Annotated in this window: 43 protein-coding genes (2 of these 43 running past the window's edge); 5 read left to right on the forward strand and 38 right to left on the reverse strand. The window is 39.6% G+C overall.

Translation table 11 applies throughout. The annotated features are described in order from the left end of the window. The 14 genes from R2S08_RS05640 to R2S08_RS05705 all read right to left on the reverse strand — a co-directional run. Positions 1-2,300, reverse strand: partial view of a hypothetical protein gene (locus R2S08_RS05640; protein WP_316834222.1) — the 5' portion only. It extends 28 nt beyond the left edge of the window; 2,300 of the gene's 2,328 nt are visible here — the first part of the coding sequence; it begins with the start codon at positions 2,298-2,300; the stop codon falls past the left edge of the window. 396 nt (positions 2,301-2,696) lie between these two features. After that, positions 2,697-4,613 carry a glycoside hydrolase family 97 protein gene (locus R2S08_RS05645; RefSeq protein WP_316834223.1) on the reverse strand — a complete coding sequence of 639 codons (1,917 nt, stop codon included), beginning with the start codon at positions 4,611-4,613 and terminating at the stop codon, positions 2,697-2,699. Positions 4,614-4,637: 24 nt separating this feature from the next. Further along, complete coding sequence (locus R2S08_RS05650; protein ID WP_316834224.1) at positions 4,638-5,903, reverse strand: DUF2264 domain-containing protein; 1,266 nt, start codon at positions 5,901-5,903, stop codon at positions 4,638-4,640. Between the two features lie 93 nt (positions 5,904-5,996). After that, a complete protein-coding gene (locus R2S08_RS05655) occupies positions 5,997-6,950 on the reverse strand; it encodes a DUF5007 domain-containing protein (protein ID WP_316834225.1) in 954 nt (317 codons plus the stop codon). Positions 6,951-6,963: 13 nt separating this feature from the next. After that, positions 6,964-7,647, reverse strand: a complete 684-nt coding sequence (locus R2S08_RS05660; RefSeq protein WP_316834226.1) for a hypothetical protein — start codon at positions 7,645-7,647, stop codon at positions 6,964-6,966. Positions 7,648-7,672: 25 nt separating this feature from the next. After that, positions 7,673-9,127, reverse strand: coding sequence for a RagB/SusD family nutrient uptake outer membrane protein (locus tag R2S08_RS05665; RefSeq protein WP_316834227.1), 1,455 nt, complete (start codon positions 9,125-9,127; stop codon positions 7,673-7,675). A gap of 4 nt (positions 9,128-9,131) precedes the next feature. Continuing rightward, a complete protein-coding gene (locus tag R2S08_RS05670; RefSeq protein ID WP_316834228.1) occupies positions 9,132-12,569 on the reverse strand; it encodes a SusC/RagA family TonB-linked outer membrane protein in 3,438 nt (1,145 codons plus the stop codon). A 291-nt stretch (positions 12,570-12,860) separates the two neighbouring features. Further along, positions 12,861-14,075, reverse strand: a complete 1,215-nt coding sequence (locus R2S08_RS05675; RefSeq protein ID WP_316834229.1) for a FecR family protein — start codon at positions 14,073-14,075, stop codon at positions 12,861-12,863. Positions 14,076-14,144: 69 nt separating this feature from the next. Then, complete coding sequence (locus R2S08_RS05680; RefSeq protein WP_316834230.1) at positions 14,145-14,759, reverse strand: RNA polymerase sigma-70 factor; 615 nt, start codon at positions 14,757-14,759, stop codon at positions 14,145-14,147. Between the two features lie 157 nt (positions 14,760-14,916). Then, a complete protein-coding gene (gene arsB, locus R2S08_RS05685) occupies positions 14,917-15,984 on the reverse strand; it encodes an ACR3 family arsenite efflux transporter (RefSeq protein ID WP_316834231.1) in 1,068 nt (355 codons plus the stop codon). 1 nt (position 15,985) lies between these two features. Next, positions 15,986-16,405: an arsenate reductase ArsC gene (locus tag R2S08_RS05690; protein WP_316834232.1), complete on the reverse strand. Its 420-nt coding sequence runs from the start codon at positions 16,403-16,405 to the stop codon at positions 15,986-15,988. A gap of 12 nt (positions 16,406-16,417) precedes the next feature. Next, the gene (locus tag R2S08_RS05695; RefSeq protein WP_133781801.1) at positions 16,418-16,996 is read right to left on the reverse strand and encodes a DUF6428 family protein; all 579 of its coding nucleotides are present in this window, start codon (positions 16,994-16,996) and stop codon (positions 16,418-16,420) included. A gap of 87 nt (positions 16,997-17,083) precedes the next feature. Continuing rightward, positions 17,084-17,413 carry a metalloregulator ArsR/SmtB family transcription factor gene (locus R2S08_RS05700; RefSeq protein WP_316834233.1) on the reverse strand — a complete coding sequence of 110 codons (330 nt, stop codon included), beginning with the start codon at positions 17,411-17,413 and terminating at the stop codon, positions 17,084-17,086. A 79-nt stretch (positions 17,414-17,492) separates the two neighbouring features. Next, positions 17,493-18,266, reverse strand: coding sequence for a hypothetical protein (locus tag R2S08_RS05705; RefSeq protein WP_316834234.1), 774 nt, complete (start codon positions 18,264-18,266; stop codon positions 17,493-17,495). Between the two features lie 238 nt (positions 18,267-18,504). On the opposite strand from R2S08_RS05705, the gene R2S08_RS05710 reads away from it, so the two are divergent. Continuing rightward, on the forward strand, positions 18,505-18,825 hold the full coding sequence (locus R2S08_RS05710; protein WP_316834235.1) for a twin-arginine translocase TatA/TatE family subunit: 321 nt from the start codon (positions 18,505-18,507) through the stop codon (positions 18,823-18,825). A gap of 96 nt (positions 18,826-18,921) precedes the next feature. Here R2S08_RS05710 and R2S08_RS05715 read toward each other — a convergent pair whose 3' ends face one another. From R2S08_RS05715 to R2S08_RS05735, 5 genes are all read right to left on the reverse strand, one after another. Further along, complete coding sequence (locus tag R2S08_RS05715; protein ID WP_316834236.1) at positions 18,922-19,830, reverse strand: alpha/beta hydrolase; 909 nt, start codon at positions 19,828-19,830, stop codon at positions 18,922-18,924. A gap of 116 nt (positions 19,831-19,946) precedes the next feature. Next, positions 19,947-21,530: a Na+/H+ antiporter gene (locus R2S08_RS05720; protein ID WP_316834237.1), complete on the reverse strand. Its 1,584-nt coding sequence runs from the start codon at positions 21,528-21,530 to the stop codon at positions 19,947-19,949. 106 nt (positions 21,531-21,636) lie between these two features. Further along, entirely contained in the window at positions 21,637-23,166 is a 1,530-nt protein-coding gene (locus R2S08_RS05725; protein WP_316834238.1) for an aldehyde dehydrogenase family protein, read from the reverse strand. A gap of 14 nt (positions 23,167-23,180) precedes the next feature. After that, positions 23,181-24,086 (reverse strand): DUF1338 domain-containing protein, encoded by a 906-nt coding sequence (locus R2S08_RS05730; protein WP_316834239.1) that lies wholly within the window; start codon positions 24,084-24,086, stop codon positions 23,181-23,183. Between the two features lie 5 nt (positions 24,087-24,091). After that, entirely contained in the window at positions 24,092-25,153 is a 1,062-nt protein-coding gene (locus R2S08_RS05735; protein WP_316834240.1) for a saccharopine dehydrogenase C-terminal domain-containing protein, read from the reverse strand. Positions 25,154-25,221: 68 nt separating this feature from the next. Here R2S08_RS05735 and R2S08_RS05740 point away from each other — a divergent pair, with 68 nt between their 5' ends. Further along, positions 25,222-26,118: a LysR family transcriptional regulator gene (locus tag R2S08_RS05740; RefSeq protein ID WP_316834241.1), complete on the forward strand. Its 897-nt coding sequence runs from the start codon at positions 25,222-25,224 to the stop codon at positions 26,116-26,118. A 96-nt stretch (positions 26,119-26,214) separates the two neighbouring features. Here R2S08_RS05740 and R2S08_RS05745 read toward each other — a convergent pair whose 3' ends face one another. From R2S08_RS05745 to R2S08_RS05825, 17 genes are all read right to left on the reverse strand, one after another. After that, a complete protein-coding gene (locus tag R2S08_RS05745) occupies positions 26,215-28,215 on the reverse strand; it encodes a carboxy terminal-processing peptidase (RefSeq protein ID WP_316834242.1) in 2,001 nt (666 codons plus the stop codon). A gap of 16 nt (positions 28,216-28,231) precedes the next feature. Further along, on the reverse strand, positions 28,232-29,446 hold the full coding sequence (locus R2S08_RS05750; protein WP_316834243.1) for a thioredoxin domain-containing protein: 1,215 nt from the start codon (positions 29,444-29,446) through the stop codon (positions 28,232-28,234). Positions 29,447-29,471: 25 nt separating this feature from the next. Continuing rightward, entirely contained in the window at positions 29,472-31,199 is a 1,728-nt protein-coding gene (locus R2S08_RS05755) for a S8 family serine peptidase (protein ID WP_316834244.1), read from the reverse strand. A 17-nt stretch (positions 31,200-31,216) separates the two neighbouring features. After that, entirely contained in the window at positions 31,217-32,362 is a 1,146-nt protein-coding gene (locus R2S08_RS05760) for a retropepsin-like aspartic protease (RefSeq protein ID WP_316834245.1), read from the reverse strand. Between the two features lie 22 nt (positions 32,363-32,384). Further along, positions 32,385-33,554: an aspartyl protease family protein gene (locus tag R2S08_RS05765; RefSeq protein WP_316834246.1), complete on the reverse strand. Its 1,170-nt coding sequence runs from the start codon at positions 33,552-33,554 to the stop codon at positions 32,385-32,387. A 1-nt stretch (position 33,555) separates the two neighbouring features. Continuing rightward, a complete protein-coding gene (locus R2S08_RS05770) occupies positions 33,556-34,572 on the reverse strand; it encodes a TlpA disulfide reductase family protein (protein ID WP_316834247.1) in 1,017 nt (338 codons plus the stop codon). Positions 34,573-34,616: 44 nt separating this feature from the next. Continuing rightward, on the reverse strand, positions 34,617-35,513 hold the full coding sequence (locus R2S08_RS05775) for a putative zinc-binding metallopeptidase (RefSeq protein ID WP_316834248.1): 897 nt from the start codon (positions 35,511-35,513) through the stop codon (positions 34,617-34,619). Positions 35,514-35,531: 18 nt separating this feature from the next. Next, a complete protein-coding gene (locus tag R2S08_RS05780; RefSeq protein ID WP_316834249.1) occupies positions 35,532-37,106 on the reverse strand; it encodes a RagB/SusD family nutrient uptake outer membrane protein in 1,575 nt (524 codons plus the stop codon). Between the two features lie 11 nt (positions 37,107-37,117). Continuing rightward, the gene (locus tag R2S08_RS05785; protein WP_316834250.1) at positions 37,118-40,711 is read right to left on the reverse strand and encodes a SusC/RagA family TonB-linked outer membrane protein; all 3,594 of its coding nucleotides are present in this window, start codon (positions 40,709-40,711) and stop codon (positions 37,118-37,120) included. A 313-nt stretch (positions 40,712-41,024) separates the two neighbouring features. Beyond that, the gene (locus R2S08_RS05790) at positions 41,025-42,146 is read right to left on the reverse strand and encodes a FecR family protein (protein ID WP_316834251.1); all 1,122 of its coding nucleotides are present in this window, start codon (positions 42,144-42,146) and stop codon (positions 41,025-41,027) included. Between the two features lie 76 nt (positions 42,147-42,222). Then, entirely contained in the window at positions 42,223-42,810 is a 588-nt protein-coding gene (locus tag R2S08_RS05795; protein WP_316834252.1) for an RNA polymerase sigma-70 factor, read from the reverse strand. Between the two features lie 266 nt (positions 42,811-43,076). Further along, a complete protein-coding gene (locus R2S08_RS05800; RefSeq protein WP_316834253.1) occupies positions 43,077-44,498 on the reverse strand; it encodes a TlpA disulfide reductase family protein in 1,422 nt (473 codons plus the stop codon). A 63-nt stretch (positions 44,499-44,561) separates the two neighbouring features. Further along, complete coding sequence (locus R2S08_RS05805) at positions 44,562-46,541, reverse strand: hypothetical protein (protein WP_316834254.1); 1,980 nt, start codon at positions 46,539-46,541, stop codon at positions 44,562-44,564. Positions 46,542-46,604: 63 nt separating this feature from the next. Continuing rightward, entirely contained in the window at positions 46,605-48,077 is a 1,473-nt protein-coding gene (locus R2S08_RS05810) for a RagB/SusD family nutrient uptake outer membrane protein (RefSeq protein ID WP_316834255.1), read from the reverse strand. 10 nt (positions 48,078-48,087) lie between these two features. Further along, positions 48,088-51,720 carry a SusC/RagA family TonB-linked outer membrane protein gene (locus R2S08_RS05815; RefSeq protein ID WP_316834256.1) on the reverse strand — a complete coding sequence of 1,211 codons (3,633 nt, stop codon included), beginning with the start codon at positions 51,718-51,720 and terminating at the stop codon, positions 48,088-48,090. A gap of 155 nt (positions 51,721-51,875) precedes the next feature. Beyond that, positions 51,876-53,060: a FecR family protein gene (locus R2S08_RS05820; protein WP_316834257.1), complete on the reverse strand. Its 1,185-nt coding sequence runs from the start codon at positions 53,058-53,060 to the stop codon at positions 51,876-51,878. A 98-nt stretch (positions 53,061-53,158) separates the two neighbouring features. Continuing rightward, a complete protein-coding gene (locus tag R2S08_RS05825) occupies positions 53,159-53,758 on the reverse strand; it encodes an RNA polymerase sigma factor (RefSeq protein ID WP_316834258.1) in 600 nt (199 codons plus the stop codon). Between the two features lie 318 nt (positions 53,759-54,076). Here R2S08_RS05825 and R2S08_RS05830 point away from each other — a divergent pair, with 318 nt between their 5' ends. Further along, complete coding sequence (locus tag R2S08_RS05830) at positions 54,077-54,310, forward strand: hypothetical protein (protein ID WP_133781765.1); 234 nt, start codon at positions 54,077-54,079, stop codon at positions 54,308-54,310. A gap of 6 nt (positions 54,311-54,316) precedes the next feature. Here the strand turns inward: R2S08_RS05830 and R2S08_RS05835 are convergent, their stop codons facing one another. Then, positions 54,317-55,012: a Crp/Fnr family transcriptional regulator gene (locus R2S08_RS05835; protein ID WP_316834259.1), complete on the reverse strand. Its 696-nt coding sequence runs from the start codon at positions 55,010-55,012 to the stop codon at positions 54,317-54,319. A 265-nt stretch (positions 55,013-55,277) separates the two neighbouring features. Here R2S08_RS05835 and R2S08_RS05840 point away from each other — a divergent pair, with 265 nt between their 5' ends. Both R2S08_RS05840 and R2S08_RS05845 read left to right on the forward strand, forming a co-directional pair. After that, a complete protein-coding gene (locus R2S08_RS05840; RefSeq protein WP_316834260.1) occupies positions 55,278-57,152 on the forward strand; it encodes a chloride channel protein in 1,875 nt (624 codons plus the stop codon). A gap of 2 nt (positions 57,153-57,154) precedes the next feature. Next, a complete protein-coding gene (locus R2S08_RS05845; protein ID WP_316834261.1) occupies positions 57,155-57,580 on the forward strand; it encodes a hypothetical protein in 426 nt (141 codons plus the stop codon). 57 nt (positions 57,581-57,637) lie between these two features. Here the strand turns inward: R2S08_RS05845 and hmpA are convergent, their stop codons facing one another. Beyond that, positions 57,638-57,671, reverse strand: the final stretch of a protein-coding gene (gene hmpA, locus R2S08_RS05850) for an NO-inducible flavohemoprotein (RefSeq protein WP_316834262.1). 1,178 nt of this gene lie beyond the right edge of the window; 34 of the gene's 1,212 nt are visible here — the last part of the coding sequence; the start codon falls outside the window, past its right edge; it ends in the stop codon at positions 57,638-57,640.

Genomic DNA, 57,671 nt, shown 5'->3' on the forward strand with positions numbered 1-57,671 from the left:
CCAATATTCACTTTAACCGTTTCTCCCATTTTCACTTTAACCTTAGGCCATTTCACAAATGCAGTATAGCCTAAATGACCCGCAGCCTGTTTTGCTGTTTCTGCCAGAACTGAAACATTCGCATCATATGGTGTCGGATTAATGATCTGGATGGTCATCCCCGATGAGGTATTCCCTATAATTTTAGCTTCAACATGGTCAAAAACATATATTTTTTTACTGTCTGTATTCAAATAAATGCCAGGTAGTTCCATAGTCATTAGTATTCCATTGGTCTCTGTCCAGGAATTCCGTGTGTTTATAAAGTTGCCAATACTACCTTTTCCTTCCGCGTCGCTGGGCTGTATCCGCTCCATAGAAGATCCAACCAGGTTATTCGTGGTGATGTGGTTCGGCGGCATATTCACCGCCTCTGCTTGTGCATGCTGGATATCCCTGATCAAATCTGCGTATTGTACATTTCCAGTAGCCCGGAATAATTTAAAAAGATAATCGCCTGAGGCCGTACAGATACCTGGAGCTGAATGTTTATTCTGTATACTTGCCCATACCGCTCCAGCCATATGGCTACCGAGCTTTCCAATGGCACTGTTTTCAGGAAAAATGGGATCATAGGAAATGGTCCAGGTAGAACACAATGCCGCTTGAACTTCGGCCATTTTCAACCATTGTTTTTCTCCGGTGTAATGGTATAAAGCCATCAATGATTCGAGAAAGCCAAATGCCGATTCAGAGTTTGCATCCTGAGAAATATCCCCGCAGTCTCCCCCGGTAAGGCCCTGTTTCTCTACATCCCGGTGGTAGTAGAATTTCGCTGCATCTCCTGCAACTTTCAGCCAGCCTTTGTTATGAAAATAATCAGAAGCCAAAGCCAAACCTGCAGGTGCTATGGCACCCGCTGTAGAGTTATACACCGCAATTTCTCCTGTTTCTGGTGCAATATACTGGCCAAACTCCCCATGCGCCTTCCAGGTCCGTACAAAAGCTGCCGCCAACTTTTTAGCCGACTCTTCCCATTCCTTTTTAATGCTGTTTTCATGCCCCTGGGCTTTTAACAACATCAAGTGTTTCATCATCCAGAGCAAGGCATCTGAATTCTTTCTCACCATGGCCTGTAAAGGTTTAAAATCCGGGTTCATCTTTTCTGGTCTGAGCTCGCCCTTGGCCGTAATACCACCATAGAAATACCCACTTTTTCCCTGAAGCTTGTTTACGATAAAATCCAGTTCGGCAGCCACTCTATTGCGTTCCTTCTCGTCATTTAATGCAAGCATTGGATAGGTATTCATCATACCGCTTACCCAACCGAGCTGAAAGTCGTTGTTGTTTTCAGGCAAATAATAAGAGCCTGCAGGAACCGTAACAAAGCGGTTTCTGGTAATGGTAGAAACCACCTCAAATGCTTTACTCATTGGTAATATATTGCGGGGATGATTAGGACCAGATAATTCTTTACGCACCTGCATAAACTTGGTTAACAGGTCCGGAATACTCTGGGCATCAAAAACGTAAACTCTAAAATTAAGGGCAACTTCATCACCTGCTTTCCAATCCGGAGCCATATCACCACTTGGGTGAAAATCTCCAAAACCGGGTGCCAATTTGCGCACTGCAGGCGCTGAAATACTAAACGCACAACTGTCTTTGGCGGCATTCTCCGAAATGGTCATCCCATTATTGCCCGATTTGGTCAATTGCCCCGTTAACACAATAAACCCTTTCTTGTCCTTTTCAGAGAAAAAACACATGGCAGGCGTGGCTGCATTACCAGTTTGTAACTCAATAAGAGAAGCTTTTCCTTTTTCTATAGACAAACGAGGATTATTGGAAATGGTTAGAGGTACTGATGGATTATAATACATGTCCTTAGGATAATCAGGGCAGTATCCGTTCCCAATGGATCTATAGCGATTTCCGTTGTATACAGAAGCTGGTACGAGAACATAATTGGACGGACTCCATTTGCTAAAATCAAAGGAAGCCTCAACCGCGGAAGACAAGGCGGTACCCGACTCTACACGAAAGGACGCCGTAACATCTATAGCTTCAGGATGTCCGGAAACGGCAGCATCTTTAAGCTGTAAGGCCCAGGTTCCGGTATTTGTTTTTAACAAAGCATCTTTACCAAAAAATTGCCGGGAAACCAGGTCTGTTCCATTAAACTGCTTTACTGAAAAGTTTATTGAACCATGTAAATTGGCTAAAATTTTAGACAATGATCCCTGAGGTTGCTGGGCAAAAGACCCCATACTCCACACAAGACAGCAAAGCACCGCAAAAAATTTTCGTAAAGAGATCATGTGTTAGTATTTATAAGTTATTTTTCGTTTATGCCAAAGCTGTACCATTTGTTTAAATTGAAACACATACTGCTCCAAATTTTTGATAGAAATTGGCGTACAACAAATATTCTATTGTAATCCCATGTATACAACGCTTAATTTGATCATAACAGATGTTATTTTTGCAATTAGCCAAATAAAAGTGTTTTTTTTATGCTAAATGGGTCCAGAAAGGCATCAGGCTTAGCTCGATATGTAGATACAAATCATTTTAATATGTAGACACAATATATCGGCAGCGATCAAATCCTGCTGGAAAATACAGAGAAATTATTGGACATATTAAACCGGGAAATAAGTAAATAGTCCTGGTAAAAGAAGTGTACAAAAGAAATTTTGCCGAATTTAGTGAAATCAGTCGTTTGTAACTTTAGGTGCACCAAATTTTATGGGCCTAATGATAATGGCCTCTCCGTTCTTTTCCAGCAATTGAATATTTAACACTGTCGAGGCATCAACATTCATCTCTTTTATGGCAATTTTTGTTGGACCTGGCAAAGAGGAATCATCAGCATAAACCGTGGCCTGGTATCGTTTACCTTTAGACAAGAAGTTTAGCGGCAATGAAAAACCGATCGGCTTATCCGTTAATGTACCTACATACCAGTTGTCCCCGCTCCTGCGTGCGATTGTTCCATGTTCGCCGATTTTCCCGGCAATCACTCTGGTGTCATCCCATACTGTAGGTAGTGCATCGTAAAAGCTCAGCTCAGGAGTTTCCGTAATCACAGAAGCGGTTGAACCCGCCCCTCCTTTTTGTATTGATGAACCTGAAGGACGGTCGTACCAATATACAAACTGCCATGGACTATAAATGCAGATCGCTTTGGCCATTTGAGAGGCATGAGAGCCCATCGCATTTACCCTGGGTGCAAAGTAACAGTTTGTAAAGTCGCCTGCACCGGCTATCATTCTGGTAAACATCGTAATTAACACCTGGTGGTTGTCCGGACTTTCTTCTTCTCCCCTTATTCCTTCCTGTGTCAACAGATTAGGGTAAGTCCTGGAATAGCCCGTTGGACGGTATTCGTCATGAATATCGAGCATCAATTGATGATCAGCCGTTTTCCTGATGGCCTCATGAAGCCACGAAGTATTTTTTTGTGGTCCAACATCAACAAAGCCGAATTTCATTCCCTTTACCCCCCATGATTTAAATAAGGGAAGTATAGTATCCAGTTCTTTGGATAAGGCTCGTTGATTTACATAGAGTATCACACCAACATTTTTACTCTTCCCATAATTTATAATACCCTGCAAATCCAGGGGTCCAGGAGACCTTGAAGGATCAACATTTACCGCCAAAGCACTGGACGCGTTATCATACTCATGCCCATACCAGCCTGCATCAAATTCTATATACTGCAAATGATGTTGGGCCGCAAAATCAATACAGGTTTTTCCCCCCGTTGTTGTCAGCGTTACCTCACGAATCACCTTGCCTGGCTTAATCCAGGATACATCCTTTAGTGCATTGGCCTCGTTTAAATTCAAAATAAAACTGTTGTTTTCCAATAGCTTTCCAGCAGATTCCGCGATCATCACATATCGCCAGGGCGTAGAAAAATTGTTTTTATAGATTGCTTTTCCATCAAGTTCAGCAAGCAGCAACAGACTATCTTTTGAAGATCTGTTAAATTTCATCCGGGCATGATCTACCAATGCCGCCTCACCAAGTGCAATGAAACGATTTTGGTCCATCTCAATCACATAGGGACGCTCTGTTCCATTACTTGTTTTACTAATGCTGCCTTTTCTGTATGTTGCCTGCGCATTGCCCGCAATCCAGGAGGCGTAATCTTTGGCAAATTTAAAACCTGTAAGTTCTTTGGTGATGGTAATTTGCTGATCTGTCCGAATATTATATTTAAAAGCTACCCCCTCATTATATACTCTTAAAGTCATAGAAAAGAAACGGTAAGGTGTTTTATCCTCTTTGAACTGGACAGTAGCTTCCCTGTAATAATTCAAATAACTATTCTTTTCACCATATACCGGCTTCCAGTTTTCTTTCAACACTTTTTCTTTAACAGAGACTACCACCAGGTTTTCTGACAAAGGCTTTTCATTTTCAAATTCAAGCCCTAAGGGCGAATTTTCAATAATCGGGCCACCCAGGTAAGAGATGGAATAACTTAAGGTATTTCCACCTTTTACACTGGTCATCACCCTTAATTCTGTCTTATTATCCGGGCTTAAAATTTTGATCTCCCTTGCCTGGACCATGAATGTACAGGCAGTTAAGCACAATACTAAAAGTATTTTATTCATTTTTATTTATAAAAAATTACAGTTCTAATTTGATTCCTTATAGGCATGATCAGCAGGTAAATCCAGTCCTTTCCATACCTTACGGCTGGTCCAGTCCTGAGCCGCACTGGTCCAGAACGGATCATTTGCAGGTAGACCTAAAGGCAATAAGCCAACCGTACAGAGGTATAAACTTCCGGTGGTGATATAGTATTCCCCAATATTGGGTTGGTGGCCAGACAGTCCAAGCCTTAGCCATCCCCCTGCGTCAAAAGTATTCTGCGCAGTCATCAGGCGATAAATCACCAAAGACAATGCACTGCGGACCTGGCCAGGTGAAACATCAGCAGGCAGTTCTTTAAGCAAAGAGATTTGCGACAATACCTGGAAGGCACCAAAACGATAAACCAATGACCTGCCCATTGGAGGGAAGGTTCCTTCAGGTGAAATCATACGCTCCTGAATTGCCGCATATCTCTGGGTCCGTTTTAGCGCTTTTTCATACGAGATCACTTGCTCAATACCCTTGTCTTTTAAAACTTTGGTGATGTCAAGTATCATCGGTTGAATCACAAAACTATTATAGTAATCCCAATGAAAATCGGCTCCATCACCATAAGCTCCATCTCCTTTGTACCAGCCTTCATGTTTGTTTAGTGCATAGGTAATCGGTTCCATATTTCCTGAATTTCCAGACTTTAGCAGAAAAGCTTCAATGATCGCACTAAACAACAGCCAGTTATTTTCGCCTGGTTTTATACTCCGCGAACTTTTCAAGGCATTGACCAAATTTGTTTTTGTCTGCTGATCAAGGGGTTCCCACAATTGTGTATAACCTCTCAACAAGCCTTGAGCCAGAAAGGCGGCATCAACCAATGGCTGCTGGCCGTGCTTTGAACTGAAATTAAGAAAATCAGCGGCGGATGGATCAACTGCATTGGCCAAAGCCTTACGTGTCAACGATATATAGGTGGCACGGAGTTTTCCTTCTGTACTTTGATCCGGGCCAAGCTCCAGCCATGGGGCAATACCAGCGAGGGTTCGTCCAAAAGCTTCCAGATGTGTCACTTCTTTACGCTTTTCTTCCTTAAAATCTACGGGCATTTTAGCACGCAACTGATTTTTGCTCAGGTTTCTTAATACCGGATCAGCAATTTTAACCAGTACAGAGACCCAATACTCCCTGGAATTATAGGTCTCTGTTTTATTGTTCTTTTTCTCCTGCCCAATAGCTGAAAAACCTATGAATAATATTAACGCAGGCCACATTAAAACCGCTAACCGCTTCATTTTTCTTGTACGCTTTACCATGGTAATCTTATTGTTTGGAATGCAATATTAAGCAAAAATGCCCACCGATAATACATCGATGGGCAAAGGAAACATTAAAGTACTAATTGAGGGCTAATAATTCAGCTTAATGGTAATGTTCCAGGTTCCAGGCTCATAAATTGCAAAATCGAACCAATAGTTGAAATACTTTCCAATAGCACTACTGTTGTTGTACATATCTATACGCTCTGACCAGACCGGAATCCCGTTTCCTGTTGGTAAACCACCAATAACGGGTATAGGAACGCCCGCTGTTTCAATCTCTAAACGATCGGGAAACTCGGTATACTTATTTATTTTTTGAAGCCCCATGTTGTGCCAATCTTTTAAATTTGGATTTGCGGCAGTTCCATAATCGTAGCCCAAAAGAGTTTTGGGATCTATTGGGGTACCATCTTTTCTAAGTGTTTTAACGATCAGCTTGGTAGGCCCGGTTGAAGCCTCCGCTTTTTCAATTTTAACATCGATACCACTTATGCCATCCACGCCTGAAAAAGAATAAGAATAAGGGCCTGCAGGCGTTGTACTTATTGTCAATGCATCTTTAACGACAATCTCTCCAGCGCTATTCTTCACTTTTATATCAAAAATATATTTACCCTGAGGAAAAATCTTAACATCTGTAGCCTCTGCGTAAATGATAATCTGACCATTGGTTGGATTGATATCTATCGCCGGTCTTTTAACAGGAATCCTGATCTTATTGATTTGATCCAATGAAGTTTCTAATCCCGTAGGCGTACCTGTCCAATAATAGGTATCCACTTTATAATTCATCAAATCTGTAAACACTTTACCGTTTTCATCATGGATAGAAAGGATGCTTGCTTCAATTGGTTTGGTAGACTCATCTGCGGCTAAAGCTGCTGACATAATAATTCCCCGTCCGGTAGTCACCGTTAAAGTTTTCGTCGTATATCCTATTGCCTGGCTTATAAAGCCAAGTTTTTCTTGTTTCTTACATCCCGTAAGTAATGCCATTACCGTCACTAATAGCAAACAAGAACTCAAATAAATTCTTCTCATAAATAATTTTCTATTAATTATCATTTATTCTAAAATATTTCAATTTGAAGCCACCGCTAAAATTCGCGCCGTCGCTCAAAACATGTAAAATGGCATTTGCGGTGATTAAATTGTGGGTTTGCATGCCCGCAGTATAATTGACAGAATCTTTAACTTTTATTTTTCGATGCTCATAAGTCATATAATCTGCTCCGGTCCTCACCGAACTACCTGCATTGGTAATACCACTGATACCATGAATAACCAAACTGTCTGTATTATAATCCTTATATGCTTTATCCTTATCGGCAACAGCACGCTCTAAAGAAACCTTGTCATTGACCAGGATAAACCTTTTCAATAACATGGTTAAAGTATCTACACCAATTTTACTTAGCGGTCTCGGTGCCTGCTTATCTGAAGGAAAAAATCTACGCTGGAACCTCATCACCGCCGAATTCGGACAAGCATAAAATGTAATATTAGCTTGATTAACAAGCGCTTTCCCATTTGTCAGATCGATAATTTTAACCAATGAATCGAACATATGATTCTTTCTGCTCGCCAAAAAATCATATGTACTCATGTTTTTTTCCGCGTCCGATTGCTTCGATAGTCCACCATCATTAAAATAGTCTTTCTTTTGGCAGGAAGCAATTGCGAAACATACAAAGCCAAAGACGATGATGATGTTCTTTTTTGATATATAATTTTTCATACTAATCTTAAATAAAATTTAACCATTATTGCCAGAAGGTATTTTGAGTGATTACGAATCCACTTTGAGAGATTAAAGTCTGATTGATTGGCAGCAACCATGCGCCTTTTGTATACCAGTCTGCCTGTGTTATTTTAGAATAGGTAGCAAGTTTTCTGGTTCTAACGTAATCAAAAAATGTTTGCCCTTCGCCCAGTAGTTCTTTTCTGCGCTCCAGCAAAATGGTGTCTTGAAGACTGCCGCCGCTGGTATACAATCTGGCTTTTGCTCTTGCTCTTACTTTATTTAACCAAGTTATGGCATCTGCTGGTCTATTGACTTGCGTGCTTGCCAAAGCCTCTGCCCTTAGCAACATAATATCGGCCAAACGGGTAATTATAATGTTTGATTCGTTGATGTTCTGAGATGTAGTATCACCTTGCACCTGTAAAGTTCTGTACTTGCCTAAGTATGGGCGGGCAGGGGAATTATTTTTAGACGAATTCGTTAACCAGGTAGATTTACGTCCGTCCACTTCTCCAGCTGGGAACATTTGTGTTAGCAATGCGGGTGGCGGACATAGCAGATATAATTCTGTACCACCCCCTCCATCTGATTGATCGGTATACCAGGGTCTTCCTAACGTACGATTGTACACTTTATTTTTTTGTACCTCTTTTAAACTGGCATCGAAATTTAATTCAAAAATACCTTCCTGAGATTTTCCGATAAAGATTTTCAACAACTGCGTTGTATCCGTAATCAGGCTGTATTGTCCGTTATTAATTACGCTGTCGCAAAGTTTTTCCGAACCAGTATAGTCTTGTAACCAAGCCAATACATGTGCCTTTATTGCCCAGGCAGCACCTTTTGTTGCCCTAACGGCCTTATCGCCTGCAGAATATGTAGGGAGAAGATTAGCACTTGCTACATCTAAATCCTTTTTAATCTGGTCGTAGACTTGGGCCTGCGGCATTCTGGGAATATTATCAATATCCACCGCACTCAGGTTCATAGGAACATCTCCCCAAAAACGGGTAAGATAAAAATAGGTCAATCCTCTTAGAAAGCTGGCTTCGCCCAAACTCCTGCGTTTAGCGGCCTGGTCATAATTTTGAATCGTAGGAATTTTCTCTAAGACCAAATTACATTGCGCAATAACTCTATAAAACCCACTCCAATCTCCACCACCATTGTTTAAAAGCGGCGTAATCGTATTGGTAGCAATTAAAGTTTCCGGTCTGGTATTGCTCGATTGGTTATAACTTTCGAATGTATTTGCCCGCACATCGCCCAATAAAAATACCTTATCAGGTAATACTGTACGCAAAAAGGAGTACGCGGCAGCTACAGCTTTATCAACATCAGCCGCTGTTTGTATAGCATTTCCTGCCGTCGGTACTTGTATCACTTCCGGATTCAGCACTTTTTTGCATGAAAAGATCAGTAAACTGTATATTAAAAATAGACCTGCTATTTTTCCTAAATTATTTTTGTTCATGAGATTAAAATTCAAAGTTGAAACCTATATTAAATTTCTTCGGAACTGGGTATCCGTTACCAATATCATAACCAAAGTTATCCACGTTTTCTGGATCAACTCCATGGTATTTGGTGAGGATAAAAACATTCTCCAATCCACCAAAAACACGTAATCTTCTAATTTTAGCTCTTTGTAAAAACTTAGGTGAAAAATCGTATCCGAACGTAATATTACTTAGCTTTACAAAGCTTCCGTCTTCTAAAAACAACGAAGTATTCGTTTCATAGTTACCGATAAAATCGTAGCTGGAGAAAAGGTAATAACGCCATGGGTTGAGTACAGGATATTTCGCATTGGTATGAGTTGGTGTCCATACGTCAAGGTCAGAAACATCTAGCAAATTGCTTTGCCCTCCAGGATAATTTACATTGTTACTGGCAGTCCAGCTTACCGATTTGATTCGATCTGCCAACACTTTATTATACACTTTATTCCCTATAGAGTAATTTAGCAGAAAGCTTAGCTGAATTGATGAATTGTTTTTTAAACGAAAAGAAATACTATTTGAAAAACTTCCGGTAACTTTAGGGTTAGGGTCGCCCATATAAACTCTGTCACTGTTTCCGCTTCCATCGATTCGGCCATCTCCGTCTACATCACGTAAATGAATATCTCCTGCATGATACGGATCCTGAGATGCAAAAGGACCCACAGGACGCAATTTACCTCCAGTATAAGGATTAATAGGCACTGAGGCCTCATCAGGAAAAACGCCCAGATATTCCAGTAAATAAAACCCATTTAATGGCTTACCAATCTGTAAATAGGGTTGCCCAATGGTATAACCTGTTCTCGAAATACTTCTGCCGAAGTCTGGAAGTTTGGTCAGCTGATTTTTATTCGTTGTGGCTATTAAGGTCATGCTGTATTGCAACCTTTTATCTGGTGCGGTCAAGTATCCTGTAATTCCAGCCTCAAACCCTGTATTCAGCACGGCGCCGCTATTGACACTTTTTTGAGCATATCCACTTGTGCTGCTTAAAGGAGTTGTAAACAAGAATCCGTCTTTTGCTTTATGGTAATAATCAAGACTTGCAGTTAAACGGCTTTTAAAAAATTCTAAATCTAAACCTAGTCCATAGTCTTTGGAAGTTTGCCAGGTTAAATCTGGAATCTGCAAACCGTTAGCCCCTGCGTAATTTGGCGCCAATATTGGCGAACCATTATAGGTTCCAAGGGCACCGCTACCTGCTCCCGTGTTATAAGCACCTAAAGCCAGATAATTATCCTGATATTGCTGTCCGGCTTTACCAATACTTGCTCTTAACTTACCAAAGTTGAACCAGTTACCCACATTGTTGATAAAGAAATTTTCTTTGGTAAAGACCCATGCTGCAGAGGTGGACAAGAAAGTACCCCACTGCTTATCTTTACCAAACTTAGATGAACCGTCTTTCCTGATTACACCTTGAATAATGTATTTCTTGTTAAAATCGTAGGACAACCTTGAATAATAGGATAGCAGCCCGTAGGTAATGTTATTGGTTTGTAATGAAATATCTGATTGGGAATAACCTTGAATAACTTGCTGAGCATCATTTGGTCCATTTACGCCACTGCCATAAATATTATCATTGCTATTGGTGTTGATCGTATTACCAACTAAGAAATCAAAAGTATGCCCACTGGCAAAAGTATGATGCAATCTAATATTGGTCTCACTCAAAAGATCTAAGGTTTCCTGAGCATAATAGGACGCTGAGGCTTTACCATTTACATTTGCTGCCGAAGGGTTGAAATTTCTTGTACGGTAGAACTGATAGCGTGCCGAACCTCTGGATGATACGTTAAGATAATCCGTGATGTCCAAACTTCCTTCTAATTGAGCGGATAAATTTCTCGTTAAATCAATATTAACACCTTTGTTATAAGACTCTAAAAAAGCATCATAATAACCCGAACTGGGCCCAGGCTGAAATGAAGAAGAAAAATTATTACCAATTACAGCAGCATTAAACGTATCTCCACGACGCTGACTAGCATCTTGTTGATTCACATTTACCCTACCCGTAATTGTTAACTTTTTTGTTGGATTAAAAACGCCTTGATAGGTTAACGAATAACGTTTATAACCAGAACTTAATACAACCCCATTTTCGCTATAATAATCTGCACCTAAACGGTAACTTGCATTTTCGGTTGCACCACTAACGCCAAGGTTAACACTGTATAATGCAGCATTTCTAAAATAGAGGTCTTGCCAGTTGGTAGAATTATTATAGAAGCTGTTCAAACTATCTGTTAATTCAATTGGTGGGCTAGATGTTCCGCCACCAACTTTCGAACTCTGGTAGGAATTAAATAAATTCAATTTGAAATTACGTTCTGCCGCTCCACCGTATGTTTTTCGAAGCTGAGGTGGTGTACTGCCACCGAATTGTGTATTTAAGGTTACAACAGGTTTGCCTGCCTTTCCACGCTTTGTTGTAATTATAATTACACCGTTAGCCCCTCTTGAACCATAAATTGCTGTTGCAGCCGCATCCTTTAATACGTCTACACTTTCTACATCAAAAGGATTTAATCCGCCTAAAACACTCGAAATAGCTTGTCTGGGATTTGATGGATTAAAAGTATCCTGATCCAACGGGACTCCATCAATAATAAATAATGGCGTACTTACCACGTTAGAGTTTGCAGAACTGGAAAAGTCTGACAACCCTCTAATTGAAATATTACTTCTTCCTCCGGGTTGACCAGAATTGTTTTGAACGATTAATCCCGGTGCAAGTCCTTGCAACAAACCTTCAATAGAACCGCTCGGCCTATTTTGTAGTTTTTCTCCATCAACGTGACTAATAGAACTTGGGTTGATGTGCTTATCCTGCTTACCATAACCAATAACGACTACGTCCTTCAGTTTTGATTCATCCTCTTCCAGGGTAATCCTTAAAGTTTCGATTCCTCTAACAGCGACTTCTTTTCTTTTATAGCCTATATAAGTTAAAACCAACACATCATCATCTTCAACATCTATGCTGAACTCACCGCTTCTATCACTGATTTTTGTCGTATTCTTATTCTTTATTTTAATTGTTACCCCCGGTAAAGGTAAGCCTTTGGCATCAATGACCTGTCCCTTAAATCGCTTGAGCTGAATGTCAGCCAGGGTTGATTCCTCTTCTCGCTTTCTAACGACAATTGTATTCTGATTGATCGCGAATGTGAGTGGCTGTCCTTCAAAGCACTTCTCCAGTACTGAAATTAAAGGGGCATTTGTTACTGTAAGTGAAACTGGTTTGGTCTTTTTTATCAGTTGCAGACTATACAAAAATGTATACCCGCTTTGCTTCTTGATTTTAACAAAAAGCTGCTCCAAAGATGCATTCTTTTCAGATAATGTGATATTCTGAGCAAAGCCACTTGCACTTACCTGTAAAAATGCAGTAATCATTATCATAACGGTCAATTTTATACGCATGATGATCTGTCTTTTATTATATAGCCGACTATGTTCATAAGCCGGTCGGCAATGAATATTTTTATTCATACTTTTGTTTAGTTTGGATTAACAATAAATGGTCTTCGAAAATTCATTTGGTAGGTCCAGACAAACATACCGGGGAGGTGGTTCCAAGCACCTCCCGGTTTTTTATCCAGATAACCATTGTGTGGTGGGTCGTTATCTCTTCATATGATTTGGTTTAGGTTTGTTGATTTGGTTATTTTTATTTGTCTTTCATAGGGAAGATTAATTTGCAATTACGGTGAGCTTTCTACCTTCCAATTTAAAATGCACCAGACCGGTTAATTCCAGTGTTTTAATAATTTCAGAAACGTTTTGATAGCGGGCTACTGAACCTGCAAAATCTATATTACCTATGTTATTTTCATAAATGACTTCCAGGTTGTACCAACGTGCGATTTTACGCATCACTGTTGCTGCACTTTCGTTGTTAAAGACAAAATAGCCATCTTTCCATGAGGCAACTTCATTCACATCTACCTCTTTCACATTTATGGTATAATCGTTAAGCAGCGCCTGCTGTCCTGGAACTAAAACGATTGTCCTTTTATTAATTAAAGACCGAATGCGTACACTTCCTTCGAGCAAGGAGGTCTTTGTATGATCTTCTTCTTCGTAACTATTGATATTAAAATGGGTTCCCAAAACTTCAACAACCTGATTTTTAGTCTGCACCCTAAATGGTTTCTCTTTATCCTTAGCAACCTCGAAATATCCCTCACCCTTCAATTCTACTCTCCGCTCGTCGCTGTCAAAATTCACCGGATACCTTAACGAAGATGCCGCATTCAGCCACACCTTGCTTCCATCAGGAAGATTTACCTGGTATTGCCCACCTAAAGGCGTTTGTATCGTATTGTATAACCCGGCTGTATTTGGTTCATTATTGCTAATAATATTATAAATCAATTGGCCATCCCTGTTCTTAACAATCCTGATCCCGGATTGATTTGCGACAACACCACCGGCATGCACATTATTAAGGTCTACTTTAGTTCCATCGCTAAGCGTCAATACAGCCTTATTTCCACCAGGTTTAATATCATTTAAAATTTGACTCCGACTTATTTGATTATAAACGGGAGTATTACTTTTAGTATAATAAAAAAACAAAGCTGCAGACAAAACCATAAATAAAGAAGCAGCAATAGCCAATACCACCTTAAAATTCCCTCGCTGAGGCTCCTGCTTTTTTACTTGAAAGGGGATTACAGGTGTTTCAATATGATTTAGTCCATCCTCTATTCTTGAAATCAATCCGGCATCTGCATTTCCATGGTCATTTCTTTGCTCCAGCATTTCCTCCCACCAGTTCAGAACCGTCAGAAATTCAGATTTATCGGCGCCACTAAGCCACTCCATGAAAGTATCTTCCTGTTGCTTCGTACAGTTTCCTGATGACATTAATTCTAATATTTCTTTTACTTCCTGCAAATTCATGACAATAAACCCATTTAATAGTGAGACAGGAAGAGTTTAAGATTAGATACCCCCGATGAAAAAAAAAATTTAACGCCGCATTCCTATAGAAAAACAAATGGCAATAAATGCCGTGAGGTCTGCATGTACTTTAAGGTAATCCTTTACATATCTGGTAGCGGCATACAATTGTTTCTTGACCATAGATTTAGAAATATTCAACGTTTTAGCAATCTCATCCTGTGAAAGTTCTTCGTGAGTGCTCATTTCAAATACACGTTTCCGTTTTGGTGGCAGTGTATCTATAGCACGCTGAATAACCTCATTATACTGAGAATAAATGAAGTTCTCATCGGTAGTATTCCCTGCGACATCACTGTGTTGAAAAATATAATCTATAGCTTTTCGCCTAACCTTACTGTGTTCATGAATATTGATCAGCTTGTTTCTGGCCATGCTGTACAGATAGCTGTTGAAAGATTTTATTGCCGACAAATCTTCCTTCCTTTCCCATATTTTCATAAAAATATCATGAAGAATCTCTTCTGTATCCTCCTTGGAATACCGGACAAATGGGAAAATATATTTATACAATTTAGGAAGATAAAAAGTATACAATGTTGTAAACGCAGTACGACAGCCCAAAGAAGCCTCCTGAAGCAACAAATGTTCTTCTTCCAGCGCATTTACAACTTTACTCTTCATTCCAATATTTTATCTGCTTAAATTAATGTACACTCAAACATAATAAATTTAAGATAACATTTATATAACTACTATCCAATAAAAGCAGCCAAATTAATGGCTGCTTCATAAAGTACGAGTTTGTTTTGCAAGATCTAAAATATGATGGGTAAAATTATCATTTGATTGGAAAGTACTTCTTTCTAAACCAAAATGCCAAATTTACCAATGCGATAAGGGCAGGCACTTCTACCAAAGGGCCAATAACTCCTGCAAATGCCTGTCCTGAATTGATCCCAAATACACCAATTGCGACTGCGATCGCCAATTCAAAGTTGTTTCCTGTAGCGGTAAAGGCAATTGAAGCAGACTTGGAGTAATCCGCACCAAAATAACGCCCGGCAAAAAAGCTTACTACAAACATAATAGAGAAATAGATCAACAGAGGAATGGCAATCCTCACTACATCCAAAGGAATTTGAACAATGAGTTTGCCTTTTAAGCTGAACATCACCACAATCGTAAAGAGCAATGCGACCAGAGTAATTGGTGAAATTAGTGGTATAAATTTGTTTTGGAACCATTTTTCTCCCTTAAGTGCGATTAACGCATATCTACTGATCACGCCCATCGCGAAAGGAATTCCCAAATAAATACCCACGCTTTTAGCAATTTCTGAAATAGTAATATGTACATCCTGGCTTGGAAAGCCAAAATACGGAGGAAGAACAGTGATGAAGATATAGGCAAACACACTGTATAGCAATACCTGAAAAATACTATTTAGTGCGATTAATCCGGCAGCATACTCGCGGTTCCCCTCGGCAAGTTCATTCCAAACAACCACCATTGCAATGCACCTGGCAAGGCCAATCAGAATGAGGCCAACCCTATATTCAGGATAGTCTCTTAAAAAGATAATCGCAAGGAAAAACATCAATAACGGGCCGATTACCCAGTTCAGTACGAGTGATACACTTAATACTTTAACATCCTTAAATACCTTCCCCATTTGTTCATACTTAACTTTTGCCAGAGGTGGGTACATCATCAGGATCAGGCCAATAGCAAGCGGAACATTTGTTGTTCCGCTTGAGAAAGAATTGATAAATCCTGATGAGGAAGGAATAAGATAGCCTGTAGCTACGCCAATCCCCATAGCTAAGAATATCCACAGCGTTAGATAACGATCTAAAAAACCAAGTCGTTTTCGTTCAGTAGCCGGTGCACAATGATTTGCTGACATCTTAATGCTTTAAGTTTTCATTTACAAAGTTCTGAGCATATTTCCTGATCATTTCCCTGACTTCGCGAAACTGTTCCATGATTTCTTCTTCACTGCCTTTTGCTTTGGCAGGATCAGGAAAGTTGTAATGCAACTTCACCGCATTGGTCGGGAAATAAGGACAACTCTCTTTTGCATTGTCACATACAGTAATCACAAAATCAAAATCGATATTGGTGTATTCATTAACATTGTTTGAAGTATGACTGGAGATGTCGATTCCGTCTCTTTTCATGATCTCAATTGCCCTCGGGTTCACACCATGTGTTTCTATACCCGCACTATAAATTTTTGCCATATCTCCGGCAAAAAATCTCAAATAACCTTCTGCAATCTGGCTTCTGCAACTATTGCCGGTGCAGAGTACTAATACTTGTTTCATTTGTTTTATAATTTAGCAGCAGCCGGAGCCGGGTTCACACATTTGATCTGTACTCGCAAGATTTACCATCTGCAGTTTCGGTTTCAGCGTGGCCTCTTTCTTTACCGCAGGTGTACAGCATTCTTCACCAGTATCCGTTGTGCCGCAACTTCCGCCTCTTCCAATAGCTTTACACTGAACGGCATCAGGACGCAAATCGATAATCAGGTTTTCTCCAGAAATCAGAAAGTCATTTGGAAACATTTGCCTGGTATCGAATTGAGAATTTCCAAATTCAATTTTAACCGTACCGAGCGGATTTAAAGGAAGTGATTTCTCTACAAGGTTAACAATAGATAAAGCTTTACTTACTTTCATTGCTCTATCTTGCTGCTCCCCTTCCGGCTCCCACAATTGCACAATGATCTCGGTCCAGCTATTCATAACACCACCACAGTCTACCGATACGATCGGAGCTTGTTTTATTTCGGTGATGTGATAGGAGGCATCTACCCATTTGTCTTCTGCGTATTGAAATTGCAAGGTCAGATCGGGGTGTTGTTCTAATCTTTCTTTAAAGATTTTCCAATTAATTGCTTCTAATTTATCCATGATTTTAAGTTCTGTTAATGACGATTATAATTTTAGATTTCTTTTATAGTATTATTGCAATATTGCGATATATCTAGTCAAATTTTTTTAGCAGCAGTCTGCCTTTAAGTTATACGTACCAAAGAAGCCTGAAAGCTGTTTTTCCAGATCCTTCCAAACGATAGGATTGATACAGTAGCAAACAGATACGCCTTCAATCGTTCCCTGAATTAAACCTGCTGTTTTCAGTTCTTTTAAATGCTGTGAGATTGTGGCTTGTGCTAATCCTAATTCTTCCACCAAATCTCCACAAATACAAGCATTAGATTTAATGATCTGCTGTAAGATGGCGATCCTTGCTGGATGGGCAATGGCTTTCAGTAAAGTGGAAAGCCTGTTTTGCTCCTCTGTGAATATTTCTGATTTTGTAAGTCCCATAATTGTATATCGCAATATTACGATATACAATTGTAATATCCAAATTTCGCGAGTTAAACTTTATCAAATGATATTTTTATTACTGCTCCATTAACCATTTTGCAATATCATGGGCTGCTTTATCATTTTCAAAATCTGATGGCAGCCTTCCATTTGTATATTCATTGTACAACCACGGATCTCCAACAGCTACAACCGTCCCTTTTCCGTATTTAGTGATGGCCATAATAACAGCGTTGTTCTTATTTTTCAATCCTGCATAAGCTGCGCCAGTAATCGAAATAGAACAAACATCTTTCATAAAGATCTTGCGGCTGGTCTTAAAGATTGGGTCATTCTTGATTTCTATGGCACCATCCTCAAAATGATCATCATTAATCACATGATTTTGAAGATCATCATTAAAATGAAGTCCGAATTTCCCTGCTAACTGATTGAAGTGAGGCAATTCTACATTAGCACTATCATTGGCAAGTAAGAACAGTACGCCTCCGGATTTCACCCATTTAGCAATTTCAAGGATGTCTTTCTTTTCAATATAATTAGGATTTGTGCTCTCTTTTTTAGTATCTGGATCAACAATAATATATACATCTGTATTCTTCAAATTGGCGGCTGTTGGCGCGGCATCCAAAGATTTCAACGTTGCACCATTGCCGGTAAAGGCCTTCCCCAATATAGAAAAACCAGTACTTCCGGTATCTTCCCACATGTAATGAAACCGTTCCTTCTGTCCTGTTTTATTGGTTCTTACTTCATGGTTAAAATGGTAATCAAGTGTTACCGTTTGTGCTGTCGAAGCAAAAGAAATTGAGGTCAGGAGTACAAGGTTAAGCCAAAGTTTACGTTTCATCGGGAATAGTTATTGATTTAAATGATATTTCGTCCGTTTAAGCAAATATATAAGTTTATTCTATTTCTATTCTATTATAGAGAATAGCTTTGGTCTCCTTTTAGCCGGCAAATTGAGCTTATAGCGAAGTAATTTAATTTGAAAATCATATTGACATTAAAATGTTTTAATGTAGACTGAAATGTCTTTATCGCATTTTATCTTTGAAAAACACACCATTTTTTTTTTATAAAACATTATGTATCAAGGAACATTAATAGAATTTTTAAATATCGGAGGAAGCGAGCTCATACTGATCTTTGCAGTTATTCTTCTGCTGTTTGGCGGCAAAAAGTTACCCGAGCTGGCACGTGGGCTAGGCCAGGGAATAAGGGATTTTAAAGACGCCTCTGAAGGTGTAAAAAGAGAAATTCACCGAAACATCAACAACTTGGACGTCCGTGACGATTTGAAAACCGAAACGGTTAAAATATCTACTGAAACCGCGGAACCTATCAACTTAAAGAAGGAGGTTGTTTCTGAAGGACATGCTGGGATAAATCTGTCAAAAAACGATTGATTTTTATAGAAACTTACGTTCAGCACAATATTCTTTCTGCTTTAGCGTCTTTATATACGAGAGCGTTAATTTAGATTAGGCGGGAATGGTCGGAGATCATTCCCGCTTTCCTTTTTCTGATTTATCAAGGAATCTTTCAATCATTGGAATAACAAAGTCCTCCTCTTTAGAACCCAATTTAAGTGTGGTTACCTCCCCAATATACTCGCCGTGGACACCTGGAATTATAGCCAATTCTGAATTAGTCATCTGTTTATGCATTTCAACAGCATGCTCAGGCGTTATGACATCTTTGTCTCCTATAATAATTAGTGCTGGTGCCTTAATGGATTCGATCTGCCGGTCTGGTATATCTGTAAAATTCAACATCCTTTTCGCATCCTTATCATGCATGATTTGCAAGCCTTTAGGATCTGGTGCTACTTGAAGATAAGCTTCTTTTAATTGTTCAGGCATATTGGCCAGCTTCGCCCCTTTCATAAAATCCCAGAATTGTACCGGAACACCATTGCGTTTGCAAAGCGCAGAACCTAAAACCATCTTATCAACTATTTGAGGATGACGAATGGCCATCTGAACAGTCGTTGTCCCTCCATTGCTGAAACCAAAAAAATCTGTTTTATCAATATTCAAATGCTGTAAAAGTACAGCAACATCATCTGCATCCTGCTCAAATGATACTTCTTTATCTCTGTCACTGGTTCTTCCGTGTGCTTGCAGCTCTACCGCGATCACTTGTCTATGTTTAGCAAGCATTGGTATAACTCTGCCAAAGGTGGTTTGGATAGTAGAGCCGCCACCATGAAGCAAAACAAGAGGTTTCCCCTGTCCATAAATTTCATAGTACATTTTAATTCCATTGACTTCTGAATAACCTTTTTTCGGAATCAAACTGTCATTCAGACTTCCCTTAACTTGATTGGTGCTGTCTTTTGATTGGTTTGCATTATTGCAAGACGATAATATCAGCAGTGCAATAACAGAGTATACAATTGTCCTTTTCATCTTTATAAATTTAAATTAAATATATTACGCAAGCATTCACTTGCAAATATATGTGCAAGTATTTAATTGCGCAATTTTATATTCATATTTTTTATAAAAGGACTGGTGCCTATTTTCTAAATAACTCTCAGTCGTTCCTCCTCAAGATCGATCTGGTACAATTGCTGCTGGATAAGTTCTTCGTTAATAGAAGAATTCTTATTGAGCTCTGTAAGATATTGCCTTTGACTTTCGAGCAGTTCAACAAAGATGACCTTTGTTTTCTCATTCATCCAGCTGTCATCCGTAGCTTTTGATTTTTCTTCCCAATGCTTTAAGAATTTCTCCATACCAGCATGCCCATTCAACTCATTATCATACTTGTTTTTAAGAAATTTATAGACATGTTCCTTTAGTCCATGTTTCATTTTTTGCTTAGCCGATTCTTCAGCCTCCTCATTAAATATTTGACCTGAGAGCCCCATACGATTGATAAAATAAGGAAGTGTAAGCCCTTGTACTACGAGTGTAAGTAATATAACAACAAAAGTAATAAACAGTATTAAATCCCGGTTCGGAAAAGCAATCCCATTGTCAAATGCTACAGGTATGGATAACGCAGCAGCCAAAGATACCACGCCACGCATCCCTGTCCAGCCAAGAAACAACGGAATAGTCCAGCGCATTCTATTGGAAGATACAGCAGGTGCTACACTCGGGCGGAAGATTAGCGTGGCTGCCATAGCGGCATAGGAACTGATGATACGGGCTGCAATTAAAATCCCTGTAACCAGCACACCATAGCCAATAGCCGTATTCAGAGGAATCCCTTTTGAGCGCAATCCTCCTATAATTTCTGGAAGCTCAAGGCCGATAATCATAAAAACAATGCCATTCAAGATAAATATAAAACTTTCCCATACACTAAATGCCCTTATGCGGCTCGTGCTGCTCAAAAAAATCAGCCTTCTCGCAGACATAAATAACCCCCCGCTTACCACTGCAAGTACGCCAGAACTATGTACCTGCTCGGCTATCCAGTACATAAAATAAGGTTCAATGAGCATAAGTGCTATATCTGAAGGTGCATCTGTTGGCAAATATTTATGTGCCTGGACAAATATCCAGCCCAACAACAAACCGATACCCGCGCCACCAACAATCATCCACACAAAACTCAGCGCTGCATCCTGCCAGATAAACTGACCAGTGCCAACGGCCACCAACGCAAAACGGAAGATAATCAGAGAGGACGCATCATTTAACAAACTTTCACCCTCCAAAATAGCCGAAGTGGACGTTGGTAGTTTAACAAATTTCGTAATAGCCCCAGTACTTACTGCATCGGGTGGAGATACAATACCGCCCAATAAAAATCCAAGGCCAATGGTAAAACCCGGGAGCAGATAATTGGTAACCAGGGCCACAGATAATGCTGTAAAAAAAACGACAAGGAAAGCGAAACTACCAATGATACGCCACCATTTTTTCATCTCTTTAAAAGAGATAGACCAGGCAGCCTCAAAAAGCATGGGTGGAAGAAAAATAAAGAAAATCAGATCAGGATGAATCTTTACCACGGGCAATCCAGGTATAAAACTGATCAACAGCCCTCCAACAACCAATAGAATGGGATAGGCAATTTTGAGTTTGGCAGCCCACATGTTCAACAGTACGATGACCATGATCATGGCTAGTAAAAAAGGTAGAATTGAATGCATCACTGGCGTTTTGCCTTCAATTTATAAAAAAAACTTTTAAACAGCCCTGGCCGTAAACTTTTTATTTTGCTTACGGCCAAGGAATGTCCTGTTTCCGGACCAAATGTTAAAAGTCAAATTTTATACCCTGGGCCAGGGGCAGTGTATTTGAATAGTTGATGGTATTTGTTTGTCTGCGCATATAAGCTTTCCAGGCATCTGAACCACTTTCTCTTCCTCCTCCTGTTTCTTTTTCCCCTCCAAATGCGCCACCAATTTCCGCGCCTGATGTACCGATATTTACATTGGCAATCCCGCAATCAGAGCCATTTGCTGATAAGAATTGTTCTGCTTCACGTAAATTCAGGGTCATAATTGCCGACGACAAGCCCTGAGGAACACCATTTTGCAAAGCGATGGCCTCTTCCAGGGTTTTATATTTGATCAGATAAAGTATCGGAGCAAATGTTTCATCTTGTACAATTTCATAATCATTTTTAACCTCAGCAATGCATGGTTTAACATAACAGCCGGAGATAAATTCATCACCATCCAATACCCCACCCTCTACAATAAAAACGGCACCCTCTTCTTTTCCCTTCGCAATTGCGTTGTTGTACATCTCAACGGCCTGTTTATCTATAAGTGGCCCCACATGATTATGCTGATCTAAGGGATCACCTATGCGAAGCTGGGCATAAGCCTTTACCAGTTTAGCCTTCAATGTTTCATAAATATCTTCATGGATAATTAGTCTTCGGGTAGAGGTGCAGCGCTGTCCAGCAGTACCAACTGCTCCAAATACCGCCCCGATAACAGACATTTCCAAATCTGCATCTTTAGAAACAATAATTGCATTATTTCCACCCAACTCCAGAATACTACGTCCAAACCTTGAAGCAACTGCTGAAGAAACAATTCTTCCGATCTTTGTAGATCCGGTAAAGGAAACAAGTGGAATACGTTTATCATTATTGATCATGTCGCCTGCCGCATTGCCAATCAGCAAATTGCTTATCCCTTCAGGCATATCGTTCAATTTAAGAACTCTGGCTATAATTTGCTGACATGCAATGGCGCAGAGTGGCGTTTTAGAAGAGGGCTTCCAAACACATACATTTCCACAAACCCAGGCCAGGGCAGTATTCCATGCCCAAACTGCAACAGGGAAGTTAAAAGCAGAAATGATACCTACAATACCCAGAGGATGCCACTGCTCATACATTCTATGATTTGGCCTTTCCGAATGCATGGTTAATCCGTAAAGCTGGCGGGAAAGTCCAACAGCAAAATCACATATATCGATCATTTCCTGAACCTCACCTAAACCTTCCTGCAAACTTTTACCCATTTCATAAGAAACCAAGGTTCCCAGGTCTTCCTTATGTTCGCGGAGCGCATCTCCAAATTGACGTACGATATCGCCACGTTTTGGTCCTGGGATATTTCTCCAGAATAAAGATGCCTCCTGTGCCTTTTTTAACACAATTTCGTAATTGGCTGCATCGGTACTTTGAACTTCTGCAATCAAAGTCCCGTCAACCGGAGAAAATGAACTGATTTGTTTACCATCAGTGCTTAGCCAGGAAGAACCTGTAGAGGTTCCCTGATTGACTTCGTCAATCCCTAATCTTTTTAAAATTTGATTCATCTTCATTTCGTTTTGTTTGATCAGGATTCCGTTTGCCTGATATATGTACTTTCAAAAATTTTATCTGCATTGCCTGTTTCAAAGCCCTCTCTGCGGTGTTCGGGCTTAATGGACAGGGCGGGTAAGTCTCTGAATTCCGGCAGTACCAAACGTTCAGAAAATTCCACATAGCTCCCTGCTATTGGCATGGTTTCTCCATCAGAAAAACCTGCCAGATGCATTTGAGCAACTGTGCTGCTCTGGCGCAATAAGCCATCCGGACTTACTTTAATCTTTCCACCTTCAGCATTCAACTTCAATCCCAATGATTCTACAAACTCGTTAAAGCTTTCCAGTGTATTATACCCCTCCTTCAGGTCGTGAACACTAATCGTATAGTGATTTAAGTAATAACGATTAAAGATGACCCATGCAGCATATTCACTTTCTTCCAATAAATCCTGGTAATCTTTTTTATTAGGGAGTTCCCATAGAGATTGGTGAAAAAATTCTCCAATAGCCTTTCCGTCACCAAGATCCAGAAGATCAACAGGATCTTTCCCGATATGTTTTGTGTAGCGCTGAATGATGCTTTGGGCACGATCGGAGAGCTGGTCTACGATCAGTTCGCTCATGAAAATCCTTGGATATTCAGCAGAAGGCGGTGAATACCAGTAGGCGTTCAATTTTTTACTTTCAAAATGGTAATAGTCCCTTTTTTGATAACCATGGTGCAGGAATATCTTTTCAAAGGAGGTTATCCCTAAATTCGGGACACCCATTGTTCTGAAGGCTATATGATCGTTGATGATCTCATTTTGTGACGCGATCACTCCCCTTTCAACGAGTGCATTTGTGATCTTCTTTACAGCCGGCACCTGGTCCCGGTACCGTTCAAAAAGTATATTCAAAAAAACGTCTAAGGGTTTATTTTTATTAAAATTCATATTCTTTATTTAAAAAAACTGCCGGTTTGGGTAGCAAGCAATGCATCAAAAGAGATTTCTTCCTGTTTGATAAATCCTTTAGAAGGTAATGCCCCTGCTGCAACCATTTCTACTACTGCAACTAAACTAGCTGCTGTTGTCCAGGAAATCGCTCTCCAGTGCTGTCCGTCAATAACCATCGGAGCGCATGATTTACAATATTCATTCCTTTTCATTTGACCATCTTTCCATCCTTCGGCTACAGCATAAATCAGTACCACATCTTCCTGAACTTCCGGTTTTGCATTTTTAAGAATATCTTCCAATTGCTGTTTATTGTCTTTCATATGCAATTCGTGAATCAGAAAGTTCATTAAATCACAATGTCCGGGATAACGAATTGTTTTGTAGTCTAACTTATCTACTTTTCCTTCGTAAGTTTCACACATGGTGCCTAGTCCACCTGAAGTATAAAAGGCTTCGTAGCTAGCCCCATCTATATTGATGGCTTCTTTTCCCTGCAGGGAAATAACCTGTTTACGCCGGCCATTATGAATGGCTTCGGCATCGTTTATATATTCATTGACTACTCCTGCTGCAGACCAGGTAAAAGAATAACCCATTTCTCCATTAGGGTATTTAGGCAGCGCCCCTACCCGCATTTCTATAGAACGTAATTTTTCAAAGTCTTTGGCTAAATGCGCGCCTATGATGCCAATAATACCTGGAGCCAGCCCGCATTGCGGCGCCATTACAGAAGTCGCCGTTTCACTTAAGCCAATAATATAATTGGTTGTCTCCACATCTTCTGTCAGGTCAAAATAATGCTTTCCCTGTTTATGGGCAATGGTTGCAATCGCCTTATTTAAAAAGTAAGGCAGCGCAGATACGACCGCATCGTGTTCAGAAATAATCTTTTCCATCAATTGGATGTCTGTTACATCACCTGTTACCACTTTAAATGGAAGATCAAATGAATAATGTGGTGCTTGTTTATCCATACCCGTTACCTCAAATTGCTTGCTCAAGAGTGAACCAACCAGTGTGCCTACTTTTCCAAGTCCGAGTGTAAGTACTTTTTTAATCATGTTTATATTTAGTTTGTTGTCAAATATCTCTACATTTATCATTACTGACAATTCATATTAATTAAGTAATGATAAGTATCACTAATCAAATTGAATTGAGGCATCTCACTTATTTTAAAGTTCTGGCAGAGAAATTACATTACCGGGAGGCCTCTGAACTGCTTTTTATATCGCAATCTGCATTAAGCCAGCAGATCAAACAATTAGAAGGAATTCTGAAAGTTCAATTGTTTGACAGGACAAACAAGAAGGTATATCTTACCGATGCAGGCAGTTTATTTTATAAAGATGTACAGCAAATTCTGAACAAGATAGAAACTGCAGTGACAAACATAAAATTGCTAAAGATGGGCAATACAGGACAGATCAGAATAGGCTTTGTTGCCTCGGCCATGGAGTCTGTACTGCCTGATGTGCTTAAGCTCTTCAACAGCGACTGCCCGAATATCAAGTTCCAGCTTGATGAGCTGAGCAATGCTGATCAGTTCATGCATTTGCAAAATGAATTGCTGGATATTGGTTTCATGAGGAGTAATCATTTACCAGAAGGTTTTATCAATAAACGAGTCTATGTGGAAACGTTTTCTTTGGTATTGCCTGCTGCCCATCCCATGACCAGCAAAAAGTTTGAAAATATTGCGCAGCTGGCTCAGGAGCCATTCATCTTATTTCCAAACGATAAAAGCCAGTTGTATTATCAGCAGATCCTAAATCTCTGTGCCGACCAGGGCTTTGTACCCAAGGTTGCTCACCGTTCCATTCATGCACCTACCATTTTTAGGCTGGTAGAAAATGGAATGGGACTATCGATCATACCTACTTCTCTGGCACATACAGACAATCCCAACATCAGGTTTATTGAATTGACAAATGTTCCTCAAAAAACCGCGCTGTTTGCGACATGGAAGAAGGACAATGTCAATCCGGCATTACCCTATCTGTTGGAAATGTTGCCAACAGTATAAAACCAGAGATATATTTTAAAAAAAGGGTCGCTATCCAGCGTTGCCCTTTCTATCATTATATCACCTGGACACGTTAACTAAAAATTTCATTTATATCTATTTTAGCTTATTGCTCATTTCACTAACTAGCTCAGCTGTAACTTTCAAGCTTTCCTCCTTAACATAGTCTGTTTTATCCTTATTCAAGATAGTTGTAGAATTTACAGCTTTTGCATCGGTGATTTTCTTCAAATCCAATACAACTGATTTCTGTTCATTCAACCTTTTATATTCTGAAACCTGTTGCTGTAATACTTGAAATTGCGGATTATTCTTTACCCGCTTTTCATGATCCTTTTCCAACAGCGCATTGATCTCTTTTAATTGGAAAACCGGGCTAAAAGGAGTTGCTGGAATTTCATCATAAGGGAGTGCATTTTTCATAGTGCTTTCACCAACATAAAAGGAACTACCAGATGATGGGAAGCTCACATCGGGTGTTACCCCATGATTCTGTGTGCTTGCTCCACTTATACGGTAGAACTTAGCAAAAGTCATATTAAACTGACCATAATTCTTATCAGGTTGTTGAAGCATCTGGTTCAGCGCATAAGTATTTTGAGCTGTACCTTTACCAAAACTTTGTTCGCCAATAATCACAGCCCGCCCATAGTCCTGCATCGCTGCTGCAAAAATCTCTGAAGAAGAAGCACTCAGGCGGTTAATCAGCACCGTTAGCGGACCTCCATATACCAACAAGCTGTCTGTATCTGAGTTAACGGTTATCTTGTTCCGTGCATCACGCAACTGTACCACCGGACCATAATTGATAAATAGCCCTGTAAGATCAATCGCCTCTTTTAAAGAACCTCCCCCATTATTGCGTAGATCGATCATTACACCTTCCACTCCTTGGCTTTTAAAACTTCCCAAAGCCTTTCTAACATCATGTGAGGTGGAGGCATAGTCTTTATCTCCTTTGTTAAAAGCATTGGCATCAAAATAAAAATTCGGAATGGCAATAATTCCAATTTTTCGTTCTTTGTTGCCCTGTTTTACAATCTTAACCTCACTTTTTACTTTTTGGTCTTCCAGCACGATCTTGTCCCGAACCAATGTAACCTCTTTGGGCTTAACACCCATTGTTGCTCCTGGTGGTAAGATCCGTAGCCTTACCGTTGAACCAACTGCACCACGAACTTTCTGTATTACTTCGTTCAGGTCCCATCCAACTACATCTTCAAATTCACCATTTTCGCCCTCAGCAATGGCTAGGATACGGTCATTTACGACAATTTGATCGCTTTTTTCTGACGGGCCTCCTTTGATTACGTTTGTAATAGTTGGGTATTCATTCTGAAGGGTCAATTCCAGGCCAACCCCTACCAGCGATTTGTTCATCATGACACTGAACTCATCCGCATTTCTTGGGGATAAATAAAGGGTATGTGGATCTATGGTTCCAACAAAGGCATTCATAAACTCCTCAAAAGCATTTTCGCTTTTCAATTTTCCCAATCTTTCCTTTAATTTTTCATACCTTTTGGTCAATATATCCTGTGCTGCTTTTTCGGTTTTTTGATTTGCCTTAAGCAAGATCAGCTCATAACGGACCCATTCATTCCAATATTGTTGTTCCTGGCCAACAGAACTAAACCAGGGTAATTGTGTGCGTGTAAAATCAAAAACATCTGAAGAGGATAAATTCAAGGGCATTTTAAGCACCTCTAAACTATAATCAACCCTTTCGTTCATTCTATCTGTATAAATACGGTAGATTTCAAAAGCAGCGGAGAGATCACCTGATAGCAAGGCATCGTCCATTTGAAAGCGGTATTTTTCAAAACCCTTCACATCTGAAGCCAGGAATAGCGTATGTGCTTTATCCAGTCTCTCCAAATAATCGTTAAATATCCGTGTCGACAAAGAATCATCTATTTTAGTTTTTTTATAGTGATAATTGGCTACCATACTTGCAACGGTTTTGGCAATAAGCGCATGCTGAGGCAATTGCTCAAAATCGTGACCATTAGCCAATAATGTCACCTGCCCATTGGCAGAGGATAACATCCACATGCCATGAAACATCAGGATGAAAGAAATTTTATATAATTTCATTTGAATGATTAGCTTATTATTTTAGCAGTTCTAATATCCGGGCCTCTACTTTTTCTTTGGTGTCGGCTCCGATCTCTTTGGTAGAACCATTATTTAAAGAACCGAAAATTACCAGCGGTATAGCATTGGCCTCAAAAACTTGTCTCAATTCCCCCTCTTTATCTACGTTCACTTTATAGAAATTTATCCTGTCCTTATACTTGGCTGCAAGTTCTTCCATAACAGGCATCATTTTCATGCATGGACCGCACCAAGTTGCCCAGAAATCAATCACCACAGGTTTATCTCCTATTGTTTTCCATTCTTTATTGGTCTTATAGTCGTAAACATTCTTCAGGAAATAAGTACGGTCTATGGGGTTTACCTTTCCAGGAATAAACGTAACAATTTCCTTATTTACAACAGGGGGCGAAGTTTCTTCTACCTGATTAAAAGATTGGAAATAATATTTGTTACGCCCAATATCGAAAGAAATTACCCCTTTATTTAAGATTGATTTTCCAATAATAGTATAGGTAGCATTGCCTTTTGCAACCTTTACGTTATTAAGAGATACACCTGCTACTTTCACTGTTGCAGATGCCCCATTACCAGGATTAATTAGCTTAGCATCATTTACAGAAAGTACAAGGGGCCGGTCTTCGTAGAAATCTACAACTGCTTTCACAGGTTTACCATTGATGGTGGTTTGAATCATTAGCCCATCATTAAATGATAATTCTGCATCATCACGGTTCACCAGCTTCATATAAGCGGGTTTATATGGTGTGGAGAGGGTAATCGTTTTAGCTTTACTGTTAATAGTCACTACAGCATTGGCAAATGCACTGAAATTAATTACACCATCTACCTTTAATCTGGTCAATAATGCATTTTCTTTTAGTATACGAGTTTGTATATCTTTCTGGTAAACCGTATTGCCCACAAAAAAACCAATAGCCAGTGCATTACCAAGGACCTGAAACCCCTCCCTTGGGTAGTTATTTGCTTTCTTATCTGATTTCATACCACGTACAGCAGCAGCTTGTTCCGTTACCGCAACCTTTCCCCTTGAATCCAATAGGAAATCACCTTCAGTTCCTCCAACATTTGCCTTTATAATAATATAGCCTTCTACATCCTTATAAGGTAATACTTCATTTACAACAGTATTTTGTGCCGCAGCACTAAAACATACTGAAACAGTAAGCATATAAAAACACAAACGTTGTACAAATTTCATCCTTCTCATAATCGCTTTTTTAAAAAATGGTCTACTATTTAGTTTTACCCAATTTGTCTGCTGCAACAACAGCTTTATACGCATTCAATATACCGCCTGTACTGCACAATTGCTTAAATAGGTACATGTCTATTTTCGTACCGACCTGCTTTTCTACTTCAACATCTTTACGGTCTGTAACATTCTCCAAAATCAGTTTTCTCAATTGGGCGCCAGTAAGCTGAGGATAATACGCCTTGATTAAAGCTGCCGTACCTGCCACACTAGCTGCTGCTATCCCAGAACCACTGGCCTGACGGTAGGTTGTTCCCATATAAGTGGTACTGACATTTACTCCCGGAGCAAACAGGTTCAATTCCTTAGCTCCAAAATTGGTGGATTTCAGCGGCATGCCTAAGCTATCGGAGGCGGCCACCTGAATAAAATTATTTAGCTCCTTACCATTGATGTACTGGTTCGGATAAAAGCTTCTTTTGGAAAGATCGGAAGAAAGGTCCCAGACACTGGATACCACCAAGGTACCTTTCTGTTCTGCATACAACAAGGCATCATTTACCCATTTGGCCTCGTATGCAGGACATATGGTATTTGATGAACCCAACAGGATCACATCTGCCTTATGATCTACCGCGAAACGGATGGCCAGTGCAATGTCTTTATAGTAAGGTTCACCTTCTTTTGGATAAGCACGCAGGGACATCAGTTGGGCTTGTGGCATAATGCCCTTAATCCCGATGTTGTTGTCTCGGTCTGCTGCTATGATTCCTGAGAACATGGTTCCATAAAATGAACCGTTACTGTATAGATTGTTATTACCATAATTTTTCTGGCCGAGATTAGTGAAGTCATCGCCTGTAATTTTCCTGGCATCAACGTTATTAGCCAGCAATCTTTCATAGTCTTCTTTAGGTCTTTTAAAATTCAATGTAAGATCCTTCATGGCTATATAAGTTACAGAATCCCGTTTAGCTCTATGGTTAGCACCATTGTTAGCTCCCATAGTTATCAGGAAACCATACCTCGCTATCAGCTTTAAGGAATCTACATGACTTCCCTGATGGTCCAAATAGTTAGTTGCTTTGATAAACTCTTGCTGACCAACTTTAGAAAGGTCCGGATACATTTTTTTTACATCAGACTCAAAATCATTGTTCAGGTAATACTTCTGAAATTTAAAAATATTGTAGGAAATAGAAGCACGAACAATTTGGGATTCTCTTTGAAGCCTATACCGAAAATATCTATACTCCGCCACGTTTGCTGGCACAGGAACTATAACCGGCTTCTGCAATAAGTCATCAAACTTTACATAATCTGTCCCGTTAAAAAATATCCCTTCATAAAGCCCTCTTAGACGAAAATATTCCCGATCGCCTTCCTTATTGGTCTTTTCTATCATTTCGCCCTTCCCATTGCCCAGGAAATTCCAGCCATGAATGTCATCTATCCACCCATCCTTATCGTTATCAATTCCATCATCCGGCTTTTCGTTCACATTGGTCCATTGCGTGTTTTTCAGGTCTTCATGCTCTGCATCCATACCAAAACCTATAATGGCTACAATGGGTTTCTTTTTCACGGACTTTCCTTTCAGGAATTCGTAGGCTTTGTTCACTTCAGCACCATAAACACCATCTTTATCGAAAGAAAGGTTATACCAATCGGCGATCTTTTCTTTAGATTTTTTCTGTACCAATTGGGCTTTACCTGCCAGAACAACAATTTGTAATAACAGCACAAGTAATAAGGTTCGTCTTTTCATGTTCTTATTTTCGGTTTTTAACTTTTATTAATAGTGATATTTTTTGTGCCCTGCTTTGTTTTCACCGTCAGGATCACCTGGTTATTTTCTTTCAAAACCGGTAAACCGGTGGTAATACTTTCACAAAAGCTCATCGGCTTTATTTCTTTTCCATTGATATGGGTAACCACATCGCCTACTTCTGCTTGTCCTTTCAATTTATCCCAAACGGTAGCAATCACCATTTGATTACCATCTACGCGCATTTCCAGGTCCCAACTCTTTTTTAAATCCACAGCTATTTGCCCAGGTTTAAGTACTTCAAAACGGAACAGTTTATTGACATAATCAATGGTTACCTTTCCATATTGTAATGATTTGTAACCAAATAAAGTTCTAGGCGGATTGCCTACCCCTGCCCTAAAATTTACAAAACTAGCCTGGCCAACAATCATCTCCGGCACTTCTACCAAAATCCGTTTCCCCATATCTCCCCGGCCTGCTGCACCTATTGAACCACCTCCTTCTCCTTCACGGATTACATGGAGCGCATCCTGCTGTTGCAACCGTAGGTATTCATCATGTCTAAGCGTTAAAAAACCATCAGAACCGCTATCAAAAAGCACCTTTGCTTCATCGTATTTTCCCATGTTCAGCGAGATAACTGGCATTCCACTGGCATCATCAGCAAAGGGGATGGACCGTCTGTCGCTCGCTAAAGCCGGCATTCCACCTACCCTAATCCTAATCTCTTTAGCCTGGTCATCAATTTCAACGGTATTGTTCTGAAAAAGGTCACTGCCAATAAAACCTTCTACACCCAAACAAGCGAATAACTCGTAGTCAAAAACATAAAAAGGAACACCATTGAATGTGGCTTTACCATCTGGTGTTTCTATCTTATCCAGATTGACAATATCTGATTGCATCTTATTGCTGTTTGCATCTGTAAGTTGTTGTGAACTCATAACAGAAAGCCCAAGCTCCTTTTTTAACTTGGTGCTAATGGAATTTTTACCACCTGTATCAAAAATCATAGAAACCGGTTTTCCATTCATGCGCATTTCTACAATCATCTTATTGGAAATGACCTTATAAGGCAGAATAGTTACTTCCTGCGCATATAGCGAACTGGCAGAAATCCAGCAACTGAAAATGATCAACATTCTATACATTAATTTCATATCTGATGATATTCTTCTTATTTTAACTTTTATTGATGGTAATGTTTTTTATACCCTGTTTCGTTTTTACAGTGAGTATAACCTGGTCTTTTTCTTCTAAAACCGGTATACCGATAATCAGATTTTCACAAAAGCTTGTAGATTTGATCTCTTTCCCATCGATATGAGTTACTACATCACCTACTTCCACCTCTCCTTCCATCTGTTCCCATACCGTACCAATAGTTAATTGTTTCCCCTCTTCACGTACTTCCAGATCCCAGTTCTTTTTTAAATCTGCCTCTACCTCTATTTTTCCAGGCTTAAAAGGCTCAAAGCGAAACAGCTTATTGACATAATCTATAGTCACCTTTCCATAATGCAATACCCTGTATCCTAATAAGCTTTCGGATGCATTACCTGCACTAGACCTGAACCTGGTAAAACTGGCTCCTCCTATAATCAGTTCCGGAACTTCCAGCAAAATCCGATTGCCAGCTGCGACCCTGCCTACAACTCCCAACGAACCACCTCCTATTCCTTGTCTGATCTTATAAAGTGCTCCCTGCTGTTCCAACTGTGGATAATCCGAAGCCTTAATCGATAAAAAGCAGTCAGCACCCGAATCAAAGAGTACCCTTTCCTGGTCATATTTCCCCACGTTTAACATAAAAACAGGGTCCCCATGAGCACTGGCAGTAAATGGAATCGCTTGCTTATCGCCTGGTAAAACCGTCATTCCACCTGTCCTGATTTTGATTTCTTTGGTTTGATCGTTAATTTCAATGGTATTGTTCTGCCAAAGGTCACTTCCGATAAGTCCGCCAACACCCAGGCAGGTAAATAGTTCATTATCCACAACAGCAAATGGGACATCTTTGAATGTTGCTTTCTTATCCGGTATTTCCACCTGGTTCAGCTTCACAATATCTACATGTTTTCTACTGCTGTTGGCATCTACAATTTCTTTTGAGTCAATCACAGCAGCCCCAAATTCAGCATTTAAAGCAGAGCTGATAACATTTTTACCACCTGTATCAAAAATCATGGGAACGAGTTTCCCATTCAGACGTATTTCTATGATCATCTTGTTGGCAACTACCTTATAGGGTAAAGTGGCAACATCCTGTGCAAATGCAGTACTGGTAAAAAGCCAACAAATCAGGAATATCAAAGATTTGTATATCAATTTCACGTTTATTTGTATGTTCATGTTAACTTCCTTTTGTTATTTCAATCAAAGCCTTTTTAAGGTCTTCCCCATTGCCTATATCCCTTTTCAGTACCGTACCATCTTTACCTATAATGACACAAAAAGGAATTTGCTTAAAACCATATTCTGTCCTGATTTTTGAATTAAAAAACCCAGATTCATTGGCTTCAATATCAGAAAACCCAGTTTTATCCCAGAGTTTTACCCATGGAATATTCATTTCTTTCAATCCCTGCTGATATTTCACATGGTCATCATCCATCGAAATACTGATGAACTGAACATCTGGCTCAAACTCTTTATAAAAAGTCTTGAACTTTTCCATCTCTCTTCTGCATGGGCCACACCAGGAAGCCCAAAAATCGAGCACTATAATTTTGCCCCTAAAATCTTTTAAAGAAACCAACTTATTATTCTCATCTGGCAATGAAAAATCAGGAGCAGATATCCCAGCGCTGTATTGCTTTAAACTATCTACGGCTCTTACTAACCATTTTGCAGATTCGGTTTGACGTTCATTTATCGGAATTTTCAGCAAGAAATTATGATTAAAATCGTATTTATCCGAATGGAAAAGATAAGCCAGGGCAGTGAGTTCCTTAGAATTTAATGCCGTAAAAGCGTTAGGGTTCAGGTTAAAGTCCCACGAAGTTTTAGGCGCAAATTCCATCAGTTTAAAATGTTCGTCCAGGCCATCAAATTCCAGATTGCTGTTCTGGCTATTCATATCATCATAATAACCATGAATGGTAACTGTATTATTCGTCAGAAAGGTATTCTGTTTGGCCTTGCCTATAGAAAGCACATACAGATCCGGAACTACCGAAACCGGCCCCAACTCAAATGTTGATTTATTTTTATCAATATTTGTCTTAAAAAGGGTTTGCCCAGATAAGGTTCTTACAGAAATGGTAATGGGCGCTACCGTTTTAATAGTACCTTTTAGTACAAGCCCGGTTTGGGCCTGTACTAAAAGTGTAGACAAAAGCATGGCTAAGGAAAAGAAGATTTTCCGCATTTTTTCTTGGTTTATAAGGTTTTAACTACATTGCTCTGGACGTCCTATCCGCCATTCCCAATCACTTGCAAATCAATATGATATTGAGTTTTATAAAAAGCTATTATCGCATTATATTTTCTATTAACCAATCCATTTACATCTTTCACAGGGCTCAAGATCCCTCTATTGGTCGCATCTGTCGCTGTGGTATTGGGGTCTGTTAAAAAGGCATAGGAATTTGAAACAATGGCCTGTATATAAGATTGCCAATCTTGTGATGGAGCAGGGACTGCACTGGTTACACCCAAAAATCCTCTTATATAGCGATCAGCTTGTGTCCCGGTAATTGCTGTTGTATAATCACTTAGCCCAATAAAAACATTAGATTCCAACATTTTGAACTGCAAGTCCATCATCTTTAAAAAACTGAAGTTCACATCGCCTCTGTAAACCGCTGGATTGATGGTTGACACTGCGCTGTTTCCTCCATTGACAGCAAAACTTCCAATGCCACCAAAATTACCATTGGAAAAGGGTATCAGGTAGGCATTTCTTTGAGTATTGTTAGAGGCCAATGAACTACACAAGAAAAACTTTGTAGGTAGGTACTTTTTTAAAGTCGAATCTGCGTAGTATCTAAAAAACGTCTTTTCAATCAAATCGAGTTGTTGATTAATGTATAGCGTATCAGCTGGCACAGTGGTGTAGAACTTATCATTTGTTGAAACCTGCCATGCAATATCCTGCTGACTGAATTTATACAGCACATAAGTACCCCACCGGTTATAATAACTTACAATTCGTTGATCGTAATCGTGGTTTCCCTGCGGTATTTTAAATCCGGGCTCTGGCGTTGTACTCGGTGTTAAAGTAGCTTCTGTTTTTCTGCAAGAAGTGATGAGCAATACAAATCCCCCCAGCAACATCAGCAACTTTATAGTTTTATTAAAATCTTTCATGTTCTTTAGTTTAAAAATTTATGGATTTTGAGTAAGTTCCCCGTTACGGTCAAGAACTTCCTGAGGAATGGGAAAGGTATAACGGCTGTCTCCTTGTGCCAAGGTAAAGGTTTCACCTGTGCCTGCTACTTCCTGATAAAAATGAGAAATGGAAGGCATTCCATAACGACGGAGATCAAACCAACGGTGTCCGTCAAAAGGAAATTCCCTTCTTCTTTCGTCCCTATAAAAGTTCAACAATTGGGTTTTATCGGTGATGTTAACCGGTACATAGGTTTGGCGTGTATCGTACCTGGACATTCTTAATGTATTCAGATCCTGTAAAGCGGATACCCTCAAGGCATCATTGCCTGTGCTCATGAATTGTTGAATATTTGCTTCGGCCCGGTTCATATAAAGTTCCGCTACCCGAATCCCTGAACCACCCATACCACCAGCATAAGATTTATATGTAAAAACACCAGTACTCGGTGGAATAAACCCAACAAGAATTGCAGCGCAATTAAAATACAATCTTGGCCTTAAATCACCAATGTAGGTATCATTGGCATCTACACCTTTGCTATCGTATAAGTTCAGCAAATCTGGTGAAACAGCATAAGGTGGGTTCCGTGTTAAATTGTAGTTCGGAATTAATGAACTTTTTAAAAACTGCCCCTCTGCACCATTTCCGGTAATAGGAACATACGCCCAAATCACCTCTGCACTGGTGGCAGGATCATAGATCCGGTCTAAGTTATTTCCAACGGTATTTACATTATAATTGTTATAATTGATCGCCCCAAAAGAACCCAATTGAGTAAGTGTCGATTTTTTAGCCAGGCCTTTATTTGCATATTCTACTGCCAGAGCCCACTTTTCTTCATATAAGTACATTCTCGATAAAAGTGTATATACCGCAGTTTCACTCATTTTATACACACCATTATCTTCTGGATAATTCATTAAAATGGTTGCGGCATTTTTTAAATCCAATTCAATCTGTGTGTATACCTCTGCTACTGAATTTCTTTTAAAAAGTTCATCTGTAACTTCCATCGTCAGTTTTAAAGGCACACCAGGACTCGTAGCCGGATCTGCACCTGGAGCATTATAAGGCTTTCCATACAGGTTCACCAGGATAAAATAATAGTATGCCCTTAAGGCCAGGGCCTGTCCTTTAAGATTCTGCTTGTCGGCAGTTGCCCCGGTTACCTGGTCTGCATAAGCAAGGACCACATTACAGCCCGCAATTCGTTTGTAAAGGATTTGCCAAGAGTCCAGATATGTGGTACTGGCTATACCTCCTGGCTGGAGTAGTTCCTGGTACATATTTTTAGACCAGGTAAAGGGTGCCTTCCCGCTAAGTACAGTACTTTGGTAAGTCGCTTGTCCCTGACCACCATTACAGGTGATATCATCTGTAACCATGTTTAACAAAAGGTGCAAATTAGTTTGGTAAGGATAAGCTTCTCCGGCCATCAAGGCCGTTAAATCCTGAACAGTGGAAGGTTTAATCAAATCCTGGCTTTTTTCTGCAAGGAACTTTTTACATCCGGTATTCGAAATCAATATTCCGAAAACCAGGATGAATATATATAATAAACGTTTCATGTTTTATTTCATTAAAAAGTTACAGATAGAGTAATTGCGTGAGTACGTGCCAAAGGCTGGCCACCAGAGGCCACTTCCGGATCCACACCTTTAAAATCTTTGCTCACAAAAGTGTAGACATTACTTAAGGTATAAGTCACGCTCAAGTTTTTACAGAAAATACGTTTTGCATATTTCTCTGGCAGCATATAAGATACATTGATGTTATTGATGCGCAGATAAGAAGCATTAACGACCCTTGCTGTACTGTAATCATATAAGGTATAAGGAGATGCTGAAGGAGCTTGTCCTACTCCAAAAGTTGATGAAGCCCCGGAAGGAATGACTACAAAAGGAACTCCAAAATAAGGTAACGAAGGGATATTGGTAAAAGCTTCATCGCCCGGCTGACGCCAGCGGTTTACCAGTTCCTGTGGCAAATTACTATATTCAGCTGGTGTACTATTTACCATACTAGATGGGTATAAAGGAGCGAGGATTTTACTTCCGCCTAAAGAAGCGTACAAATTGGTAGAAAAGGTAAATTCTTTATATCGTACAGAAGTACCAAAGCCGCTTGTAAAATCTGCATTTAACTTTCCGGCATATTTCATAAAAGCACTGGCATCTGTTTTCGTATTAATATTATCTGTTGCTGTTGGAATATTAAATTGAGGCAATCCTGTAGCTGGATCCAATCCTTTAAAATCAAAAACCCAGAAACCAGATACTGGATAGCCGTCTTTATAATAACTACCGGATACTGCAGTAGCCCAGGTTGGATTAGGCGTTAACGGATTGGTGACCGTATTGTAATCTTTAGCACTGTTTACTGTAATGGACCAGGTCAAGTTTTTTGTCCGCACCGGAATAAAAGTCATCTGTGCTTCAAACCCTGAATTGCTTAATGTTCCGCCATTCATTGGCATTTGCAATACCCCATCTTCATATGGGGTACTTCTTAAAACTATTAAATCCGTACTATGTTTTCTATAGTAGTCCACACTGGCACTGATCCTGTTTTTGAAGAAGCCGAAATCCAATCCAAGATTTGTTGTTTGCGTTTTTTCCCATCTTAAATTGGCATAAGGTAACGAACTGATGTTCAGCAAAGACTCCCCCGTTAAGGTGCTAATTGCATTTCCTGCACCGGGAATTTGGGCAACCAGATCTGGTCCATAATTCTCGGCCACATTTCCCTGGAAGCCATAACTGGCCCTGATACTAAATTCATTAAACCATTCAGATTTATCAAACCAGTGTTCCCTGGCTACGTTCCATTTACCTCCTAATGCCCAAATCGGGTTAAAACGGGTGCGGGCATCCTGCCCGAATTTATTGGAAGCGTCCCCTCTTAAGCTGGCACTAAATACATATCTATCGTCATAACTATAGGCACCGGTTACATAATAGGATACATAATTGGCTATCCCATCTGTATTGGTAAAATTATATGCAGAAGAATAAAGTGGATTTGCATAATTAACACCTCCGTTAACGATGGTGGCCGGTGGATTGATTACAATCTTTCCCATATCTGGTAAATAACCATAAATAGTGCTGGAAGCCCCTGTATACTGATTACTTCTCAGTTCCAGACCTGCTGAGGCAGAGATGGTATGTTTTTTATCAATTACAGTTCCATAATTGAGCTGATTTTTCCAGGTATAATTAACATTCCTATCGTCTTCCAAATTTTGCTGGCCACCTACAGGTAACTTCGATTGCTTGTACAGGTTTGTTGTTGGTCCGTATTGGCCATATTCATAGCCTCTAAGTGCGGTCATTGCATTGGTGAGCTGGGTCTGATAACCTTCTGCATGTGTACCTGTATAACCTAATCCAAAATCTGACTGAAATTGAAATCCTAATGGGAGGGTGTATTTAACACTAAGTGCTGTACTTAAGCTGGTTTTAATATTGTCATTTCCCGAATTGGCCAGTTCATTTAATACATTGTATTTATAGTTACTGCTGGTTAGCTCGCTTTGATAATAAGATAAAGTGCCATCTGGATTGTATGCAGGGATCACCCTACTGGTTGTACTGGCATACTGATAAGGATCTACACCTAAAAATCCAGTGGTTTTGGAATAATTTCCTGATAAACGTGCAGAAACAGACAATTTAGGCGTAAGGTAACTGGTAAAATTAATACTACCCATATACCCATCCATATTATTGCCTTTAGCTTGCCCTTTTTGATTGGAATACCCAAATGATCCATAATAAGTACTTGAATTACCACCACCGCTTATACTTAGATTGTGACTTTGGCTTAAGGGCTGAACAAAGAGCAAGTTAAACCAATCGGTATTGTTTGTCTCCAGCTGTTTTGCACCTGCATTAAAGCTATCATAAGGAAGTTTCCCAGTTAAGTATTGATTTAAAAGACCTTGGTAGCCAATATTATCTAACGCATAACCACTGGAGAAAAGCCCTCTTTCATAAATTTCCCTGGATACATCAACCCGGTTCTTAGAATTCATTAAGTCCATTTTATTGTAACTAGGCTTCTGTTGGGTAGAAAAACTAGTACTATAAGTAATAGAAGGTGCACGACCAGGCTTTCCTCTTTTGGTATTAATTACAATAACGCCATTGGCAGCTTTTACCCCATAAATGGCCGTTGAAGCCGCATCTTTTAAGATCGTTACGTCCTCAATATCATAGGGGTTTAACCAGGAAATCGCACTTCCAATATAATTCTTTAAAGCTTGCGCATTAGAAGGATCTGTACCAAATGAATTTAATTGTGTGGCTTTAAATGGCAGCGGGTCTTCCTGAATAATACCATCAACCACCCATACTGGCTCTTGGTTACCTAATAATGTAGATGTTCCTCTTATCCGTACCGTTTGTCTGGTACCCAATTGGCCAGAGTTATTCACCACGGCCATCCCGGCAAGTTTCCCTTGAAGCATTTGCTCGATAGTGGTTGTACCATTTATGACCAGATCTTCTGATTTTACCTGGGCAACGGAACCTGTCATTAACTTCTTTTGGACCTGTTGATAACCCGTGGAGATTACTGATACTTCGTCCAGTCTTCCGTCTGCGGCTTTAAGCGTAACTGAACCCATATCTTTAGCAGCAGGAACTTCTTTGGTTTCATATCCTAAATAAGAAAAGACCAGAATAGATTTCTCATCTATCTTGTTGATGATAAAATCTCCATTGCTATTTGCTACCGCATAACGTTTACCTCCCTTAACTCTAATTGTAGCCATCGGGAGAGGTTTACCATTGTCATCTGTTACTTTTCCGGATACATCAATATTCTCCGCAAAGGTATTCCTAAAAAGATCAGTGGCCTTTTCAATATAGGTTTTCTCTTTGATAACGATCACCTTATCTTCAATTTTATAATTGAAGGGCTCATCTTTAAAACACTTCTCCAGCACCTGGTCTAAAGGCGTATCCTTAAAGTTCACGTCAAATTGCTTGATCTTCTTTACCGCATTAGAAGGCCATACAATGCCATAACCGGTCTGTTGCTTTATCACCTTAAATATTTGGGTTAGAGATGCATTTTTTTGCTTAAAAGTTACCTTTTGAGCAAATCCAGCTGCACTAACCTGAACTATGGCTACCATAAGCAATACTGTTGTAATCTTAGCGCTCATAATAATTCGTTTTTTTACTGATGCATCAGGCATTAGTAAATTTGCGAGCCTACCCAACTGTACATACAGCATACGGCAGATAGACACGCATAAAATCTTGGTATAAATTTTATACATTTGGTTATCTGTTTAAATTCCTTGAATGTTGAAATATCTTTTTGGAGTTAGCCAGAACTTAAGGACTTCGATCACGACTCGGAGTCCTTGCTTTTTTTTCTGACCTCTTAGCCAGTGCGCTTATTGATCTGGTAGAAATTGATTCATGTTGGGTTTGGTTTATGGTTTAATGATTAGTTGATTACGGTTTGTTAATTTATTTGACCAGCACTTTGTCTTTTTCTAAGGTAAATTCTGCAAGTCCGGTCAGCTCCAGCATTTTTAATACTTTTGAGATGTTGCTGAACCGGGAAATATAGCCCCCAATCCGGACATCTTTTTTGGTAGGATCCTGGAAAACGACATCTACATTATACCAGCGACTGATTTTCTTCATAATACTCTCCAGTCGTTCTTCATCAAAGTAGAACTCTCCCTTTTTCCAAGCCATTGCCTCTTCTACATCTGCAGTTTCAATCTGAACGGAATCTCCTGAAAAACGGATCATGGACTGCTGACCTGGCTTTAAGATACCGGAAGCCCTGGATTTTAGATTAAGAACCTTGACACTCCCTTCCAGCAAAGTTGTTTTCACTGCTGGTTCGTCTTTGTAACTGTTGATATTGAAGTGCGTTCCAAGAACCTCTACACTTTGCTGATTTGTTTTTACAATAAAAGGATGCTTCTTGTCTTTATATACCTCAAAGTAGGCTTCGCCGTTCAATTCTACAACACGCCGATTTCGGCCTTTGAAGGCCGTTGGGTAAGATAGACTTGAAGCAGCGTTGAGCCATACATTTGTGCCATCTGGCAAACGCACCTTGTATTGTTGACCACGTGCGGTAGAAAGCGTATTCATTTTATTTAGGGCGGTATCTGCCGAAACTGATCTCAGGTCATAAATGATCTGGCCATTACCGGTCTTTGTTATGGTAATTCCTGTTTCCTCAATAAGCTTTCCATTTGTGGTATTGGACAGATCAATCTTCTCTCCGTTAGACAATTGGAGCGTTGCCGAATTCTGCCCCGGGCCAATATCAAATTTTGTTTCTTTCTTTGTATAAGAGGTTTTATAAAAATATAAGCTAAGCCCAACACATAACAATATGGAAGCTGCGGCAATAGAACGTGGCCAAAGGTTAATCTTTTTTGGCTGAGACAGGTTTAGAGAGAGTTTGTTCCAAACTTTCCTTTCTGCATGTTTTATGGAAGATATATCTGGTACTGCTCCTTGCTCCTGGTCATTCAGATACCAGGTCTCCAGCATGGCTTGTTCCTGCTTATCGGCTTTGCCATTTAAGTACCGTTCTATTAGAAGTTCTTCTTTTGATTTATCCATAATATTGTGAATATCTCCTCTTTATATATTAAGACTATTAAGTAAGGAGGATAGGGTATCGGAAATAAAAAAAAAATTAATATTTGCTTTGACTAAGTAAAAAAAACAGATACAACACCAATCCAAGGCGGGAACGAAGGATTCGCAAAGATTTTTTAATTTGTGTGCGGATCGTATGTTCGGAAGTCCCCAGTTCATTAGCGATGTCTTTATGACTCATGCCTTCTTTCCTGCTCATTTCAAATACCTTTTTCATTTGTGGGGGCAATGCATCTATTTCTTTCTCTATCAATTTAGATAACTCCCGCTCTCTGATGTATAGATCTGTCAGAAACTCTCCCTTTGCTATAAAGTCTTTTAGGGAATCCAGGTAACGGCTTTTTCGTTCCGAACGCAGACTTAATGTAAATATCTGGTTGCGGACCGCTGCATATAGGTAAGAGGATAGTTTGGTCGTAATCTCCACCTGTTCTCTTTTTGACCAGACAAATTCAAACAGGTCATGAACAACATCGCTTGCTTCTTCTTCGTCCTTTAATCTTTTACAGGCATGAATATACAAGAGTTTAAAGTAGCGCTGATAAATTTCAGTAAAAGCTTTTTTATCTCCTTCTCTTAAAAGAGTACTTAAGTCCTGATCAGATAAAGAATTGTAAACAATCATTTCTTTTTTTGAGGGCAGTTTTCTATATGGAAAATACGGTGAATTGATACTGCAACAAAGGGATGGATAAATATAAACCTACCAAATATTCTGGCCAATAATAAATAATAATTTTGGTAAAATCTATATATCTATATAAATATTACCAAACGCTCAAAAGCAAACTATTGGTTGAATGTTAAATCAAAAAAGGAGGTAAAAAAGTTGAGCCATTTCCGAACAGGGTTTCTGTTCAGAAATGGCTCAACTATGTAGAACTAATTAAGTCACTTGGCGCTTAGTGCTTCGTTAATACGTGCCGGGGTTTTATCTTCACTTGGCCTTGGCGCATCATTGTCGAAGATTTTTCCATCTTTACCAATAATTACATAATGCGGGATACCATTGATGTTAAAAGCATTTGCTGCAGGACTGTTTACCCCAGATTTTGCCTGCGACAGAAAATGCAGTCCTTCTATTTTATCATCGGCAATAGCCTTTTTCCAATCAGCAACTTTGCTATCCAAACTGATGTAAAGAAAAACTACATCCTTATTGTCCTTAAACTTTGCATGCAGCTTAGGGCTGCCATTTTTCATTTCGTAACGACAAGGTGAGCACCAGCTGGCCCAGAAATCCATGTACACTACCTTGCCTGCAAAGTCTTTAAGTGTTACCTCTTTCCCATCCTGTCCCTTCAATACAAATGCTGGAGGTGTTTTTCCTGCAGCGAGCTTCTCATATTTCTCATAAGTTTCCTGCAATGATTTTGCATCTTCAGGGCTTCCATAGTTAGCGTTAAAATTATCTATTATTGGTTTAACTGTAGCTACATCTTTTACTTTTGCTAATAATGAAGAAATAATAGATTCCAGCGTAATACTTCGCATTTTTCCACTATATATTTTTTCTACCTGGCCTAAAGTGAGTTTTGCATTTGCTTCGGCCGACAGCGTACTGTCGAGTAATCCGAGCTCAGATTTCGTCTTATAATTGAGGAACATTGGGTAGATAAATTTAACAAAGCTGGAATATTCAGGGTTTCCCATAAGCTTTTCATCCAGCTTCACATATTTTTGAATATCCCAATAATGGTCAGGAACAGATTCAGAGGCCTTCTTACCCAAACCTGCCTGGTAGAGATACGGAATTGGTGCACCAGGCGCAAAAGCAAAACTTAGTCTATTATAGTACAAAGTAACAGACTGACGTTGATAAAATGAAGGGGTTACTTTTTGTTTATTTTTTTCCAAAATATCAATTGATTGCTGTCCCATCTCCAATGCTTTATCAAACAACTCACTTGGAGTTAGTTTACGGGCATCAATTTTCAAATAGGCATCCATAAAGGCTTGGTTAATTTCAAAAAAAACATTGGCATTCCCTGATCCCTTTCCTGTAAAAGTTGTTTTTTTTGCCAGGTCAGTAGCTACATTCAGCTGATCACCTGGTTCCAGAAACATAGTAAGGCTTTTTTTCTCTGGCTTGTCTACGCCTACCCTTAGTGATAAGGCCGCATCAAGTTGGAGTTTTAATACAATCTTATTGTCCTTACCCGGTTTGGCAAAAAATACTTCGCCATAGCCCCCAACCCAAATGGAATCAGGCCGGTCTGGATTGATATCCAATGTAACCGTGGTTTCTTTTTTTTGTGCAAATGCTGCTGTTATACAAAAGCAAAGCGCAATCATCAATAGTTTCTTTTTCATTTTCTTATCATCTATTTTTTTGTTCAAAGTCTTTTTTGTAGTGAAAGCCAAACTTAGTCCAGGCTAGAATATGATCTCTTTGGTCAAGGTAACGGGCTGCAGGCACTGACTAGCATCGCAAGCCTGATAATAAAAACTTATTCCAGTTTTAGAGCTTTTTGTAGCCTTTGTGGTCACCGATAACTCCTGTACAAAAGTGGCCTCATCTTCATATATCATCACTTCCGGATCTCCAGGCATTGGCCTAGCAGCTGAAGATTGCATGCTGCCCACTTGTTTTACGCCTGGAGACAATTGCAGGGATAGCTTAGATTGAATAAATGGAGAATCGTTTGGCACATAACTGTAAATATGCCAGTTCTTAAGAAGTTTTATTTTTAATAGTAGTAATTTCTTACCGCCCGTACTACCATCAATAACAGTTGCACCTAATAATACAGGATTAAGTCTATCCGGTGCACCACAATCAATACCCAGGAATGCCTTCTGTATCCCGGCATCCGAGGTGTCTTTATGATCCGCTTTTGTTCCTGATGATATCCAACCTGCAGGAGGAATAATAAACTTATACCCCCCTGCTTCTGTAAAAAACAGACGATTTTTATTCTTAACCAGCCAGTTATTCCAATCTAAAGCTGTATTAAAATTTTCTTTGGTATACCGTTTTAACAATCGAAAAGCTTTTTCACTATCCTTATTGCGCATCAACATGTCTACACAGGTTTCCAGCAAGTGGAGATCATTATTTGCAATTCCCAAGCTTTTGGCATCCAAGTCTACGCAGCCGCTTCCAATGGTACCATTAAAATATTTCAGGTTGTTTTGAAAATAGCTTAATATGGATAAGGTATCTTTCTGAACCGCCATAGAGTCTGCCCCAGCAATACTTCTTGTATAATCGTATCTCTGTTGGAAATAGCTATTCCATTCAATAGGCGGATATGCAGGGCTTTTCAATAGTGTCTCTTCTGTTTCAGTAAGAACACTACCGGATGCCTTTTTTGCTGCCAACACTTTTTGCTTTTCTATTTGTGGCTTACTACCTTCTTCCCACATTGCTTTATAGCGTTCGAAACCCTGCATAGAAGCGAGGTCACTAGCCATTTCTATTCCCGCCCGCTCCTGTGGAAAAGGATCAGTAGCTATTCTTACAACTGGTTGTTGCCCATCGAACTTTTTGATATAGCAAATGGCATTCACAAATACTTTTTTAGCCTCCTCCGTCATATCAGATGGAATAGCATTGAACCCCCACATCAGAAAATTACCATGTCTTGCAATAGCTGCAGCATGTTCATCTTTTGCACTAACACCTCCAGAAATGAATTCTGCATCTGGCTCGTCAAGGCCTAAATGGAAATATACTACACCAGGAGGATAATTGGTCCCTTCATACACACTTTCCTTTTGCACCCGCCACATCGGTATCTGTTCAGGTAAATTTTTACTGAAAAGTCGAGCTACCGCTGGCGCCTTTTTTTTTGTCATCGTGAGTGCCACAGGCAAAGGTGTTTTAAACATATCATGATTTACATTGATATTGTATGCATCTGCGCCCAGACAAACACATTCCGGAACAAACTTCACCCCAATAGTAAATACCATTCCTCCGTTGCCACTTATAAAGATGGCTGGTTTGCTAAAATTTTCGGGAAGATACTTTGCATAGATAACCTTTTTGACATGGCCTTTATCATCCAGTATTTTCCTTTCCGGAACAATGGCCGGTGGCATGGCGTCAAAAATGGTAACATCATAATCATTAGATAAATAAGGTTTGTAATCTCTTGCATCGATTACCTTTACGGCCTTAAAATATTGCCCCAGAAACTGTTTGAAATCCGGCATTCTTGTTGGTTCAAGGTCATGGTATCTTTTAGGCCATCCTGATGCTGCTTGTGGAACCGGATTAGGCCGCGAGGGGTCGCTCCCAACATACAATATTTTTAACGGCATCCTGGACGTTATTGATTGTCCAGAAACCATTTGCAGCCCGAAAAAGAACAGGAGGACTGATAAAATCAGATTTTTTCTTGCTTTCATAATTTCATGGTTAAATTGGCCAACTGCAATAGCAATCGGCCTTAAAAAACTGTTTGACTTTGTTTAAGGATTCTGTGTCAGGTCTGGGTTAGCCGCCATGATGTATTGTGGAAATCGGAATATCAGCCTTTCCGGTTTTAAGGTATAGGTAGTTGCTACATTACCATTGCTATCATAAACAGCATGAGTGTTGCCTACAGTCGATTTATAAACCGGATCTACAGAAAGGCGGCGCATATCAAACCAGCGACTGCCTAACACAGCAAATTCGCGAATCCGCTCTTCAAGGATAAATTTGGTCAATGCAATCTCATCGGTAGCCATGGCTGACGGAACAGGAGCATCAGCAGCGGGCATTCTATTCAATCTAAAACTTTGAATATCTGAAACCGCACCATTAAGGTCGCCAAGGCGGGATTTGCATTCTGCTTTAAGTAAATAAATATCAGAAACATTAATACCCTCATTAACATATAATCTGCCCCATGCCCTAAGCATGCCCTTCGGATAGGCGGTAGCAGTCCCCAATGAAAATGCAGTATAAAATTGACGTCTTAAATCATTTGCTTTGAAGAGCGAAACAGTCTGCGGACTAAGTAAAACACCTCCATAAATATAGGTGTAATAATTTGGGGTATACCTTAAAAAAAGCGATTCTTTATCATTCTGCGGGACTGTTCTCGAAGGGCCTATAACAGGACTTATAGGCATAAAAGCACCACCAGGTGCAAAAGCATCACTAAAATTATATAATCCTGCAGGAATAGTGGCGCCAGCCAGATCGTCGATTGACGCAGTTAATAATGGCAAGGCCTTATCAAATTGACCCATAAAAACATATACCTTTCCCAATAATCCTTCTCCTGCAGCTTTTGACATTCTCACTCTACTGCTTACTTTAGAAGGCAAGTTTGGTATGGCTTGTATAAGGTCACTCAAAATCAAATTATACATAGCCTGAACAGTTGCTCTGGTAAATTTTGTCTGGGTTACATCCGCTGTTGTTGGTAAAGGGAATCCCAGGTCTGTAGCTGAGCTTGCTGAGTTATAAGGTTTCCCATAATAATTTGCCAGCATAAAATTTGCCCATGCCCTTCCCGCCAAGGCCTCGGCCTGGATGGATTTCTTTTGACCATCACTGCCCCCATCAGAAGTCATCACCTCGTTAATGATCTTATTGAAAGTATAAATTTGTTTTACAAGAAATGTAAGTTCCGAAGAATTATCGCCGGGCTGATAAATGTCATCTGCCCACATAAACGCTTTCTGATCGCTTAGCACTGCAACGCCATCGGTAGCGCCTATTAAATTAAACGAAGTTGTTGTGGCAACTTCATCAGACATCACAGTCTGCGAGGCAGATTGAGTTAGGGTTAAAGTCGGACTGTTTAATAAAAGATCATAATCACCTGTTTTCTGAGCAATCAGCTGCCCCTTTGGATTGATATCCAAGAAATCCTTTTTACATCCGCTCCATGCCATACCGATAAAAAGTATGCTTATGAATTTAATGATATTTTTAATGATGTGTAGCATTTTTCGAATTTTAAAGTGTTAAATGAGCACCGATAGTGATGGTGTTTTGAGCTGTTGGCATTGACCTTAAACCATAACGGGCATCCTGAAACTCGGGATCTATACCATACGAATTTGCCTTCCAAAGCATTACATTAGACATTTGTAACCTGAATGATAATCCTTCAACTTTCAATCGCTTAATAACATTTAAAGGCATTTGATAGGCTAAAGTCATATCCCTTATTTTTGCATACGAAGCACTGACCACATTCTGACCACCAAAAACGTAGTAATTGGTATATCGCCTGGCATCTGTAGCCCCATTATTCACGAAAGAAGGAATGTCTGTCTTATTTTCATCTCCAGGCTGTTTCCAACGATTAGCAAATTCTGCGTTTAGATTCCCGGCCTGAAAATTTTGTGATCTGATAAAGACATCGCCAGTATAGGTTGTATTCACGTCTCTAAACATTACATTACCCAAATTGTAGATGATGTTTACATTGAAAGAGAATGCTTTATAGCTAAATAAGTTCGACAATCCTCCACTCCAGACCGGTTGATACACTCCTTTGAACAATATATCATCAGGCAAGCTTACGCCTGTTTTCTTGGTTATAGAACCATCTGCCAGCCTGATTTGTGGATCGCCTGAATTATCCAACCCAGCGTAGTTATACGCAAAAACTGCAAAAGCAGGATAACCAACCATGTAATTCTGCTTCAATTTCTGATCCCCGGTGGCAATCGGAATGCTTAGTAAACCCAGGTTCGTTATTTTATTTTTATTATACGATAGTGTAAACATCGTACTCCATTTAAAATCGCCTTTTTGAACATTTAAAGAATTTATAGATAATTCTATCCCCTTGTTACTAAGGCTTCCAACGTTGCCGTTAATGGCATTGACCCCTGCCAATGGATTGATCTCAAGTTGACCTAACAAATTGGAAGTTTCTTTCTGATAAAGATCAATGGATCCTGTTAAACGATGGTTCAAAAATCCGAAGTCCAGACCAATATTGTACGTTTTCGTACTCTCCCAGGTAAGAGAAGGGTTGGCATAAGAGGTAATGCTCAGGTACTGGCCTCCAGGTACGTTTCCTGAAGATCCTGCAGTAAGGATATCTTTAGAAGACGCATATCCTGGTTTCGGAGATATACCAGTAATACCGTAAGTTGCCCTTAAGGCAAGTGCATCTATTGATTTAATATTCTCAATAAAGGCTTCGTTTCCTAAATTCCATTTCACACCCGCGCTCCATACCGGTTTACGTTGCGCAGCTTTTTCCAAACCAAACAAATTACTCTGGTCATTTCTCCAGCTGGCATTTAGGGTATATTTCCTATCATAGGTATAAGCCGCATTGGCATAGTATGAGGTGAAACGATTACGTGATTCTCCCTGTCCAAAAAAAGCATTATTACTAATTTTTGAACCATTTAACAATGGTAATATAGGGTTAGTAACGCCAGTAGTTGACAATAATTTATAATCTATCGTCGTGTAGGTTTGAAGATTCTGATCATAACCATAAACTGAACTCATATTGGTTATCGTTCTTTGTTCCTGGGCTTCCTGACCCACCAGGGCTGTAAGCTGGTGTAGGTCATTGCCCCAATTTGCATCGTATTTAAGCTGATTTCTTAGTACCCAGCTATCCTGTGTCGTGTTGTTTATGGTATACTGTCCACCTGTAGCCGGCAAGTTATAAGTTACTGTCCCTGCGGAATTCACGGTCGCAAAATTTACTACATTTACCCTTTGTTGATAATTGGTATGATCATAATATTGTTGTGTCCTGTTTGTGCCTTTGGTATAGCCATACACCCCCTCAAATTCCAGTCCCTTCAATAATTTAAGGCTAAATCCTGTATTAAAACGGCCTGTAAAAGCATTACTTTTATTAAAGCCTGTATTGAGGTTGTCTAAAGGATTGTAATTCAGGTCTATTTTGCTTGAATTTTGTATACCCGGCCTTTGATCTTCACTGAGCACCCCCATATATGGCATGGAAATAGGATTACCTGCTGGATCTTTAAATAATTGATAGGGCAGAAAACGGTCATCTGCAGCCAGTGAAAGATTTGAAGAGGTAATTCTATTGGTTAGGTCAGCAAGAATATAGGCTTTGAGATATTTGTTGAAATTAAAATCATGCCGGGTGCTGATTTTGTAAGTATTGTCTTGGTCTCCAGGATTATTATCTTGACTATTGGTGTAAGCCAACGAATTGTAATAGGTATATTTCTCGGCACCTCCAGATAAAGAAAGACTATGGTTCATCAGTATGGCAGGACGGTACAGACTCTTAATTTGACTGAGGTTGTTGATCTTGGAAAGACTATCCAGTTTAGCGTTACCTTGTACCGCCGATAAAATTCCGCGGTTCATATCATATAAAATTTGTCGGTCTGGTGAAATACCAACGCCACTCTGACTGGAATTAATGCTGTACGTAGATGCACTGATGTATGGCCAATTCACGGGGTCAAAGGTTTCTCTCGAAGCCTGGATATATTGCTGACTATTCAATACCGGAAAATAACCAACATCTGGCCGGCCTTGAAAATTTACAAATGCATCGTAATTTACTCTCATTTTTCCAGGGCTTCCCTTTTTTGTAACGATTACAATCACCCCATTAGAAGCTCTTGCACCCCATATGGATGCTGCTGTGGCATCTTTAAGGACGGTAATGTCCTGCACATCTTGCGGATTGATGGAAGAAATATTGGACATTTCCAAAGCAACTCCATCTACGACAATCAATGGATCCCTGCTTGCATTTATGGTGTTCAAACCCCTGATAATAAATGGGTTTCCATCTCTTGATGCGCTAGGTGAATTATTGATAACCAGGCCTGGGATCAAACCATCTAATCTTTGCAGAATATTCATGCTGGTAGAACGTGCATTTACAACGGGCATATCGGGTTTGGAAAAAGAACCAGCGCTCCTTTCTTTTGAAATTTGCTGATAACCGGTGCTTACAATAACTTCTTGCAGATTCCCATCAAGTTTCATCTTTATAGTTCCAAGGTCCCTTGTTGCTTTGGCAGTATAGGTTTGATAACCAGTATAAGAAACAACAATCAAAGCCTCTTCATCTACATTCTTCAATTGAAAATCACCGTTTTCATTGGTTATGGCAGCAGCCTTCCTGCCTTTTACCGACATTGAAAAATCACCGCTTTTTTTATCTTCTGAGGAACTCTGCAGGACAACGCTCACTGTAGCTCCAGAAAGTGGTCTTCCTTCTTCATCTACAATATGTCCTTTCACATCTATCTCTTTGAATACAGCCAAAACTTTATCAAGTAAAGTTTTTTTCCTGGCTTCGATCACTACGATTTTACCATCGATATTATACGTTAGCGGTAAATTGTTAAATAGACTTTTCATGGTCTGTTCGAGTGTTGCATTACGGACTTCAATATTTACCTCTCCGGCATTTTTGACCAGATTCCGGTCAAACAAGAAGTCGTAACCGGTCTGTGACCTGATTTTACGCAGCACATTTTCAATAGAAGATCTCTGCTCGTTCAGTGTGATCCGCTGACCAAAGGTTGCGGCGCTGACTTGCATAAACGTGGCGATAAGTATGACGGTGGTTAGTCGCATAATGACCAATAATTTATGGGTATAAATTTTATACATTTGCTTAGGTTTTTGGTTCAGCAAAATGCCTTTAGGTTCGAAGCTTCGGCATCTTGCAAATACGGTTGATAATTTTTATTGATCTTAAGCCAAACTGAGGTCAGGGGTGTTTCGCGACACTTCTGACTTGTTTGTTTTTAAGGCATTTTTCTGTGTTATTTTGTGACCAATACCCTCCTTCCTTCTACCTTAAAGTGTACACTTCCGGCCAGTTCTATCCTGCTGAGTACTTCAGATAGTTTACTGCTTCTGGATACCCAGCCGCCGAGTTCTATATTTTCACTTAGGCCAGGTTCGTATTCAATATCTACATCATACCATCTGGCAATCTTTCTCATATTGGTTTTAAAATCTTCTCCCTTAAATATAAAATCGCCATTTTTCCAGGCCACAGACAATTCTATGTCTGCAGGTAAAACCTTGATCTTTTTCCCGCTTAAAACAGATTGCTGACCGGGCTTCAGCATAGCATCATTTACTTTTACGCTCCCCTCAAGCAGTGTGGTTTTGGTTGCATTTTCGTCGGCATAGCTGTTGATATTAAAGTGGGTTCCCAATACCGCTACCTCCTGCCCTTCACTTTTTACGATAAATGGATGTTGCTTGTCTTTGGCAACCTCGAAGTAGGCCTCGCCGTTCAAAGTCACCATTCGTTCTTTATCGTATTTAAAAGAAACCGGATAGCTGAACTTAGAAGCGGCGTTGAGCCATACTTTGGAACCGTCAGGCAAAAGAACCTGATATTGCCCCCCCCTTGGGGTCTCAATCGTATTGATCAATTCCTCGTTATGATGAGCGTTATTAAAAATCTTATAGATAATCTGGCCATTGGCTGTTTTGGATATTTCAACCCCTGCTTCCCTGGCAAGTTCACCATTGGCTGCATCCGTTAGCGAAATACGCTTGCCGTTAGCCAGAGTTAGATACGCCTTATTGTTTCCAGGTTTAATGTGACGATCTGCAAGTTCGAGGTTTTTGTCTATGCCTGGGTTACCAAACGGGCCTGTAAATTTGGTATAGAAAAATAAACTCCCTGCAACAACCAGAAAAATAGCTGCGGCTATAGACAGGCGTTTGAAACTGAAGTTTATCTTATAGGTACCCCTTTTCTGTCTGCTCTCATAGTCATCTATCTTATCTTCTATTTTTTTGAACAACAAAGTATCTGTGGACTCATAAATCCCTGCGTCTGAAAGTAATGCATGATAAGAAACCATCAATTCATTATATTCCTCATCCGTAGCCGTTTTCAGCCAGGTATTGAATTGTTGCCTTTCTGCATCTGATGTATTTCCAGCTGCAAAGCGTCTCAAAATTTCGTAGAGTTGTTTCTTTTCCATCTGCTTAATACACATAAGACGGCGCCGCTTCGAAAAAGTACACCTCTAATTTTGAAATAAAGTCAAATTAATTTTAAAACGGTCTGACTGACCTAAATTTAAGAAAGTATCATCATAAAAACCAGTAACATTGGCCAGCCTGTTTGATGGTTAAGATGTTCTTTAATCGTATGTATGGCTTCATACAATTGCTTTTTAACGGCTGATTGCGAAATTCCAAGTTGTGCAGCAATTTCATTTATATTTAGATCCTGCTCTGTACGCATTTCAAATATTTTTTTCCGCTGTGGGCTGAGTGCTTGTATAGCATCCTTTGCCGACTTTAAGTATTCTTTATAAAACAATTCTTCATCGGCAGGAGCCGAGAATGTATTTGAAATGTGTAACAAACCATCTGTTCTTACTTTTCGCGCCTGATCACTTGATCTTTGATCTGTAAGTTTATTCCTTGCCATTCTGAACAGGTAAGCTTCAAAAGACTTAATGCCGATCAAAATTTCCTTCTTCATCCAGATTTTCAAGAACACATCCTGAATTACTTCATCGGCGTCTTCTTTATTTTGATTTGTAAAAGGATATAGAAACCGTTGAAGTTTGGGTACGTAAAAAGTGTACAACCGAGCAAAGGCCTTCCTGTTACCTAAAGCAATTTCTTCGAGCAATTCACGTTCTCCTCCGGAAAATACGTTTTCAGTCATACATTAAAAGCTTCAGACAGGTTTATTTTAAGTTTACAGATTTAGATGCAGCAATACTATGCATAATTTTTCATTAGTATATAATTAATAATGCTTTGCTTATTGTTCTCATTTGCATTCAAAGGCTCGCTAAAGCTCGGTTCATTGTGCTTTATGAACATTAACTCATGATGGTTTCATAGCGATATACTGCCCGATTCTATTCCTATTGTTTTGTATATCCATATTAGATCAATATGGAAATTAATATTGCAAATACAATATTAATGGATCAATTTTTGATATAAATATTAATACTTATATTAAATTAGAAATAAAATGAAAAAATCAGCCATCGTATTGATTATAGCCGGAATTGCTATGATGATCGTAGGAAGTTTTATCTTCAAAAACCTTAATTACGTTAATGCTGTTGATGCGCATGCATGGACAATTAATATCAATGGTATTAAATCCTTTCCATGGGTAACCTTTACCGGTGGTGTTTTATTGGTGATCGGGCTTATTTTTTATATCTCTTCGTGGAAACAAATAGGTCGCAGGATCGATTAGATGTTATTACTGATTATCTTCTTTTACAATTTGGAGGAGACTTTCCTGTTGTTTGACAAAGATCGACTTTCCTTGTATTTCGATTATTTTTAATCGTTTCAATTCCTGATTGACCTTAAATAGAGTCTCATAAGAAACGCCAGCGTAAGAAGAAATATCCTGTTGGGTAATTTCAACTCCGATCTCCCCTTGGTCATTGGCTCCAAATTTCTCCTTTAAAGCAAGAAAAGCTTGTGCAATCCTGGCCTTGACAGACATATGGGCCAGATTACGCATCCTTTTTTCCGATTCTTGTAATTCATCGGCAAAGAAATGCATCAGCTTATAGGTGAACCCGGTATTGACTTTCAATGACGACTCAAAAAAGTCCATATCCATATAACAAACTACAACAGGCTCAATCGCAGTTGCGGTAACTGGAAAAACGCGGTCTTTACCCATGCCTAAATGGCCTAGCATATCTCCAGTTTTCGCAAAGCGAATAATCAGGTCCTTTTCGTTATCCCAGCGTTTATGAACCTTTACTGTTCCTTTATAAATAAAATAGATACCTGTTGCCAAATCACCTTCTTTAAATATCTGCTCGCCCTTTTTTACTTCAAAATTTTTCCGCGAAGCCGCAACTGCTGGTTTCCACTCGGGAAGACAGTTGTTGCATAGGAAACAAGTATTAAGGTCACAAGTATTTTTGCATTCTTTCATAAAGGATTCTTTCTGGCCATGTTAACAATTGCAAATGTAATCAATCCACCCAATAATACCAGCTAAACACTACAAAGCTACAAACATTGCACAAACAATATTAAAAAACAATAAAATACATTAAATATAAAAATAATATTAAATAAACAATATTATTAACGAAATTTTAGATTTGAATTTCATAGCTTTGTGGCCATATAAAACTAAGGTAATATTGACCTGGTCATCTGGTCCGAAAAACGACATTAAACAGTTTAAGAATAAAATGAAAACAACAAACTATAAAAACGGCATACCAATATCGCCAACTCTCGATTCTTTAACCTATACAGAGCAGGATAAAAAACAGAGTTTTTTGTTAAAAAAGAGATTGGTTCAGATATCTGTTTTTTCAGTTATAGTAGCCATGTTGATCAGTCTGATTGCTAAGTTTCTCATTTACCTCATTAACCTGGTCACTAATCTGGCATTTTACGGCACTGTTGATCTCCGTTTTCACAGCCCGGCTGCGAATCACCTGGGCATCTGGGTAATTGTTATTCCTGCAATTGGAGGCTTGTTAGTTGGCGTAATGGCTTTATATGGATCTAAAGCTATACGCGGCCATGGAATTCCAGAAGCGATGGAACAGATCCTGGTTAATGAAAGCAAAATCAAACCTGTAATCACCTTTTTAAAACCTATATCCTCTGCAATAGCGATTGGAACCGGAGGACCATTTGGAGCGGAAGGTCCTATTATTGCCACCGGAGGAGCATTAGGATCTACGCTTGGGCAATTGTTTAAAATTACCTCCAGTGAAAGGAAAGTAATTCTGGCAGCCGGTGCAACCGCTGGTATGTCGGCAATATTTGGCACACCTATAGCGGCTATATTTCTGGCTGTAGAACTATTGTTGTTTGAATTCTCTCCAAAGGCTATTCTTCCGGTAGCTTTAGCCTGCATAACCGGTGCCGCAGGGCACCATTTCTTGTTTGAATCCGGGCCTGTATTTCCTATGCCAACTTTGGAAATTCCCGGAAACCTGGCCTTGGGTATTTACAGTTTCATTGGTATTGTGATTGGTTTTTTATCGCTGGGCCTAACTAAGGCCGTTTATGCGATTGAAGATCTTTTTGAGAAATTACCTATCCATTGGATATGGTGGCCTGCTCTTGGTGGCCTTGCTGTAGGATTAATTGGATACTATGAGCCAAATACACTTGGTGTTGGTTATGACAACATCATCAATATACTTTCCGGCCATATCACATTCGTCCTATTATTGAGTCTGTCTTTATTTAAATTTCTTTCCTGGGCAATTGCCCTGGGTAGTGGAACTTCCGGCGGAACGCTTGCTCCCTTATTAACGATTGGTGGTGCTTGTGGAGCCATTATTGGTTCTATTCTCATCCAACTTTTTCCTTCTGCGGGCTTAAGCCTGCCCATGGCAGCCTTAATTGGCATGTCTGCGATGTTTGCAGGTGCCTCCCGTGCCTATCTCACCAGCATTGCTTTCGCATTGGAAGCAACCATGCAACCTGCCGCATTATTGCCGTTGCTGTGCGCCTGTACAGCCTCTTACCTGATTTCCTTTTTCTTCATGGAAAATACCATTATGACAGAGAAAATTGCCCGAAGGGGAATTTATACACCTGACTCTTATGAGCCCGATGTTTTAAGGAAATTGTCTGTAGCACAAGTCATTTCCCATGAATCGATGGCATTAAGCCCTCATACGCTGGTAAAAGAGATTAAAGCCTACCTGGAAAGCACCACATTAACGGATACCCACTTTATTGTAATTGACCATGAAGGGCATTTTCTGGGAACAGCTGCAATTACGGATTTGTATAAAGGGGGCCTTAGTGATGAAGCTGCTGTTTCTTCCATCCTAAAGAAATCTACCTGTGTTATCAAAAGTAACGATAGTCTTTCAAGGGCCGTAGAATTAATGTCTGAGCAACAACAAGAGCTTATCCCTGTTGTATCTGCTGAGCATAAGGTTATTGGAATACTCACTTACAAGGATATTCTGAAAGCTTATAAAATGCAGGTTAGGGAGAACAGGGAGGCAGGAGTAAATCTATCCTTAAAGAGGCAAAGAATGAAAATGTTAATTAAAGGAAGGAAATTCTACAAAGTCAGCAAAACAAACTAACGATGAAGCCCTGTGTTTTCATATTTTCACTTCTGATAATGGCCTGTAATAGCAGATCTTCATCAGAATTTGTCAAATTTCAAGACACAGTCTCCATATTAAATTGTATTGTTAGTCATCCGAGTTTTCTGGCCGAAATTACGCCCCAAACTCAAACTCTAGTCGTTATTAAAAATAAGTATTATGAAAACAACTGGCCTGAACAGATTGGAACTTTCAATGTGGTTTATGAAAAGGAAAAGCAAGTCAACCTGCCGGCTGCAGAGACACCATTAATTTACGAAGTTGCTCAGCTTGATATTCATAAGAATACAGCAGAAGTAACGATTTTGTATAGGAATAAAAACCTTTTACTACTTTATACCCTTCTTAAGACTAGTAACGTCTGGAAAGTTGATACCAGTAAACGAAAGAATCAAAGAACTTGAATAAAACGAAGCCATCCTTGTTTTTAAAACAGAGATGGCTTCATCAAATGATTGCCCTTAATTCAACTGAAGCAATTGAGGGCCAAATTCT

The sequence above is a fragment of the Pedobacter nutrimenti genome (assembly GCF_032678445.1).
In the GTDB taxonomy this organism is placed as follows: domain Bacteria; phylum Bacteroidota; class Bacteroidia; order Sphingobacteriales; family Sphingobacteriaceae; genus Pedobacter; species Pedobacter nutrimenti_A.

What these genes read in the sequence shown, in the direction of transcription:
- R2S08_RS05645 (WP_316834223.1), bottom strand. Translation starts at nt 4,613, where the DNA reads ATGAATAAAATACTTTTAGTATTGTGCTTAACTGCCTGTACATTCATG.
- R2S08_RS05650 (WP_316834224.1), bottom strand. Translation starts at nt 5,903, where the DNA reads ATGGTAAAGCGTACAAGAAAAATGAAGCGGTTAGCGGTTTTAATGTGG.
- R2S08_RS05655 (WP_316834225.1), bottom strand. Translation starts at nt 6,950, where the DNA reads ATGAGAAGAATTTATTTGAGTTCTTGTTTGCTATTAGTGACGGTAATG.
- R2S08_RS05660 (WP_316834226.1), bottom strand. Translation starts at nt 7,647, where the DNA reads ATGAAAAATTATATATCAAAAAAGAACATCATCATCGTCTTTGGCTTT.
- R2S08_RS05665 (WP_316834227.1), bottom strand. Translation starts at nt 9,127, where the DNA reads ATGAACAAAAATAATTTAGGAAAAATAGCAGGTCTATTTTTAATATAC.
- R2S08_RS05670 (WP_316834228.1), bottom strand. Translation starts at nt 12,569, where the DNA reads ATGATAATGATTACTGCATTTTTACAGGTAAGTGCAAGTGGCTTTGCT.
- R2S08_RS05675 (WP_316834229.1), bottom strand. Translation starts at nt 14,075, where the DNA reads ATGAATTTGCAGGAAGTAAAAGAAATATTAGAATTAATGTCATCAGGA.
- R2S08_RS05680 (WP_316834230.1), bottom strand. Translation starts at nt 14,759, where the DNA reads ATGAAGAGTAAAGTTGTAAATGCGCTGGAAGAAGAACATTTGTTGCTT.
- arsB (WP_316834231.1), bottom strand. Translation starts at nt 15,984, where the DNA reads ATGTCAGCAAATCATTGTGCACCGGCTACTGAACGAAAACGACTTGGT.
- R2S08_RS05690 (WP_316834232.1), bottom strand. Translation starts at nt 16,405, where the DNA reads ATGAAACAAGTATTAGTACTCTGCACCGGCAATAGTTGCAGAAGCCAG.
- R2S08_RS05695 (WP_133781801.1), bottom strand. Translation starts at nt 16,996, where the DNA reads ATGGATAAATTAGAAGCAATTAATTGGAAAATCTTTAAAGAAAGATTA.
- R2S08_RS05700 (WP_316834233.1), bottom strand. Translation starts at nt 17,413, where the DNA reads ATGGGACTTACAAAATCAGAAATATTCACAGAGGAGCAAAACAGGCTT.
- R2S08_RS05705 (WP_316834234.1), bottom strand. Translation starts at nt 18,266, where the DNA reads ATGAAACGTAAACTTTGGCTTAACCTTGTACTCCTGACCTCAATTTCT.
- R2S08_RS05710 (WP_316834235.1), top strand. Translation starts at nt 18,505, where the DNA reads ATGTATCAAGGAACATTAATAGAATTTTTAAATATCGGAGGAAGCGAG.
- R2S08_RS05715 (WP_316834236.1), bottom strand. Translation starts at nt 19,830, where the DNA reads ATGAAAAGGACAATTGTATACTCTGTTATTGCACTGCTGATATTATCG.
- R2S08_RS05720 (WP_316834237.1), bottom strand. Translation starts at nt 21,530, where the DNA reads ATGCATTCAATTCTACCTTTTTTACTAGCCATGATCATGGTCATCGTA.
- R2S08_RS05725 (WP_316834238.1), bottom strand. Translation starts at nt 23,166, where the DNA reads ATGAAGATGAATCAAATTTTAAAAAGATTAGGGATTGACGAAGTCAAT.
- R2S08_RS05730 (WP_316834239.1), bottom strand. Translation starts at nt 24,086, where the DNA reads ATGAATTTTAATAAAAATAAACCCTTAGACGTTTTTTTGAATATACTT.
- R2S08_RS05735 (WP_316834240.1), bottom strand. Translation starts at nt 25,153, where the DNA reads ATGATTAAAAAAGTACTTACACTCGGACTTGGAAAAGTAGGCACACTG.
- R2S08_RS05740 (WP_316834241.1), top strand. Translation starts at nt 25,222, where the DNA reads ATGATAAGTATCACTAATCAAATTGAATTGAGGCATCTCACTTATTTT.
- R2S08_RS05745 (WP_316834242.1), bottom strand. Translation starts at nt 28,215, where the DNA reads ATGAAATTATATAAAATTTCTTTCATCCTGATGTTTCATGGCATGTGG.
- R2S08_RS05750 (WP_316834243.1), bottom strand. Translation starts at nt 29,446, where the DNA reads ATGAGAAGGATGAAATTTGTACAACGTTTGTGTTTTTATATGCTTACT.
- R2S08_RS05755 (WP_316834244.1), bottom strand. Translation starts at nt 31,199, where the DNA reads ATGAAAAGACGAACCTTATTACTTGTGCTGTTATTACAAATTGTTGTT.
- R2S08_RS05760 (WP_316834245.1), bottom strand. Translation starts at nt 32,362, where the DNA reads ATGAAATTAATGTATAGAATGTTGATCATTTTCAGTTGCTGGATTTCT.
- R2S08_RS05765 (WP_316834246.1), bottom strand. Translation starts at nt 33,554, where the DNA reads ATGAACATACAAATAAACGTGAAATTGATATACAAATCTTTGATATTC.
- R2S08_RS05770 (WP_316834247.1), bottom strand. Translation starts at nt 34,572, where the DNA reads ATGCGGAAAATCTTCTTTTCCTTAGCCATGCTTTTGTCTACACTTTTA.
- R2S08_RS05775 (WP_316834248.1), bottom strand. Translation starts at nt 35,513, where the DNA reads ATGAAAGATTTTAATAAAACTATAAAGTTGCTGATGTTGCTGGGGGGA.
- R2S08_RS05780 (WP_316834249.1), bottom strand. Translation starts at nt 37,106, where the DNA reads ATGAAACGTTTATTATATATATTCATCCTGGTTTTCGGAATATTGATT.
- R2S08_RS05785 (WP_316834250.1), bottom strand. Translation starts at nt 40,711, where the DNA reads ATGAGCGCTAAGATTACAACAGTATTGCTTATGGTAGCCATAGTTCAG.
- R2S08_RS05790 (WP_316834251.1), bottom strand. Translation starts at nt 42,146, where the DNA reads ATGGATAAATCAAAAGAAGAACTTCTAATAGAACGGTACTTAAATGGC.
- R2S08_RS05795 (WP_316834252.1), bottom strand. Translation starts at nt 42,810, where the DNA reads ATGATTGTTTACAATTCTTTATCTGATCAGGACTTAAGTACTCTTTTA.
- R2S08_RS05800 (WP_316834253.1), bottom strand. Translation starts at nt 44,498, where the DNA reads ATGAAAAAGAAACTATTGATGATTGCGCTTTGCTTTTGTATAACAGCA.
- R2S08_RS05805 (WP_316834254.1), bottom strand. Translation starts at nt 46,541, where the DNA reads ATGAAAGCAAGAAAAAATCTGATTTTATCAGTCCTCCTGTTCTTTTTC.
- R2S08_RS05810 (WP_316834255.1), bottom strand. Translation starts at nt 48,077, where the DNA reads ATGCTACACATCATTAAAAATATCATTAAATTCATAAGCATACTTTTT.
- R2S08_RS05815 (WP_316834256.1), bottom strand. Translation starts at nt 51,720, where the DNA reads ATGTATAAAATTTATACCCATAAATTATTGGTCATTATGCGACTAACC.
- R2S08_RS05820 (WP_316834257.1), bottom strand. Translation starts at nt 53,060, where the DNA reads ATGGAAAAGAAACAACTCTACGAAATTTTGAGACGCTTTGCAGCTGGA.
- R2S08_RS05825 (WP_316834258.1), bottom strand. Translation starts at nt 53,758, where the DNA reads ATGACTGAAAACGTATTTTCCGGAGGAGAACGTGAATTGCTCGAAGAA.
- R2S08_RS05830 (WP_133781765.1), top strand. Translation starts at nt 54,077, where the DNA reads ATGAAAAAATCAGCCATCGTATTGATTATAGCCGGAATTGCTATGATG.
- R2S08_RS05835 (WP_316834259.1), bottom strand. Translation starts at nt 55,012, where the DNA reads ATGAAAGAATGCAAAAATACTTGTGACCTTAATACTTGTTTCCTATGC.
- R2S08_RS05840 (WP_316834260.1), top strand. Translation starts at nt 55,278, where the DNA reads ATGAAAACAACAAACTATAAAAACGGCATACCAATATCGCCAACTCTC.
- R2S08_RS05845 (WP_316834261.1), top strand. Translation starts at nt 57,155, where the DNA reads ATGAAGCCCTGTGTTTTCATATTTTCACTTCTGATAATGGCCTGTAAT.